Annotated in this window: 40 protein-coding genes (2 of these 40 running past the window's edge); 5 read left to right on the top strand and 35 right to left on the bottom strand. The window is 45.1% G+C overall.

From position 1 onward, the window contains the following. Window positions 1-293, bottom strand: the start of a protein-coding gene (locus ABQ275_RS07365) for an MFS transporter (protein WP_349317636.1). 964 nt of this gene lie to the left of the window's left edge; 293 of the gene's 1,257 nt are visible here — the first part of the coding sequence; its start codon is at window positions 291-293; the stop codon falls past the left edge of the window. A gap of 353 nt (window positions 294-646) precedes the next feature. After that, window positions 647-1,702: an AraC family transcriptional regulator gene (locus ABQ275_RS07360; protein WP_349317635.1), complete on the bottom strand. Its 1,056-nt coding sequence runs from the start codon at window positions 1,700-1,702 to the stop codon at window positions 647-649. Between the two features lie 478 nt (window positions 1,703-2,180). Between ABQ275_RS07360 and ABQ275_RS07355 the strand changes: the two genes are divergently transcribed. After that, complete coding sequence (locus ABQ275_RS07355) at window positions 2,181-3,563, top strand: NAD(P)/FAD-dependent oxidoreductase (RefSeq protein ID WP_349317634.1); 1,383 nt, start codon at window positions 2,181-2,183, stop codon at window positions 3,561-3,563. Between the two features lie 119 nt (window positions 3,564-3,682). On the opposite strand, the gene ABQ275_RS07350 is transcribed toward ABQ275_RS07355, so the two are convergent. The 4 genes from ABQ275_RS07350 to ABQ275_RS07335 form a co-directional block, all read right to left on the bottom strand. Further along, window positions 3,683-6,304, bottom strand: coding sequence for a GH116 family glycosyl hydrolase (locus ABQ275_RS07350; RefSeq protein ID WP_349317633.1), 2,622 nt, complete (start codon window positions 6,302-6,304; stop codon window positions 3,683-3,685). A gap of 14 nt (window positions 6,305-6,318) precedes the next feature. Beyond that, window positions 6,319-7,173, bottom strand: a complete 855-nt coding sequence (locus tag ABQ275_RS07345) for a fumarylacetoacetate hydrolase family protein (protein ID WP_349317632.1) — start codon at window positions 7,171-7,173, stop codon at window positions 6,319-6,321. A 25-nt stretch (window positions 7,174-7,198) separates the two neighbouring features. Further along, complete coding sequence (locus ABQ275_RS07340; RefSeq protein WP_349317631.1) at window positions 7,199-8,383, bottom strand: DUF6786 family protein; 1,185 nt, start codon at window positions 8,381-8,383, stop codon at window positions 7,199-7,201. 76 nt (window positions 8,384-8,459) lie between these two features. Continuing rightward, a complete protein-coding gene (locus ABQ275_RS07335) occupies window positions 8,460-10,043 on the bottom strand; it encodes an aldehyde dehydrogenase (NADP(+)) (protein ID WP_349317630.1) in 1,584 nt (527 codons plus the stop codon). Between the two features lie 168 nt (window positions 10,044-10,211). Here ABQ275_RS07335 and ABQ275_RS07330 point away from each other — a divergent pair, with 168 nt between their 5' ends. Then, window positions 10,212-11,090 (top strand): AraC family transcriptional regulator, encoded by an 879-nt coding sequence (locus ABQ275_RS07330; protein WP_349317629.1) that lies wholly within the window; start codon window positions 10,212-10,214, stop codon window positions 11,088-11,090. A gap of 71 nt (window positions 11,091-11,161) precedes the next feature. Here the strand turns inward: ABQ275_RS07330 and ABQ275_RS07325 are convergent, their stop codons facing one another. The 13 genes from ABQ275_RS07325 to ABQ275_RS07265 all read right to left on the bottom strand — a co-directional run bounded on the left by ABQ275_RS07325 (window position 11,162) and on the right by ABQ275_RS07265 (window position 29,744). Then, entirely contained in the window at window positions 11,162-12,820 is a 1,659-nt protein-coding gene (locus ABQ275_RS07325) for an altronate dehydratase family protein (protein WP_349317628.1), read from the bottom strand. 125 nt (window positions 12,821-12,945) lie between these two features. Next, window positions 12,946-14,550, bottom strand: a complete 1,605-nt coding sequence (locus ABQ275_RS07320; RefSeq protein WP_349317627.1) for a sodium:solute symporter family transporter — start codon at window positions 14,548-14,550, stop codon at window positions 12,946-12,948. Window positions 14,551-14,560: 10 nt separating this feature from the next. After that, window positions 14,561-15,376 carry a hypothetical protein gene (locus ABQ275_RS07315; RefSeq protein WP_349317626.1) on the bottom strand — a complete coding sequence of 272 codons (816 nt, stop codon included), beginning with the start codon at window positions 15,374-15,376 and terminating at the stop codon, window positions 14,561-14,563. Then, complete coding sequence (locus ABQ275_RS07310; RefSeq protein WP_349317625.1) at window positions 15,373-16,080, bottom strand: PIG-L family deacetylase; 708 nt, start codon at window positions 16,078-16,080, stop codon at window positions 15,373-15,375. Before ABQ275_RS07310 ends, ABQ275_RS07315 begins: the two co-directional genes overlap by 4 nt. A gap of 11 nt (window positions 16,081-16,091) precedes the next feature. Next, window positions 16,092-16,772 carry an RraA family protein gene (locus ABQ275_RS07305; protein WP_349317624.1) on the bottom strand — a complete coding sequence of 227 codons (681 nt, stop codon included), beginning with the start codon at window positions 16,770-16,772 and terminating at the stop codon, window positions 16,092-16,094. Between the two features lie 60 nt (window positions 16,773-16,832). Next, on the bottom strand, window positions 16,833-17,588 hold the full coding sequence (locus ABQ275_RS07300) for an MBL fold metallo-hydrolase (RefSeq protein ID WP_349317623.1): 756 nt from the start codon (window positions 17,586-17,588) through the stop codon (window positions 16,833-16,835). A 10-nt stretch (window positions 17,589-17,598) separates the two neighbouring features. Then, window positions 17,599-18,750 carry a mandelate racemase/muconate lactonizing enzyme family protein gene (locus ABQ275_RS07295; protein ID WP_349317622.1) on the bottom strand — a complete coding sequence of 384 codons (1,152 nt, stop codon included), beginning with the start codon at window positions 18,748-18,750 and terminating at the stop codon, window positions 17,599-17,601. Window positions 18,751-18,782: 32 nt separating this feature from the next. Further along, window positions 18,783-19,775 (bottom strand): alcohol dehydrogenase catalytic domain-containing protein, encoded by a 993-nt coding sequence (locus ABQ275_RS07290; protein WP_349317621.1) that lies wholly within the window; start codon window positions 19,773-19,775, stop codon window positions 18,783-18,785. Next, complete coding sequence (locus ABQ275_RS07285; RefSeq protein WP_349317620.1) at window positions 19,772-20,635, bottom strand: amidohydrolase family protein; 864 nt, start codon at window positions 20,633-20,635, stop codon at window positions 19,772-19,774. The genes ABQ275_RS07290 and ABQ275_RS07285 overlap by 4 nt, the downstream gene beginning before the upstream one ends. 43 nt (window positions 20,636-20,678) lie before the next feature. After that, window positions 20,679-22,064 (bottom strand): GH39 family glycosyl hydrolase, encoded by a 1,386-nt coding sequence (locus ABQ275_RS07280; RefSeq protein WP_349317619.1) that lies wholly within the window; start codon window positions 22,062-22,064, stop codon window positions 20,679-20,681. 45 nt (window positions 22,065-22,109) lie between these two features. Further along, window positions 22,110-24,950: a hypothetical protein gene (locus ABQ275_RS07275; RefSeq protein WP_349317618.1), complete on the bottom strand. Its 2,841-nt coding sequence runs from the start codon at window positions 24,948-24,950 to the stop codon at window positions 22,110-22,112. A gap of 36 nt (window positions 24,951-24,986) precedes the next feature. After that, window positions 24,987-26,627 (bottom strand): RagB/SusD family nutrient uptake outer membrane protein, encoded by a 1,641-nt coding sequence (locus tag ABQ275_RS07270; RefSeq protein ID WP_349317617.1) that lies wholly within the window; start codon window positions 26,625-26,627, stop codon window positions 24,987-24,989. Window positions 26,628-26,648: 21 nt separating this feature from the next. Continuing rightward, window positions 26,649-29,744: a TonB-dependent receptor gene (locus ABQ275_RS07265; protein ID WP_349317616.1), complete on the bottom strand. Its 3,096-nt coding sequence runs from the start codon at window positions 29,742-29,744 to the stop codon at window positions 26,649-26,651. A gap of 372 nt (window positions 29,745-30,116) precedes the next feature. On the opposite strand from ABQ275_RS07265, the gene ABQ275_RS07260 reads away from it, so the two are divergent. Further along, window positions 30,117-31,007, top strand: coding sequence for an AraC family transcriptional regulator (locus ABQ275_RS07260; protein ID WP_349317615.1), 891 nt, complete (start codon window positions 30,117-30,119; stop codon window positions 31,005-31,007). A 31-nt stretch (window positions 31,008-31,038) separates the two neighbouring features. Here ABQ275_RS07260 and ABQ275_RS07255 read toward each other — a convergent pair whose 3' ends face one another. After that, window positions 31,039-31,815 carry a glycerophosphodiester phosphodiesterase family protein gene (locus ABQ275_RS07255; RefSeq protein WP_349317614.1) on the bottom strand — a complete coding sequence of 259 codons (777 nt, stop codon included), beginning with the start codon at window positions 31,813-31,815 and terminating at the stop codon, window positions 31,039-31,041. A 200-nt stretch (window positions 31,816-32,015) separates the two neighbouring features. Here ABQ275_RS07255 and ABQ275_RS07250 point away from each other — a divergent pair, with 200 nt between their 5' ends. Continuing rightward, window positions 32,016-33,197, top strand: a complete 1,182-nt coding sequence (locus ABQ275_RS07250) for a hypothetical protein (RefSeq protein WP_349317613.1) — start codon at window positions 32,016-32,018, stop codon at window positions 33,195-33,197. 4 nt (window positions 33,198-33,201) lie between these two features. On the opposite strand, the gene ABQ275_RS07245 is transcribed toward ABQ275_RS07250, so the two are convergent. From ABQ275_RS07245 to ABQ275_RS07200, 10 genes are all read right to left on the bottom strand, one after another. Next, window positions 33,202-33,657 carry a DUF1772 domain-containing protein gene (locus tag ABQ275_RS07245; RefSeq protein ID WP_349317612.1) on the bottom strand — a complete coding sequence of 152 codons (456 nt, stop codon included), beginning with the start codon at window positions 33,655-33,657 and terminating at the stop codon, window positions 33,202-33,204. A gap of 176 nt (window positions 33,658-33,833) precedes the next feature. Beyond that, complete coding sequence (locus ABQ275_RS07240) at window positions 33,834-34,865, bottom strand: sialidase family protein (RefSeq protein WP_349317611.1); 1,032 nt, start codon at window positions 34,863-34,865, stop codon at window positions 33,834-33,836. A gap of 284 nt (window positions 34,866-35,149) precedes the next feature. Next, window positions 35,150-37,267, bottom strand: a complete 2,118-nt coding sequence (locus tag ABQ275_RS07235) for a bifunctional aldolase/short-chain dehydrogenase (RefSeq protein WP_349317610.1) — start codon at window positions 37,265-37,267, stop codon at window positions 35,150-35,152. A gap of 146 nt (window positions 37,268-37,413) precedes the next feature. Further along, entirely contained in the window at window positions 37,414-38,829 is a 1,416-nt protein-coding gene (locus ABQ275_RS07230; protein ID WP_349317609.1) for an FGGY family carbohydrate kinase, read from the bottom strand. 24 nt (window positions 38,830-38,853) lie between these two features. Then, window positions 38,854-39,936, bottom strand: a complete 1,083-nt coding sequence (rhaT, locus tag ABQ275_RS07225; protein WP_349317608.1) for an L-rhamnose/proton symporter RhaT — start codon at window positions 39,934-39,936, stop codon at window positions 38,854-38,856. A gap of 6 nt (window positions 39,937-39,942) precedes the next feature. After that, complete coding sequence (locus ABQ275_RS07220) at window positions 39,943-42,747, bottom strand: family 78 glycoside hydrolase catalytic domain (protein WP_349317607.1); 2,805 nt, start codon at window positions 42,745-42,747, stop codon at window positions 39,943-39,945. Window positions 42,748-42,754: 7 nt separating this feature from the next. Then, on the bottom strand, window positions 42,755-44,542 hold the full coding sequence (locus tag ABQ275_RS07215; protein ID WP_349317606.1) for a hypothetical protein: 1,788 nt from the start codon (window positions 44,540-44,542) through the stop codon (window positions 42,755-42,757). Between the two features lies 1 nt (window position 44,543). Continuing rightward, complete coding sequence (locus ABQ275_RS07210; RefSeq protein ID WP_349317605.1) at window positions 44,544-47,264, bottom strand: family 78 glycoside hydrolase catalytic domain; 2,721 nt, start codon at window positions 47,262-47,264, stop codon at window positions 44,544-44,546. Between the two features lie 32 nt (window positions 47,265-47,296). Continuing rightward, the gene (locus tag ABQ275_RS07205) at window positions 47,297-48,268 is read right to left on the bottom strand and encodes a sugar phosphate isomerase/epimerase family protein (protein ID WP_349317604.1); all 972 of its coding nucleotides are present in this window, start codon (window positions 48,266-48,268) and stop codon (window positions 47,297-47,299) included. Between the two features lie 46 nt (window positions 48,269-48,314). Then, a complete protein-coding gene (locus ABQ275_RS07200; RefSeq protein WP_349317603.1) occupies window positions 48,315-49,640 on the bottom strand; it encodes a class II aldolase/adducin family protein in 1,326 nt (441 codons plus the stop codon). A 171-nt stretch (window positions 49,641-49,811) separates the two neighbouring features. Between ABQ275_RS07200 and ABQ275_RS07195 the strand changes: the two genes are divergently transcribed. Beyond that, complete coding sequence (locus ABQ275_RS07195; protein ID WP_349317602.1) at window positions 49,812-50,843, top strand: GntR family transcriptional regulator; 1,032 nt, start codon at window positions 49,812-49,814, stop codon at window positions 50,841-50,843. 132 nt (window positions 50,844-50,975) lie between these two features. On the opposite strand, the gene ABQ275_RS07190 is transcribed toward ABQ275_RS07195, so the two are convergent. The 5 genes from ABQ275_RS07190 to ABQ275_RS07170 all read right to left on the bottom strand — a co-directional run. Beyond that, window positions 50,976-52,292, bottom strand: coding sequence for a hypothetical protein (locus tag ABQ275_RS07190; RefSeq protein WP_349317601.1), 1,317 nt, complete (start codon window positions 52,290-52,292; stop codon window positions 50,976-50,978). Between the two features lie 40 nt (window positions 52,293-52,332). Next, the gene (locus ABQ275_RS07185) at window positions 52,333-53,625 is read right to left on the bottom strand and encodes a serine aminopeptidase domain-containing protein (RefSeq protein ID WP_349317600.1); all 1,293 of its coding nucleotides are present in this window, start codon (window positions 53,623-53,625) and stop codon (window positions 52,333-52,335) included. Between the two features lie 83 nt (window positions 53,626-53,708). Next, complete coding sequence (locus tag ABQ275_RS07180) at window positions 53,709-54,935, bottom strand: SGNH/GDSL hydrolase family protein (RefSeq protein WP_349317599.1); 1,227 nt, start codon at window positions 54,933-54,935, stop codon at window positions 53,709-53,711. Window positions 54,936-55,150: 215 nt separating this feature from the next. After that, the gene (locus ABQ275_RS07175) at window positions 55,151-56,863 is read right to left on the bottom strand and encodes a RagB/SusD family nutrient uptake outer membrane protein (protein ID WP_349317598.1); all 1,713 of its coding nucleotides are present in this window, start codon (window positions 56,861-56,863) and stop codon (window positions 55,151-55,153) included. Between the two features lie 94 nt (window positions 56,864-56,957). Next, window positions 56,958-57,671, bottom strand: the 3' portion of a protein-coding gene (locus ABQ275_RS07170) for a TonB-dependent receptor (protein WP_349317597.1). It continues 2,313 nt past the right edge of the window; only the last 714 of its 3,027 coding nucleotides appear in the window; the start codon falls outside the window, past its right edge; the stop codon is at window positions 56,958-56,960.

The following is a 57,671-nucleotide window of genomic DNA, read 5'->3' as shown; positions in this document are numbered from 1 at the left end:
CAGTAACCCGTCGCTGATATCGTCAGGATAATACCTGCCAGGTGGGCCAGGAATGCTACCAGGTACATGCGCTTCAACCCTATTATATCGCAAAGTGGTCCTCCCAGGAACATTGCCAGCGTAAATCCCCAGAATGCAGCAGCGGCAACTTCTCCTATTTCTTTTGGTGATAAGGAAAACCAGGTACCCAGCGTTCCCAGTAAGCCTGCCCTGATGGAAAATGTCATAGCCGTTACTACAAGGGCAATGGAACAGGCATAAAACAAGCGTTTCTTATTAATCTCATGCTTCATATGACTACGGCATTAGGATAAAAAAAACCTCTTCTGCACATTGGAAAGCGTGCAGTGGGCAGTGGAATTAATAGTCATGTAATAATAAGTGCGCGGCTAACCGGATCCGTTTTACCCGCTATTATTACACGTTACAATAATAATTCAGTTCCGCAAACATAATGTTCATAAAAATCCAGTGAAGGAAATTATACACCCTCCTCTTCACTGAACAGTATCAAATATTATAAAAACAGGGTAACCAGATGTGCAGGATCATTCATTGAAACAATTTACAGGTGGGGGCACGATATTGCCATCCAAACAAACGGAGAACTTTTCGGGGAAAACAAATCACTCCTGCCGGGAAGATATTATGATACAGGCGGATTCTCCGGCGCCGCAGCTTTGATGTGCCGGAGACCTGACAATTTTGTTGTCCGGTATGTAGCGGGTGAGCAACCAAATTGTTTGCGGAAAACGGTAGAAAAATACTGGCTGCTGGAAAACCCACAGCTGTAACCAATCCCGCTGATATTGGTAGCAGGATGTTCTATCAGTTGAACCGCGGCAGCGGTTACCCGTACATAATTAAGGTACTGCATAGGTGTACTGTTGGCTATTTGCCGGAAGTAGTGTACAAAACGGGTCACCCCCAAACCACAATGTTCTGCCATACTTTCCAATGTCCACGGCTCATGAAAACTCTCCTGTAACTCTTTTATAAAAAGCTCTACTGTCCGGCTGCTGTTGGTAAGGGCTTCATTAAAACTAAAAGTACCCTGCCGGAATAAGTTAAGTATATGTAATAATAATTCGTTCACATAAATGGCTACCCAGGATTCATTTCCGGCGGCCCTGTCGTGCTTTATCAACTGCCCTATCTTCTGAAAACATCTCCGGATATCGGCATTCGCTTTCCATACCGGCTGTTCGTTCTGCCGTAGCATTTTCGACAGCTCTTCAATGTCTGTCTTGTTCAGCAATATCCAGGAAGGCCACTTCCATTCCTGGTGCGGATGCCGCACCCCTACGTCCAGTATCAGCCAATGCAGCCGGCCCACACCAACAAAAGGATTGCCTACCTTATGTAACTGCCAGGGACGGGTAATCGTAAATTCATCCGGTGTCATAGTATGTGTACTATCTTCCATCGCAAAAGCGGAAGTCCCTGTTTCCAGGAAAGTAATTTCTATCCCCTCATTACGATGCCAGTCCAGTCCCCATTCCTGCGTACGCTGGGCATCCCAGTAACCGATAGTATTGATACCGGAAAGCACCCCTGTATTCATCCGGTAGCCCGGATAACTTAAACGCGCCCATGCTTCCAGTTGTATTTCACCAAACCTCCAGGCGTCCAGCAAGGGCTCACAGGTATCAGAATGATAGATTTCCCCCTTTTCCCGGTAAACAGCATTATTTGCTCCCATAACGTATGAATATTTACAAAATAAGTAAGGCTATTTTCTGTCGCTGGTCTTTACTCTTCAAAACTGTTATACCGTTTTACGGAATAAAGATAACATTTCGATAAACAGACAGGAAAACAAATTGAAACCAGGGAATAAACCCAAAGTTAGCGCAACAGGGATCTGGTGTATACCCACAAATTGGGACAACTGCCCTTTTTTTCTTACCTTTGCATAATATGGGTAGTTTATCACAAATATATTCAATAAGTCAAAAACTTTATTTACACGTAAAAGGTCGAAGATCCCTCTCGAACCTTAGCTTTACCCACTTCATTATATAGTTTTAATACTATATTTCTAACTTAACTTATTGCGTGTTACACCCGGCGCATTATGCGCCACCACTGCTGATTATCTGATCAGCTAATCACATTATTTTATTCAATTATTACTATAATTCTTTATAGCTAATATTCAATTAAATTTAATAACAAATATGGATTTAAAAGTAGGTATCATTGGTGCCGGACCAAGTGGTCTGGCAATGCTGAGAGCATTCGAATCAGAAGAAAAAAAAGGCAACAAAATCCCCCAGGTTAAATGTTTTGAAAAACAAGATAACTGGGGTGGCATGTGGAACTATACCTGGCGTACAGGTGTCGGAAAATATGGCGAACCTCTGCATGGCAGTATGTATAAATACCTTTGGTCCAACGGACCCAAAGAATGTTTAGAATTTGCTGATTATACTTTTCTGGAACACTTTGGGCAACCCATATCCTCCTATCCACCAAGAGAAGTTTTATTCGATTATATACAGGGAAGAATCAAACAAAGTAATGCCCGGAAATACATCCAGTTTAATACGGTTGCCAGATGGGTAGATTACAATAACGATACTAAACAATTCAGGGTAGTTTTCGACGACTTAGTTAAAAACGAAACCTTTGAAGAAAATTTTGATTACCTGGTAGTTGGTACGGGACACTTCTCTACGCCCAACCTCCCCTATTTTAAAGGGATTGAAAACTTTCCCGGAGCAGTTATGCACGCGCATGATTTCAGGGGAGCAGACCAGTTTATTAACCAGGATATCCTTTTAATCGGTAGTAGTTATTCTGCTGAAGATATCGCTGTTCAATGTTATAAACACGGCGCTAAATCAGTGACCATTTCCTATAGAACAAATCCGATCAATTGTAAATGGCCTGATGGGATAAAAGAAGTTCCGTTAGTAACACATTTTGAAGATAGTAAGGCATACTTAAAAGATGGAAGTCATAAGGCATATGATGCGGTAATATTCTGTACAGGATATCAGCATAAATTCCCTTTCCTACCGGATTCGCTCCGCCTAAAAACAAGAAACTGTTTGTATCCGGATAGTTTATACAAGGGCGTTGTGTTTAATGAATTACCACAGTTAATTTATTTAGGCATGCAGGATCAATACTATACTTTCAATATGTTTGATACGCAAGCCTGGTTTGCCAGGGATTATATGCTGGGTAAAATTACATTGCCCGCTAAAGAAGACAGGGATGCAGATATTAAAAACTGGATGGAGGAAGAAGCAAAATCAGTCACAAGCTGTGAGCATGTAGATTTTCAGACAGCGTATTTAAGAGATCTGATCGATAGAACAGACTACCCGGATTTTAACCTGGATAAAGTAGCAGACATGTTTAAAAGCTGGCTGAAAGATAAAGAGGAGAATATATTAACCTACCGGGATAAAGTATATACTTCCGTTATTGATGATACAAATGCTGTAAAACATCATACAAAATGGATGAATGAACTGAATGATAGCCTGGAAAGATATCTCGAAGAAGATCCTATCGATGAAAAAGCATTAAGCAAAACCAATTATTATTAATCATTTACGGATTTCTTGATTTACGAATTTAGGAATTTGAAATGCAGCGGGACATATTCCAATCTTCGCTGCATTTCAAATTCCTAAATTCGTAAATCAAGAAATCCGTAAATACGACACTATGCCAGACGGCTTATCTTTCCTGCAACGATCACCTGTTTCACTTTTATATCTCCATAAGCAATATGCAATGCAGGCTTTCCCTGCCGGAGGCTAACAGTACCGAACCCGGTGGCTGTTCCTATAAAACAGGTAAAATCACCGATCCTGGAATCAATGTATAATGTATTGTCCACTGCATCATACCGGATGCCCGTCAGGCCCTGTAACAGGCCATAACTCGACATAGCGCGCGCATACCAGTGTCCGCATTCATACTCATTGAACGGGTTGCGTACGCGTCCGTCATAACGGTTACGGCATACACGTACAATATCAAGTCCTTCTTCCACTTTTCCCATCAGCATCAGGTGGGAAGCTACCTGGTATTCTATACCGGTCCATACTTCGTCACTATAAACGAAAGGCAGGGAGAGCTTGCCCCCTTTGGGCCAGGAGCAAAGTAACAATCCGCCGTCATTCCCCAGCGCAAAGCCCGGACGTTGCGGATTAGCATGATCACTGAGGTCTTTTTTCAGATTATATTGGTGCACGGCTGTAAGGTGCTGTGTTGTTTTTTTCTTATCAAGCGGATCTTCCAGTCCGCACATACCGGCTATCCAGGCACCTAATACCCCATCGGATAAACAGCCGGTTCCATACTGGTATTTCGGGCCTTCTTTCTCCAGTATTGCCAGTGATTCCTTTGATTGAGAAGAGGCGCCGCCCTTTACCGGGTCGGCCGCTACCAGGTCTTTATACCTGATCTGCTGTGTGAAATATTCACCATTGAATAATTCCTGCTCCATAAAATCCTGCCCGCGTGCATATAACTTTTCATAACCGGAAACATCTTCTTTCAGAAAATGTCCCATCTTTATAATAGCCTGCAAAGCGCCTAAATAAAAGCTGGTGCAAATACCTGTAGGCCCCCAGAATTCAATGTCATAAGTATTATGATGCGGTTCCTCTACCACTCCTTTCCCTTTCGGGTCCCAGGTATGGCTGCAATAATCCATGCTCACCTTTACCATCGGGTACATTTTCTTCAGCCAGTTGTTATCACCGCTGATCCGCCATTCGCGGTACACTTTCATGATACCGCCCAGCTGCCCGTCGGATGCAGCATGGAAGTCGTGTTTCAACGGGGAAATGGGCAGGTTGGCCCTGAATCCCTGATGACCTTCGGGGCTCTGATTTTCACAAAATTCCGTATGCCGTAAACTTCTTTCCAGTGCAGGAAAAAGATGCGGGATAGCCTGTGCATAATTCCATACATGTGTGCATGATCCGTGGCAGGACCCTTCATTATCACCACAACCTTCCCAGTTCCACATGCGGCCGTCGTATTGCCGCATAACGGTAGGCGATTTGATGATGGTAAGGTTTGCCGCCACGGCTTCCATTACTTCAGGCGGTAAAGTGCTGGCATAAAAAGCGTCGCGGAACAACGCCGTATTCTTATATAAAGTGGTATAATTCGTGGTCCAGTAATCCGCCACTTCGGCGATGTCCTTAAACCGGCTGCTGTACCAGGGTTTATGATAAGTGCCGGTATACAATGTATTTTTGTTTATTCCTAACGCTGACGAATCTACGCAGCATCCCTTTTCAGGGAGACAATCTTTCTTTTCCACGTACTCGCCTATACGAAGATTCGTGTCCGGTACATACCAGGCCATCATTACCCGGATCGTCTTTGTAGCTCCGGGTTCCAGCGTTAACGGTACAAACAGGGATGCACCCGGCGCATCGCTTTCCACGGGGTCATGCTGTTTTATTTCCCCTGCTTTAACGGTATTCCAGGCCATAGTGAGCGCATCCCACCATCCGCCGCGAAACCAGCAATGATCCACCACCGTATCGGCAGCATCTGTGTAAATGGCAAAGCTGCCCTGCAAATGCGGCTTCTCCTGCGTTCCCTGCTGTGTGAGTACAAAACCGCGCTGAATGGGTTGAATACTCCCCTGCCCTCCCTGCACCATAAAGTTGCGGGTATTAAAAGAAAATACAGCCGTTACCGTATTCGTACTGTTATTGGTGAAATGATACTCCAATGCGCCCACAGGCAAACTGGAATTATCTTCATCTGTTGGTATAAAAGGGCTCCAGCCGGAGATCCGTACTTCCAGCGGTATATCTTCATCTTTCAATATAATATCCGCAAAAGGAAAACGGGTAGTAAATGCCGCCTGTTGAAAACGGGGCAGCCCAAAAGTAGCGCCGGTAGACCCCAGACCGGTACCAGGTGGGCCAAACTTTTTCCATTCCGGCACAGGGCCTTCCAGTACTTTCACGCCTTTAGCGGCTCCCTTCACAGCAATCGCTGCAAAGATGCCCGGCTCATTAAATATTTCAGGACGATGACGTACAGACAAATGCGAAACAGCGCCTGTACCTTCCAGGCAAAACATGCCCGCGCCAATACCACCTATTGGAAACGCTACCCGGTTCAGGTACGTTCCCGTATATGGCGAATTATATATCCTGTTGCTGTCTGCACTTTTGCGTTCAGCTTCAGGCGCAGGCTGGCAGGCAGCTTCGGCTGCTGCCTGTTTGGTCATGACTGCTGGTATAACCGTCATGCCCAGCCCGCTGATAGATAATTTCTTTAAAAAAGAACGACGATCATCTGTTCTCATGCGATGTAATTAACTCAACTGTTATTTACTTTTACGGTGTTGCGCAATATGCCGATGTGATCGATTTTTATCTCTATCTGATCTTTCTCATGTAATGTAAAATTGTTCTCCGGAACCAGGCAGGTACCTGTCATTAAGAAACAGCCATTCGGAAAACTACACTCCCTGTAAAGGTATTCCACCAGTTCCGTGTGTGTGCGTTTCATCTGATTGATCAGGATACTGTCGTTGAAGAGTTCCTCTCCGTTCCGCTGGATCTTCATGGCAATGGTAGTGTCCTGCGGAATCGGATGTTCCGTTATCAGCAGGCAAGGCCCGATGGCGGCGCTTTTATCATATGATTTTGCCTGCGGCAGATACAAAGGATTTTCCCCTTCTATACTGCGTGAGCTCATGTCATTACCGATAGTATACCCTGCTATCTGCGCATATTTATTTATAAACAGCGTTAGTTCAGGTTCAGGTACATTCCAGGTAGAATCGCGGCGGATATAAATTTCCTGCTCATGCCCTACTGTGCGTTGTGGTGTGGCTTTGAAGAAAAGTTCGGGGCGTGCGGCCTCGTATACTTTATCATAAAAACTGGCGCCGCCTGCAATCTCCGATTCATCCATCCTGGCTACCTTACTACGGTAATATGTTACACCAGCTGCCCACACTTCCTGATCGCCGATGGGCGGCAATATGTGTTGTTGCACCAAAGCCGCTGCATCCTGTTGTGGTGACAACTTTGCCAGCTCCGACTTAATGTTGTTATACAAATCTTTTCTGTTCACCAGTTCATCCCATACTGCGTTGATAGTATACCAATGCTCCTGATATTCCACAAAAATTCCTTTGCTGGTCTTATAGAGTTTTAAATCATTCATAAACGTAGATTAATAAGATCGATTTTTATTTAGCAGGAAAACTGTTTGCTATCTGTTCCAGCGATAGCTGCCAGATACTTTGTGCGAGCTGGTTCATCGCCGTTTTATCTCCTTCTATATGTGCGGTTACCTGCCGGTATACGATGGATTCACCGGGTTGTAGTGCGCGCGCATCAGAAGAGGATTCCAGTTCATAGAAGGGGCCCATCTGCGTTCCATCGGCCAGGGGACCATCATTGTAGCAGTTCAGCACATCGCCTTTGTAAGGCGCCTGCTGCTGCTCCCATTTTGAATTGACATAATGCCCGGTATCTGCAATAGAGAAACTGATCAGGGTAATACTGCCGCTGTTCAGATCCACACTACCGGCTATGGGCCGGGCTACCTGCGGACTTAACCCTATTTTACCTCTTGATTTACCATCAGCTTTCAGCAGCAATACGCTATCTTTTACCTGTAGGTACTCAGGAGAAATTTTTCCGAAGTAGTCATCGGTGATATATTCCCTTGCATTCGCCAGTGGCTTGAAAGGGGCAGCAATCACTGTTTGATCGGATGGGCGGTACATGCCCAGCAGCCAGATAGATAAAAGGCCGGTGTGCTCGTTCCATGCTGCGGCGCCGCTGTTAGTGAGCGTATTCTCCGTTTCATAGGCTACGAGACTTACGCCTGGCGGCAGCGTAATACCAGCCTGTTTTTCAAAAATAGATTTATCTAATAAAGAGATCCTGCGTGTAAGGGTGATGTCGAAATTTGTTCCGGCATAGTTTTTCAGCGAGTCGCTTTTACTATAGGTAACGCTGCTGTTGGTTTTATTTACCTGCGTAAATTTTGCCGTATCCAGCAGTCCCGGTGTTTGCCAGTTGTTGAAATCAAAAGGAGCACCGGGAGGAAAGAACAGGGCATACTGACCGCCCTCAGGGCCCAGCCATATGCGTTCTTCTCCGCCAAAGGCATTAATATGCGGATTGTATTTACCAGACCTGATCAGGTCATAGTTGATCCATCCATAGCTCTTTCCCTGGCGGCCACCGGTGGTACTGGTCATTACACGCGCCTGGTAGTCGCCACTTACCAATACCTGGCTGCTGTCGTTTGCATGTTGCAGTACAACTACATCTTCCAGGTGCTCGTGCAAAAAGTCTGCATCCTGTCCGAATGTTATCGCAACCGGTGCTTTATCGGAACTGTTTTCCTTACATCCTGTCATGATAAAAAAAATTATGAAGCAACCGGTGATAAAGGGTCTTCTCATATGCAATAAAGGTTGATAGATATCTAAATCATTATAAGGAATCCTTATTAAATCCGCCATTTACCTGTCTCCATATGTTCAGGGAATTTTCATTCCGCAATGCTTCGGGCAACAAAAATTCCGGGAAGCCCTGGTAGCAAACCGGGCGTGTAAACCGGTATATAGCTGTTGATCCTACTGACGTATACTTACTATCGGTTGTAGCTGGATAAGGACCTCCATGCATCATGGCGTGTGTTACTTCCACACCGGTGGGTACGCTGTTCAGTAATAATCTCCCGGCTTTCTTCTCCAGTAAAAATATCAGTGATTTAAAATTTTCCAGATCCGCTGTAGTACCCCATACTGTAACGGTTAACTGTCCGGGCATCTTATCTGCTATTTCATACAATTCATTCGTATTGCTGGCCATTACCTGGATGGATGCGGGACCAAATACTTCTTCATACATATTTTCCTCCGATAAAAAAGCATTACCGGAAATAAGAAAGCTATGTGGTATGGCGCTATTATTTTCAGCGGTGGCTGTACCGGCGCCAATGGCCTGCATACCGGCTATCTGCCGCAATCTTTCCACGCCGCCTGTATAGGAGCGGTAGATGTTATCTGTCAGCATACGGCTACCTGCGGCGCCGTTGATGCCTTCACAGAAATCAGCCAGGAACTTTGCTGTCTCCTCCGCTTTCAATGAAACAATGATACCGGGGTTGGTACAGAACTGGCCGGTACCAGCGGTATTGGATGCCACCAATGCCTGTGCAATGGCGGTTCCTTTTTCCTGTAACATACCTGGTAAAACAAAAACAGGATTTACGCTACCCATTTCTGCGTATACCGGAACAGGTTCTGGTCGTTGCGCCGCCACATCGTAGAGGGCTTTACCGCCGTTGAAGGAGCCGGTAAAGGCCACTGCTTTTATGGCTGGATGTGTAACGAGTGCCCTGCCTGTTTCATGTGAGGTACCCTGTACCAGCGAGAAGATGCCTTCAGGCATATTTGTGGCTACGGCGGCTTTCAGGATACATTCACCTATCAGTTCTGACGTCACCGGATGACCGGGATGTGCTTTATATACTACGGGGCAACCAGCAGCCAATGCTGAAATAGTATCACCGCCGGCTACCGAAAATGCATACGGGAAATTGCTGGCGCCGAATACGGCAACGGGTCCTATGGGACGTTGCATTTGCCGGATATCAGCCTTTGGCAATGGCGCACGATCCGGTATGGCAGGATCAATGATCGCGTTCACCCAGGAGCCTTCTGTCAGGAGTGTTGCAAACATTTGGATCTGTTTGGTGGTACGATCCATTTCCCCTTCCAGGCGTTTCGCCGGCAAACCTGTTTCCTGCTGTGTAACAGCAATTACGGTGGGCAGTGCCAGTATCAATTCTGCCGCCATTGCTTCGAGGAAGGCAGCCAGTTGCTTGCCGGACAAACCGCGGCTCACATCAAATGCTTCCTGCGCCTTTTGCACGGCGGTAGCTACTTCTTCCGTTGTAGCCTCATAAAATAAAAACGGTTTCCCGTTTTCGCCCGTTACCTGGCTTTCAAATTGCTGTGTCCCTTTACCAGACCTGGAGTAACCTACCAATTGCTTACCTGTAATGATCATAATCTATTATATTAAAACCGGGCAGATCAATATTTTAGACCTGCTATACAAAGAAAAGCCTTTGTATCCCCGATAAAAGTTAACTAATTAGCACATTCTTATACTATATTGGCAATCTAAGTTGTAGATTCCATAAATATCACTAGATTCATCCCAGAATTCCACCACATGAAACCAATACTACGGAAAGTTGACACAGGTCACAATTATTCTTTCAGTGTAAAAGAGGATATCTACCCATATCTCTATAACCACTGGCATTATCATCCTGAAATAGAGCTTACGCAGATCAGGAAAGGCAGTGGCATGCGACTGGTGGGCGATAGTATGGAAAGATTTGAAGATGGTGATCTTATTTTACTCGGCGCAGATCTTCCACATATGTGGAGAAGTGATGATATCTATTTCCAGGAGATTTCAGGACTGCAGATTGAAGCCGTCGCCATCCATTTTAAAGACAACTTCTGGGGTACCGGATTCCTGGACCTGCCGGAGATGAAGAACGTGAAAGATTTGCTGGCAAAAGCCAAGCACGGCATCAAGATCCATGGAGATACCCGGGAAACGGTGATCCGTAATATGGAAGCCATCCTGAAAGCAACCCAGGCACAAAGAATAGCGCACCTGCTCAGCATGTTGGATATGATTGCTAACAGTAAGGAATACACGCTTTTATCAAGTGTGGGCTTTGCCAATTCGTATAATATTGTCAACACAGACAATATCAACCAGATCTATACTTACACTTTCAATAATTTCCAGCAGAAAATTTCCCTCAAGGAAGTAGCGGCGGCCGCTAACGTAAGCCCCAACTCCTTTTGCAGGTATTTCAAATCCAGGACCATGAAAACATACTGGCAGTTTTTGCTGGAAGTACGCATCGGTTATGCCTGCAAACTGCTCATAGAAAATAATATGTGTGTATCGCAGGTAGGCTATACCTGTGGATTCAATAACCTCTCGAATTTCAACAGGCAGTTTAAAATCCTGACAAAGAAAACACCTTTGCAGTACCTGAAAGCATATGTGCGGGCAAAGTCCGCGTAAAATATCTACATATAAAAATAGCCAAATCTTAAAAAATTAAGATTTGGCTATTTTTATATCTGGTGTTCGTTCTATAAAGAGATACCTCTTTTCCAGGGTATAAAATCATCATGGGTGCCTGCGGTGGCTTTGGCTTTAGACTCGCCACTGGCAACACTAATGATATGATTTAATATTCTTTCTCCTACCTCCACAATGGTTTCGTCTCCTGTGATGATAGTGCCCGCGTTGATATCAATGATATCATTCATTTTATTAAACAACGTTGTATTCGTAGCTACCTTTAGAACAGGCGCCACGGGGTTGCCGGTGGGTGTACCAAGACCAGTAGTAAATACTACTACTGTAGCGCCGGCGCCCACTTCTGCGGTGGTAGATTCAATATCGCTGCCAGGTGTACATAATAAGGTAAGACCGGGTTTACGTTGCTTTTCAGGATAATCCAATACATCTGTAACCGGCGAGGTACCTCCTTTCCTGGCGGCGCCGGCCGATTTTATGGCGTCCGTGATCAATCCATCGCGGACATTACCGGCAGAAGGATTGGCATCAAAGCCTGATCCAACGGCGGTTGCACGCTCAGCGTATTTTGACATCAGTTCAATAAACCTGGCTGCTGTGGCTTCGTCGATACATCTGTCACTCAGTTCCTGTTCTACACCGCATAGCTCCGGGAATTCGGAGAGGATCACCGAAGCACCCATCGCTACCAATATATCGGATGCATAGCCCAGTGCGGGATTGGCGGAGATACCTGAAAAACCATCAGACCCGCCGCATTCCAGTCCCACACAGAGTTTGCTCAGCGGGGCAGGTTTACGTGTAAGCTCATTGGCTTGCATTAACCCGGTAAATGTTTGTTTGATCGCCTGCTGTAATAACAGTGATTCATTTCCGATCTCCTGTTGTTCCAGTACATACAGCGGTTTGCTGAAGGCGGAATCGCGCTTCGCTATCTCCTGCTTTAAAAGCGCCGCCTGCGCATTCTGACAACCAAGGCTCAGCACAGTGGCTCCCGCTACATTGGGATGCGTGATATAGCCTGCCAGCAAGCCACACAAGGTAGTAGCATCATCCTTTGTGCCACCGCAACCAAGTGTATGTGTCAGCAATTTAACGCCGTCTACGTGTGGAAATAACATTTCACTGGCGCCACTTGCATCCGCTGCACTGCTGAGATCTGTTCCCAGTATATCTGCAGCAGACATACCACTTTTATATAAATTAATGACCTGTTTTACCTGGGTTTGTTGTTGTGAAACATTAAACTGGTACCCCAGTTCTTTCACAAATGCATCTTGTAATGTCTGCACATTCTGATTTTCACAAAAGACAAGCGGAATGATTAACCAGTAATTGGCAGTGCCCACTGAGCCATCAGCTCTGTGATATCCCATAAATGTTTTTTGCTGCCAGGCGCTGATATCCGGTTTGTTCCAGTCAGTATGCCGCTCACGAAGGCCATAGGTACCGGAAGCATGTTTTACATTTTTGACAGATAGTAATCCTCCTTTGGGAATATCGCTGGTGGCCTTTCCTACGAGTACGCCGTACATGATCACGTCATCTCCGGCACGCAGATCCACCTCTGCAAATTTATGTTTTGAAGGAACTTTTCCTAATAACGTATAATCGATCCCGTTATTAACCACATTTTCTCCTTCTTCCAGTGTTGTAAGTGCTACAATTGCATTATCATGCGGATGAATCTTCAGTGTTTTTACTTTCATTACAAAAAGCCTATCCTTTTGTGCAGATTGACCACCTCAAAGAAAGGCACTTGGCCGCGGAGGAAAAATCAAATGGTTGGCATATTCTCATACTATGTTGGCAAGCGCGGTTCTGCACGCTGCACCTACCAGAAACGCCAATAGATATAGCACCATGCCAGGGCATACAATGCAAGCCAGAACTTAATACTTTTCCACCAGGGACGTTTTATAGGATCATCATCAAGGGCACGGAGCCACGTGGAATGCCAGATAAACGGCTTTACCTGTTCAAAAGCCGGCGCCGGGGTTGCCAGGGAAACACCAACAATCAGCAGCATCGTCAACGCTTGTGCAATGGCGCCTACATATAACCAGTGAAGATGAATATCCAAACCTAATAAAGATAATGCCAGCACCATCTGTATGGCCACACCACCGATAAGGCCCGCAATAGCGCCTGCATAACTTGCCCGCTTCCAGAAAAGTCCCAGCAACAACACCGAAATAAATGGCGTAGCCATATACGTAACACCTGTCTGGAAATATTTAAATAATCCTACGGTGCCTACCAGCGGTGCTATCAGGGAAGATATCAATAATGCAGCACCACCAGAAACCTGTCCTGTGATGATCAGTTCTTTATCGCCCGCATTCTTTCTCAGAAATTTCCGGTACACATCCAGTGAAAAAATAGTAGCAATGGAATTAGAGAGTGCACTTACCGTAGACATCACCGCTGCAAAGAAGCCCGCCAGTATTACTCCACGGAGTCCGGAGGGCGCAAAAAGTTCGAGCGCCAACGGAAATGCACGGTCCTGGTTATCCGGCAACAAAGAAGGCCCCTGGTGCATTACATCCAGCCAGTGATAAACGATCAGCCCCAGCAAACAGGTTACCAGCGGACGAATAATATTGATAAAGCCGGAGAAGATAAGCCCCATCATTCCATCCCATGTACTACGGGCAGAAAGGATACGCTGGATCATCACCTGGTTGGAAGACTGATAAAATAAAAACACGCCGAAAGAAGCCAGGACAAGTCCTGCGAATGGCGCCTCCGGATCTGAAGGAGGCTGATACAAATGAAAGCGGTCGGGAGCTGCGGCCACCATGGAGTCCCAGCCGCCCGGAATTTTGTGGAGTGCCACAAAGTAAAAGATCACACCACCGCCGATTAACAACACACATTGAATAGCGTCTGTCCACATCACTGAACTCAATCCTCCTAACAAGGTGTAGCTCGCCGTCACCAGCACAATGCCCAGCATTACATACCCTTGCGGCCAACCGGTTAATTCACTGAGTGTAAGACTTCCTCCATAAATAACCGGCGGCAGAAAAACAAATACATAACCAATCAATATCACAAAGCTGTAAATGGCGCCACAGGCGGGTCCGAAACGACGGTTCAGCAAATCGGGTACTGTCATTATTTTATTCCGCAGATACAATGGAATAAAAAAGACCATCATCAGCAGATAAGTAGGTAAAGCCCACCACTCCCAGTTTGCAATGGCTAGTCCTCCTTTGTAGGTAGCGCCGATTGTTCCAACAATCTGTTCACTGGAAACACTGGTAGAAACAAATGCAGCGCCAATGAGGTACCAGGGCATATTTCCGGAGGCCAGGAAATAGCCTTCGGTCGTGCGTTTCACTTTCCTTGCTGCCAGCAAACCAATGATAACTACCAATAACGTTTCTGCAACAATGATCAGAATATCCGGAATTGAAAGATGAAATTTTTCCATAAATAAATAGTCAGGCTGTATTGTTGTGTAATACGGTGTTTATTGGTGATGGATATAACTTCCATTGTTGTAAATGCCGGGCTGATGTACCGGGTGAGATGATCAGATGGCTACTCAGTGTTTCGAGTTCTATATAACCGGGACAAACAAAAATTTCCACATTGGACCCGTTATCCACGCATGCTGCAGGCACAGATGTATCAGGACTTTGGATAACCAGTGTTCCGTGTTGCTGTAAAGCGGTTAGCGTGGCGTGTTCACTGTGCCATCCGGCTTTTCCCTTGAAGTCGCCGGGCTTTACACTCATTTGCCGGTTTGCCGGTTGCCAGTTTACCGGATCGGTGCCGGGCCAGCAATGAATAAGTGGCGTCGTACAGGCAGCCCACACCTGCGCTGAACGGGGCACACAGGTAATGGCCCATAAAGCGCCTTCCCAGTCAGCAATTCCATTGTTCTCCAGCATGTGCTGTATGTCGAACCCATCTCCTTCCGCAGCTTCACTGATCATCAACGAAAGACGGATACCGGAAGGTCTTTCTATTGTTGTTATCATCAGCTGTGTATCCGTCATACTAACATTACAGCGGTCATTATCAGGATAATAACTGGCGGCCGTTTCCGGCGCCACCGTAAAACGATGACCACCATACATCCGCCAATCTCCTACCCCGAAATCTGTGGTATCCTGGTACAAAAGATTCTCACTGTCCTTATATCTGACCGAAAGAATTCTCGGTCCCGCAGAAATGCCTACGATGAGTTCAAATGCGTCCGTTTCACATTTCACGACATCCCAGTTATGCCAGTTATCAAAAGTAAAGATCATGGCAAGATCCTGCTGGTGAGTCCGCGTTGAAATGCATCCAGTCTCGTAAAACCTTCTGCATACCTGCATCCGGCGGCGAGTCCCCGGAAGCGCGCCTGTACTTCAATCATGTCCAACAAGTCTGTATCGGCCAATGTTTTCATGGCTTCAAACTGGCTTTTATGACAGGCAAGCATCGCTTTTTTTATGTCAAATACATCACTGATGTCAACATACTCCGTTGGCAGAAAACCAATACCTCCCAGATTGTCCATGTAGTATAACTGTGACTGACCAAAACGGCAGGCAGGAAAAGATTGTCCCGGTATATGCGGCAGCCCTTTCTGAAAATAGGCATCAAAAACCAGTTGTCCCACATAGCGGTGATCAGGATGATAGTCATTCGGAGAATGCGTAAAGATCACATCCGGATCTGCTTCCCTCAACACATCGATCATCTTCCTTCTTTGTTCCGGATCAGGAAAAACATGTTCGTCCATCACGTCACACCAGATCACTTTTGCGCCAATAATGGCGGCGGCTGCACGGGTTTCCTGTTCGCGTATCAGCGCCAGTTTTTCCGGCTCTATAACAGCATCGCCCATATTACCATTGGTAAAAACGGCCATGGTAACGGTGTGCCCTTGCCGGGCATAACGGATAAGGGTACCCGCACAAAGTATTTCGATATCATCAGGGTGCGCAACTACACAAAGAATATTCATAATAAAACTGATTAAAGTACACCGTAGCGGTCATATACTGTTCTTAATGAATCCCCGTTCAACAGGTCTATTCTTGATTGATCTTCTTTAAACACTTTTTCATAGGCCATCTCCAGCACTTTGTCTTCCACTTCGCGGGGAATAGCCACGATGCCATCAAAATCAGTAAAGATCAGTTCACCGGGATTTACCACTACGTCGCCGCATCGTACAGGTACATCATAGGCCATCACACGTCCGCGGCCCAGACTGTCCAGCGGACGGATGCCGCCATGAAATACCGGAAACTCCATTTCTATGATCTTGCGGCAATCGCGGATCATACTGTCGCAGATACAACCTACCGCTCCGTTGCGTTTAGCAATAGTGCTCATCAACTCGCCCCAGGGCGCATTGCTGCCGGCGAAATCGGTAGAATGAACAACAACATCTCCTTTTCTCAGGGAATCCACCGCCTCTATCTCCAGTGAATACGGATCATCTTCAATATAATCTGTTTCCATCCAACGCAGTGTTCTTGCTCTTCCAACCATGATACTGTTCTTTGTATCGAGCGGTCTTAATCGCTGGTGCATGGCCTGATGCCTGTAACCCAGGATATCCAGTACATCGCAAACAATGGGTACATACAGCTTCTCTTTTATCCACTTAAACTTTTCGTCGTCTGTCATTAATTTAGTTCTTGATTCCATAGTGAAATATTTTTTTTCAATTAATTATGTTTTTTGTAGAAATACCATTTGTCATCGGGATTACCAGACAAAAGGTTGCATTCGTTCCGGTATGATGCAGCGGTTAACCAGTCCGTTGTTATCACAGAACCATTTAAAAGAAGCAGGATTCTCTGCATTTAATGCCATGAGGTCATAATGGTTAGGCATTACGTAAGTCGGTTGTACTGCCAGCGCAAATGCTGCTGCCTGTTCCGGTCCGGGGTTGCCCCACTTACCATTGATAGGCACCAGCATTACTTCCGGTTCTTTGGGTGCGGCAGCCAGTACAATCGGATGGAACTGCGTATCACTGGTATGATAAATACTTCTGCCGTTGGCAAATTTTACCAGGTATCCCGTAGTGTCCAATACATCAATGCCTGTGGGCAATGCAAAAACACCGGTTATTTCAATGCCGTTATACTGCCAGGTTTCACCTGCATGCAGTGTTACAATGCGTGTTGCCGGAATGCCTGTCGCCACCAGTTTTTTAGCCGCCAATACCGGCGCCACAAACCAGGTATCTTCTTTATGCCGGTATGCAGAAAGCGTGTCCGGATCGAGGTGATCCAGGTGATCATGTGTGATGATATAAATATCGGCACGCAACTCCGCAGCATTGACAGGCGGTGGATACTGCCGGGAAAATTCCGGCGACCCTGCGCCTGCTGCATCAGAAAGATAAGGATCGATGACAACCATCAATCCGGATGCCCGGATCACATAGCCAGCCTGGCCGAGCCACCACAACGCTGCTTCCGGAGGCGATAAATGATGTGCAAGAATTGTTTGCATTCCAGTGTATTTATAAGTTGACACAAAAACGCTTCACAGCATTTTCGTTTATTTCGATACCCAGACCATTCCCCTGGGGAACAGCAATATATCCTTCCGCATCCATCTGTACAGGATTTCTGATCACTTCCCGCAACATGGGATTGTCACTCACATTGTATTCCAGGAATAAGGACCTTGGCAACACTGCATTCACATGAAGACTGGCTGCTGTGAGCAGATCCGTGAGCCAGGCATGCGGGCATACATCTGCGCCGGCGTGTTCTGCTTCCCACATAATTTTCCTTGCCTGGGTGAAGCCCCCGCAGCGGGAAAGATCCGGTTGTACCACGTCGATTCCTCCACGTTGGATCAACTCACGGAATCCCCACCCGGTTGCTTCCTGCTCACCCGCGGCAAGGCGTGTTTTAACGCCGGCGGCTTTTACTTTTCCATAACCATCATAATTTTCAGGATGCAGAAAATCTTCCAGCCAGTATATATTGTACGGTTCCAGTGCGCGGCATAATGCAATAGCATCATAGGCACTCCTGTTCACCATCCATCCCGGATCAATCATCAGTTCAATATCAGGTCCCAGTGTTTCCCTCGCCGCCGCTACCAGTTTAATATCCAGTTTCAGGTCCTGTCCGAAAACACCCCATCCGAATTTTACGGCGGTGAAGCCGCGCTGCATATAGAACTCACATGCCTGCTTCATCGCATCGGTAGTAGGACGAAAAAGTGTGGATGCATAAGCACGTACCTTATCTCTCCGTGCGCCGCCCAATATTTTATGCACCGGACGACCAATGGCTTTGCCGATGATATCATGACAGGCAATATCAAATCCGGACAACACCTGCATGGCCACCCCTCTTCTTCCGAAATAAATCGTACCGCGATAAATTTTATCCCATAACCGTTCTACATCAAAAGGATCTTCACCAATGACCAATGCCTTTAATCCCTCAAATACCCCGGAACCGCTTACAGGTGCATTCACCACGGCTTCTCCCACATGCGGGGATGTTTCCACATCAGACCATCCTGTGATCCCTTCATCTGTGCTTACCTTCAGCAGCAGGCAATGTTTTACGCCCCTCGCTTCATCACTGCCTTCCGGCGGCTTTATATCAAAAGGCGATTCAAGAATAAATGCTTCTACGTTTGTAATTTTCATGGAATCAGTTAATAAGTCAAAACCAATTATTGCTAAAAAGTAATAGCCACTTTTAATGCTTTATTGTGCCCGTCCCGGGCCAGTGAAAATGCGTCTTCCCAGTTTTCGAACGGAATGTGATGGGTGATGATTTCTGCCAGGTTCAATGCAGGGTCGCCCAGGCATTGTAATGATTCCTCCATCCGTTCCTCATCATTACAGGCGCCTACAATTTCCAGTTCTCTGATATGTAATGAAAACAAGTCGAGCGGTACAGGGTCTTTGATGGCACTGAATACCACCAGCCTGCCTCTCGGGCGAAGCGCCGCCAGGCAGGTTTGCAAGGCATCCGGTGCACTCACGGCGAGTATCGCCACATCTACAGTTCTTACCGGATCTGAAGCCGGTATTTCCACACCGGGGATCATTTGCATCCTGAATGGTTCTCTACCGGTAACGAATACACGATCTGCGCCGGCCCGTTTTGCCAGCCGCGCAATAATATTTCCAAAAGGTCCATCACCGGCAACAAGTACGGTACGTCCCCTGATATCGCCGGCGCGGGCAACGGCTTGTAAACACACCGCTACCGGTTCCAGTAATGCGCCCAGGGAAGCCGGTATATTACCAGGTAATGCAATTACCCGGTCTGCCCGTTGAACGAAGTACTCAGCAAACGTACCATCCCTGTCATAACCAAGATGCCCCATCTCAGCACAAAGGTGACGGTAGCCGCGACTGCATTCCACACAGGTACCGCAAGGCACCACAGGATGTGCAGCCACGCGTGTTCCGGGTAGTAAATGATTTACGTCCCTTCCGCATTGAACGATCACACCAGCGCCTTCATGGCCCAGTACCCGCGGCAATGCAATGCCAAACGGATTACGCGCAAGGTCATGCAGGTCGGAGGTACAGATAGTAGTGGCGGTAGTGCGGATAAGCACTTCATCTGCTTTGGGTGAAGGCACAGATACGACCGTCTTTACCAACTGGTTAAGACCACGCATTTGTAATGCCTGCATAAATGCCGGAAGGTTCGTCATAGGGTTAGCAAAGTTGGATTGGGTAAACCAAGCAGTTTTAAGGTGTCGCGGTGAATAATACCTTCTGTCACTTCCGCCGGAATGGCTGGTAAACCGCTGTTTGCCAGTACATCATTCAGTCCGCGTACACCCCGCAACGAATCGCCGGTAGTCGCAAAAGGAAAATCAGAGCCGAACAATACTTTTTCGTGCGCGCGGTATTCCACCAGTAAACGCATGGAATTATAAAACTGCCATGGCCGGTAATATAAAGCAGACAAGTCTGCATATACATTTGCATGCCTGCGGATCACCGCGATTGTTTCACCTTCCCAGGGATGACCCAGGTGTGCCAGTACCATACGCAGCTCCGGAAAGTCCACCGCTACCGCATCAAAATGAACCGGGCGTGAATAGTCCAGCGGCGTACCGCCAACAAAGGATGTACCGGCATGAAAAAGTACCGGCAAATGGTGCTTCACGCAGTAGCGGTAAATTTCATAACAACGGGGATCACCGGGGTGGATGTTCTGGTATAGCGGTGCGAGTTTAACACCTACCGCACCAGATACCTGGTGACACCGTTCCAGTTCTTCCATAAACCCCGGACTGGCAGGATCTATAGCAGCGAAAAACAATAAACGTCCCGGCGCCTGTGCTACATGCGCAGCTACCACTTCATTGGGAATGTTCCAATCGGTTGCAGCAGCCTGCAAGCCGAAAACCACTGCCACATCAGCTTCCTGCGTTGTTTCCAGGTGTTTTTTACCAATCTCTCCCCATACAGCAGGATCAACACCGCAACGTTGCATATCTGCCTGTAACCGTGGCCCGAAATCTTTTCCGGGCCTGAAAAAATGTGTGTGAATATCTACAATCATAGCTCCATCAATCTATATATACAAAGTACGGTTCCGGTTTCACTTATTCAAGCGACCAATAGTGAACTGCCCATGGCTCTAACGTCACTGTGGCCTCGTGATTTCCTTTCTGAAACTTTACAAACGGTTCAGGGCGCAGCCGCTGATTTTCGTCATTCCCCGCGCCGGTCGCATCCAGGATGATATGACGTACCCGCATATCTTTTGGCAGATCTTCCAGGTTCAGTTTTACCGTTACCGGTTGATCTGAAAAATTCCACAGCATCATATTATGCATGTCGAGTTTCTTGTCGTGCGTAGCAAAACCATGCACTTTATCGTGCGAGGAGCTTACTTTTAATTTATTACCCGCCATCCTGGAAAGCAATTTAAAAGCATAATACGCCGGACGGATCTGATTCTGATAATCAATCAAACCACTGAATTGCGCCTGCCTGTTCCACCACCGCGTCATAAATGCAGCACCGTGTGGCGAGAATACTTTTTCAAAAGTTTCATAAGAAACATACCAGTCCCGGATCTGATAATAACAGGACCAGTCAAGCCCCGCGTCCTTCATCTGCCAGATGGTTTCCGCCACATAACAAGGTTGGTAACGGGGATCCAGTGGTGGATTGAAGAGATCCACGTTCCACTCGTTCATAATAGTTTCCGGATGCAGATCCGGATATTTACTGAGCAGGTCTTTTATATAATCAATCTGACCACGGATCACGGTAGGACTGTTATTATAATGATGCCAGGAGATAAAATGCAGGGGCAATTTCTCCGCAGCACAGGCATGTACCAGCTCCGGCAGAATAGGCGATTTGTACCACGCCACAGCCGGACCTCCTACTTTTGCATTTGGGTCGGCGCGTAAAATAGCAGCAGTGGTGTGTTTATAATAACGCACATAGCTTTCCGGTTTGAAGCGGTAAGGCGTTCCACCATCTTCACCCAGATCTACTTCGTTGCCGATTTCCCAGTAAGTGATGCCTGTACCTTTATCTTTAAAATGTTTCACCACATCATACACGAACTGCTCCCATTTTTTATAATCATTTGGTTCCACTACATCCTGGTCTATTACAGGAAAAAACAATTTTGGTTTCAGGCAAAAACTCATGAATGGTTTAGCGCCCGTTGCCAGGATATTGGATACCATGCTGTCGAGTGTATTGAAATGATATTTTCCCCGTGCAGGAATTACATCATAATATTCACTTACAAACAGCCGGATAATGGCGGGGTGCAGTGCTTTTATTTCTGTTGTCCGGCTGGCCAGCATAGGCTCTTCAGAGAGGCCACCCTGGCCCAGCGCCATTTGTTCCATTTTCATGGGTCCCAGGTCTTCTCCAAATCCGATCTTTACATTGGCTGTTTGTGCAAACACGTAGCCGCTGATAAACATTGTCATGAAAAAGAGAAAATACGTTCGTTTCAACATAAAATAATTTTAAGTTAACGGAAATGAATGCAGTCATTACCGGCATTAATATTTTGCCGAGATGACATATTTTCCACCAACAGGTTTTGTGATCCTGATATATTCCTTCTTTACATCATAATCTTTCCATGGTTGACCATTTACCATAACAGCGGTGATGGGCTTATTCAGCGGATGCCGGAACCGGATCAACAGCTCTTTCGGCAGATTGCGCGCGGACAGTTCTACTACCGCATTCAATTTATTCTCAGCGGTCAGTCCTTCCATGGTAAAAGAAACCGGGCCGAAATAAGTGGGTGCATTTTTCACTTCCACTTGTTTCCCTTTTTCCAACCATGCCCTTGGTATGGCCTGTCCTATCAGTAAAGTATCCAGTCCAAATTCATTGAGGAGCATTTTCCGGTATAGTTCAAACCAGGCGCCGTCTGTACTTGGTGGTCCGTAGTATTGCCCCCAGGCCCAGCGGTGTTCCAGTGGTGTGAGTTGTTCATGGGAGAATCCGCAGGCCATCAGGCTATAGAATGCACGGATAGCGGCTTTCGGCTCATCGCGTAATAAATATGCGGTGGCCTGTTGCACATAGATCGGTTCATTTGCAGCACCCAGGTTACTCAGAAACAGGTTATCTTCATGATCGTGCAGCATAGCGGTGGTCAACCAGCTTTCAGGATCTATTACACCTAATCTTGACAGGTGCAACGGGCCGCAGTCAACATCCGAAGGATACCATTCATCCAGCATGCGACGGGGTGTCATGGCATCTGTTGGTACATAATTGATCCAGGTACCATCTGCCAGTTGAACGATGGGAGATTTTACACTGCTGCGGGCAAATTCCTTCACCACATCACTTTTCATTTTGGCGGCTGCCCGCAACACTTCTTCCGCACGGGGATGCCTATACGCAGATAATGCCTCCCCAAATAATTCAAGGCCGCCGGCAAAATAAGCCTGTGTAAATGCCCATTCCCTTTCGGCATGTGTAAGGTCGTTCAGTGGTCCTAAAATCAATCCTGTACTACCGGCTCCTCTATTGGCGCTATCGATCCGGGCAAGGCACCAGTCGAGCGTTTTCAGGGAATTGGGTAGCAGCCGTTCAAATTCTTCCCGGTTGCGGGAAAGGAGGAAATTCTGTGCAATGGTATACAAGTGCGCCGGAGAATAAACGCCCCAGTTGGCAAAGCCTGCGATCCGGCCATCTGGTTGCTGCTGACTCTGGAACATGGCGGCCATTTCATCTTCCGCTACTTTTTCATATCCCCGCAAACCATAAATCATGTAGTCTACATATACTGATTGATTAACCGGCCAGTCTGCATTTTTTTGTCCGTAGGCTGTATTGGCATACGGAAGATCCATATGAGGCCGGCCAAGACTATCCAATGTATGACGTGGTAAAATAAGCGCATGCCACAGGTTAGCCCTGAACAGGTCATTTACGGCGGCTTCCGGCACCCGGAAATGAGCGCCCTGGCTGATCCAGTTTTCCCAATAACTCACCGTACTTTTCTTTGCAGTTGCAAAGTCAAGTGCATTCAACCTGGCGGCATCCGCAGGCGCAACTGCCGGTGAAGGCAGCTTCACCAGGAATTCCCGGGTGGCTCCTTCCGGCAGCTCAGCTTCCACGGTCAGCACTACCTGTTGCCCGTTTTTATCCTGCGCAGGTGGAGCTATTTTAACAGATAACCCATTCCCTGTTTCCAGTATCAACCAGGTATCACCTGTTTGCTGATCGGCTACCGTCCAGTTATTTTTATTCTTCTTTACGGCAATCCCGTGTTCTTTCAATTCATTATTGAGCCGGAGGCCAAAGCTGATGGGGCCTGCTTTTCCGGAGATCCTTACCTTTGTAAACATCACCCCAGGAAGCTCCCCGCGAAGACCAGCGGGCAGGTCGCCCGGTGCAGCTGCCAGTTGCTCTATTTCACACAGCTGTTTATTTTTTTCCAGGTTGGTGATCAGCACCGGCAACCCATCCACAATTTTTTGTCCCTTCCATTGACTTCCTTCCCAAAGAAGATCCATCCGGAATTTATGCGGTGAGGCAAAGTCCGGCCGCACATTCCCCCAGCGGTCAACCGCGAATTTATAAACGGAACCGTGCGTGGCGGTAGTTACCGTCAGATGTCCTTTTGTGCCCATCCAGGAAGTTTCCCAGGGCTTATTCCATACGATAGGGTTGCCAAAATCTTCCCATGATTTTTTAAACTGTTCCAGGGAAGCATCTGGGGCATTTCTAACGCCATCGAGTATACGTTGTCCTTTTAAAGAAGCCAGGTGTTGTTTAAACCCGATGGGTTTACCGGCGAGGGTAATATATACATCCTGCTCCGGCAACCACATAGCGCCATGACGTAACAACTGTTCCAGTCCCACAGAAAAACCTTGTGTGCCTGCTGCATTCAACTGCACGGTGAGGATAGGCGCGTCTGGCTGCTTCCAGGGATCTTCCCGTAAACGTGCGCCCTGTCCCGGCGAACCTTCCTGCATCAGGTAGCCCCACATGGCCTCTCCGTTTACCGCATAGGAACTTTCATGCTTCGCTACCTTTCGCAAGGGAGCCACCGGCCTGGGCCAGTGTATATCCGCGATCAGTTCATCTACATCTCCTGCACCACAATAAAGCAGTGAAGTAGCCGCCACACGGTCATTTTTTTCAATGCCCTTCCCGGTTGGTACCGCAACGGTAAGACCCGGTGAAGCACTGATCAATTGTACAGTTCTGGCAGTTTGTGCAGGGGCAGTATGCCCAAAGGAAATTTTCAGTTTTATACTTTCTATATCCCTGCTTTGGTCCTGGGCGGAAACAGGTGCTGTAAAGCACAGGTTTCCGCTCAGCCAAAATAATATCCCTACCGGTTTTACTAACTCTTTTATGCCCATCATAGTCACTTATGCTTATTGGATGAAAGCTGCTGATACTTAATTATAGTTCGGATTCTGAACAAGTTTCGGATTTTTATCTATGGCAGACTGAGGAATCGGCAGGAAGTAATTCTTGTTCGCAAAGAATGTTCTCATACCTCCACCTGCGGGAACCACCTTGTACACCCATTTGTTACCTACCAGGTCGATCTCGATAGCGTGTAAAGGGCCATTCAGATTAACTTCCGCCAGTTTCAACCGCAACAGGTCCGGTAATCTCTTTTCTTCAAACGCCAGTTCTACCCTTCTCTCCCGGTAAATCGCTTTCCGCAGCTGTGCCTGTGTAAGGCCGGTAGGGAGATCAGGCAGATCCGATCTTTTCCTGATATCATTTATTGCATCGTAAATTGAGCCATCAGGTCCGGTTGCTTCGTTTTGTGCTTCTGCATAACTGAGTAACACTTCTGCATACCGGAAGATGATGATATTGGCGCTGTTCTGATTGTTCTGCGCACTGGCATATTTTGGATTGATGCCTTTGCGGATATAGTAGCCTGTTCTGGTAGATACACTGCTATTGCTCAGATCTGTTGCATTCAAACTACCAACGCCTTGTTTCATGATCATAATGTCGCCGAGCCATTCGGAACCATCGTATACGATGGACTGGTAAAACCGCTTTTCCCTGTTTACATAAGGGTTTTGCGGATCATAACCGGAAGCCGGATCAGAGATCGGCAGACCGTTGTCCATGGCATATTCATCCACGAGATCCTGGGTAGGGTCCACGTGTCCCCAACCGGTTAGTGCGCCATTTACAAAACGGGGGCCTATCTGTCCATCTCTTAAATTAGCCAGCGATGTTCCACCCATATGCTGTTTACTGAAGATCACTTCCACGTTATTATTATTCTCTTCAAAAAACAGGGTATTGTAATCAGGAAATAAACTATATCTTTTTAAGTCTATCACCTTTTTGAAAGTAGTTGCTGCCAGTGCCCATTTTGCTTTATCATTCTCCGCATTATTCAAGGCGCCTGCATTAAACAACTCGCAGGATCCTTTTAAAGTAAGGGCGGCACCTTTTGTTGCCCGGCCGCTTTCCGCAGTCGCCGGTAAATCGGCTTCAATAGCACTGCATTCGTCGGTAATAAAAGTAAAAGTTTCAGCGGAAGTGTTGCGGGCCCTAAAAACTTCGTCACCCTGTTCGTTCTGATTCAGTACATCCGTAATGATGGGGACTCCGCCATGATACGTCCATAACAGCGAATAGAAATAGGCTCTCAGGAAACGGGCTTCTGCCAGTCTTAATTTTTTCCAGTCGGCCGGTAGATCAGCATCCGTTACTTTTTTTATAAATAAATTACATTTCCGGATGTTGGTGAAATGTCCCCATTTGCTGGGCGCATTGCTGGGTGTATAGATGGATGGCCCGTAGATGTTCGTACTCACCCTTCCTGCCTGTCCGTTGATGGAGTTATCAGAGAAATTCTCCCAGGGATCTCCCGTTTCCAGGGTAGGTACCGCAGCATATATATTATTTAAGAACAGATCGGCATTGGCACTACTCGACCACAGCGTTCCATCAGACACCTGGTCCTTTGGCATTACATCCAGGTACGCCTTACAGGAAAAGAGCATGCATGCAATAAAGAATAAGAGGACCGTCCGTTGAGATATTATTGATTGATTATTCATGACCAGTTTTTTTCAACATGATTAAAAAGTGATATTGGCACCTATGGAAACAGCCTTCTGATTCGGATATCCCCAGGTACCATTTGGTATCCAGGAATTATTCGGACCTACTTCCGGATCATAATTGATCAGCTTTGTCCATGTTACGAGGTTCTGCCCTGATACATAAATCCTGGCCTGCTGAATTTTAATCCGGTCCATAATTTTTGACGGGATGGTATAGGAAAGCGTGGCACTTTTCAACCGCAGATAACTGGAGTTCCCCATCCAGAAAGAGGACGTCTGTGAGTTATTTACAGTTGGGGAAGATGTCAGCCTTGGATTTGCTGCATTTGTATTTTCCGGTGTCCAGTAATCAAAGTTCTGTACATAGGGAAGCATTGTTTCCCAAAAGGGCATGATAGAAGAAGGATGATAGTACCAGTTGGTTTTGGCGGCACCCTGAAACAACAGGTCCAGGCCAAATGATTTGTATTTCACACTGGGCATAATGCCATATATGATTTGAGGAGAAGCTGTTGGGTCACCGATGGCCGTGATATCATCATCATTAATTTTACCATCTTTATTCAGATCCTCATACCGGATATCGCCTGGCTGAACTGCGCCCCATGGCTGTACCGCGATGCCTGATTTCAAAGCGCCACCGGCATCAAAATCACTTTCCTGGAAATATCCTAAAGAGTGAAATCCAAACTGTGTACCGAGTGGTCTGCCGGTCAATCTACGGTTGGGATTATTGTAGGTAGTCGGTCCTTCAAATACCTGGAGCAGTTTATTCCTGGCGTAAGTAAGATTGGCGCCCAGAGACACATGCAGGTCTTTTGAAAAATCATAGGAAGAACTTGCCGTGAGATCAATACCCCTGTTCTGCATCACGCCCGCATTCACCTGGCTTAATCCAACGCCATATTCAGCCGGTACGATCACATCCGGGTTCATCAGCATATTGGATCTTTTCTCGTGGAAATAATCTGCTTCAAAATTCAGCAGGCCATTCCATAAATTCAGCTCCAGCCCGATGTCCGTTTTCTTAGCCCGTTCCCAGGTAATAGCCGGATTGGGTTCTGCCCTTTCACTGATTCCCTGAACAGCATTGTTACCCAATACATAGTTTGTTCCTAATACATTGTAGGTACTCATATACTGAAAAGCACTACCAGCCAGCGCGCCCACCTCACCATACGAAGCCCTGATCTTGATATTATCTATCCAGCTATATTTTCCTTTCATAAAGTTCTCTTCAGATAAGCGCCAGCCGACAGAGAAAGCGGGGAAGAAACCGAACCTGTTTTCCGGAGCAAAATAGTAGCTTCCATCATATCGTCCGCTTGCTTCTACCAGGTACTTTTGTGCGTAATCATAAGCTACACGGTATACTACCCCCATCTGCCTGGCAGAGCTGGAAGAGCCCTTGGTGCTCATATCGGCCTGACTGGAGCTACCCATGTTAATCTCATCAATCGTTAAATTATAATTTCTCCTTTCAGCACCCAGGCTTATATAATCGTTGCCTTTCGCTTCAAAAAGACCCAATACATGTACGTTGTTCTTTCCGAAACTACGGTCGTAGTTCATTCCAAACTGATAGGTAAGCTGGTATTCGTTGGAATAATTCTGATTCAATGAAGATTTTGTGGGGCCGAAAATGCCATCCTTGATTACATAAGGTGTTTGTGATTTATCGAGGCTGGCTCTTTGAACAGGTGTTGCCCAGAGTTTATTCATCACAAAAGAAGGATCAAATGCAATCGTTCCTTTGGCTTTCAGGCCGGGAATAAAAGGCAGTTTTTGTTCGATGGATAATTGCGTATAGAGCGCATTGGTATTGATTTTCTGATACCCGCTATTGAACAGGCTGGCCGTTACAAATGTTCCCGCCATACCATTGCTGAACCGCAGGGGTCCGTAAAGCGGATGTAAATAACCGATCAGTTCAAAGATCCTTCCGGTAGAGATAGAAGGATACAGATCTTTTTGATTCCGGCCGGTAAAGTTGAACGAAACATTGGTGGTGTTGGTGACCTGTGCATCCAGGTTGAGTGTCATGTTGAACCGCCGGGTATTGGTGGTAGGCCACATCCCTTCCTGGAACTGGTATCCCACAGAGGCGTAGTATTTCACTTTTTCTGCGCCGCCTGAAATTTCAATATTGTGGTTTGTCAGGATAGCATTTCTGTTGGTCAGATCTTTCCATATATTTTTAAACGTAGGATAAGCATCCGGATCAGAACCGTCCTGAAATTTTTGCAGGTCCGATGCTGAATAGGGTTCAGCCAATCCTTCATTTACTGCTGCGGCATTTTTTAATGTCGCATATTGATAGGAGTTGACGAAATCAGGTAAGACTACAGGATTTTGAAAACCCACATAACCGTTGTAGGTAAGTGAAGGTGCGCCTGATTTACCTCTTTTGGTGGTCACCAGGATAACCCCGTTTGCACCGGCAACGCCGTATGGCGCCACAGCGGCAGCATCTTTTAAAACGGAAAATGACTCTACCGTATTAGGGTCAAGCTGCTGGAAGCTCCTGGGAATACCGTCTACAATGATCAACGGCTGATTAGCACCTGTGGAAGAGATACCCCTTATAAAGATGTTGGACCCATCTCTGCCGGGTTCACCAGAGCCTTGTTTTACGATAACACCGGCAACCCTTCCACCCAAACCATTGCTCAGGTTGGTGATGGGTATGGCGGCCACTTCTTTGCCTTTCAGGGTAGACACCGCGGCGGTAACAGATGTTTTCTTCTGTGTGCCATACCCGATAACGACTACGTCATTCAAGGCAGTGGCAGCAGATGTTTTCAATGCAATGTCCAGGTGTTGCCGGTTACCAATGACGATGGTTTGTTCCTCATATCCGGTGTAGGAAATCACGAGGACCTGTCCTTTGGAAACACTCAAAGTAAAGGCGCCCTGTTCGTTTGTCATGGTACCTCTTTGCGTCCCCTTTACCTGTATGGACGCATTGGGTAAGGCTGTTCCGTTATCTGTGACTTTGCCTGTAACTGTAAATGGTGTCTGTGCAAAGCTGTTAACTGCAAAGAAAAGAAATACAAAATGTAACAGCAACGCCTTCCCGGCACTAACTGATTTTAGTGTTCGCAACTTCATAGCAAATATTTTGATTTCGGTTGAGTATTTAGTTAGCTATAAGGACCTGTTAAACCTGAAGCAGTATACTTACTCCGGTTTTTCTTTTACAAAACTATCTGTTACAAAAACAGCATTATTGCACAATCTTGTTTTTTCAGTATCCTATTTTGTATTTCTTGTAAGCATGCAGGAATTCGCATTATTGATATGCTGAAATTCTTATCGTGTCACCATCCCATTTATCTTTTTTATAATTTAAACATGTTCCAAACGGCCTGCTACCGGCCATGACACAGCACAGTTATCTTATTCCGAATAATCATTACCCTATTTTGTCCGGTTGTTTACAAAATAGGAGTTAATAAAAACAAATTACATTATATTTAATAGATGAAGCCACATTATAAACCGATACCTTCTGAGTCAAAATTATTCAAAGTTGAGTTTCAGGAAACCAGCAAGGAATTCTATTACCCCTGGCATTACCATTCGGAACTGGAACTGGTTTATATCCTGAGCGGTAAGGGTGTCAGGTATGTGGGCAACTCTATCGAAAATTTTTATGAAGAGGAACTTGTTTTACTGGGACCCAACCTGCCGCATGCCTGGAATAACGCGGCGGAACAGGAGCAACCAGTAACGGCTATTGTCATTTATCTGAAGGAAGAATTTCTTGATAAAACCTGGATGCAAAGTATAGAATTTGAAGCGATCAGTAAACTGTTAACTGCCATGAGTAAAGGCATTAAGGTTGACAGCGAAGTGGCTTCGGGATTAAAGCATAAATTTTTTGCTTTGCTGAAAGCATCTCCCTTTGAAAAGCTGATGATATTATTTCAGATATTACAGGAACTGGCCAATAGTTCTAATTTCCGTTTTCTATGCGAACATGAATTTACCTGTGATCTTGACAGTACCGAAAAAACAAGGATCAATGCCGTTTACGACTATATACAGCATCACTACCTGCAACAAATTTCCCTGGCAGATATTGCGTCAAAGGTAAATATGAGTGAAGAATACTTTTCCCGGTTTTTCAGCAAGACCATGAAAAAACCTTTCTTTGAATTTTTGAATGAATATAAAATAAACAGGGCCTGCAAACTCCTTATTGAAACAGACAAACAGGTGAGTGAAGTGTGTTACGCTTCCGGATTTGAAAGCATCCCTTTCTTCTACCGGCAATTTAAAAAATTTAAAAACTGTCAGCCTAAAACCTATCGCCTGAATTATCAGAAGGTGTCCTTCCTGAATACGGAAGAATTTTCACTGGCCCGGTAAACAGCAGATTTATTTTTTGATGGAGTGCGTATTAAAAGTTGAAAGCGGGATAGAATTCACTATCAATCTGGAACCGTGTAACGCCCCAGGAGCGCAGCGTAGCAATGTCTTTGGCGGCATTACCACCTTGTCTGTAACGAAACAGGTTTACGACACCTACCACCATGACACCTTGCTGCCCGGCCCATTTCACATCAGCTTCCGACATATTTTTCAAATCACTGAACAGATAGTAATGCGCCGGACTGTAACCAGCTTTATGGCTGTTCTCTTCCAACTGCTGCCGCGTACAGCTTAACCTTACCTTGCCAGTGAAGTAAGGCGTAGATTCCTCTGTACCGATCATCAGTGCCTGTTCCTGCAAACCATACTTTTTTAATAAGGCTACTACCTTTGCAAACAATAAGGTATCGTTACCTTCGATCTTATTATCCAGCATCACCTGTATTTTTCCCTGGCAATGGCGGAACGCTTCTTCCAGCGTTAGCACTTTACTGCCTCTGTTGCTTACAAGCTGACTTATCTGTTTCCAGGTCATATCGGATACGGCGCTGTCTACCCCGTAATATCTTTTAAAATTCCGGTCATGCTGAATAATGAGTACACTGTCCTTTGTGAGCCGCATATCCATCTCCACCATGCTGTATCCTTTTTTTATAGCCGCCTGTAATGCAGGCAGGCTATTTTCCACATTGGTGCTATCCACAACACCTCCCCGGTGCGCGATCAGGAAAATGGATTTACCTGATTGGGCAAAAGCTGCAAAAACGAGCAGAACCAGCATCACTGGCAGCAATACATATTTCATGGATCAATGATTGAGCAATGGTAAGATAAAAAGAAAACCGCAAGGATCATTCATTCTAGCAACCGGTCCTCCGGTCAATATCGTTTTATTATTTATTTAATCTCATTAACTTCGCGTTAAATTTGCTATCATAAACAATGAGGAGATGAGCAAGATTTAAAACACAGGCAACCTCCCTGATACTACTATTAATCGACAAAATGTATAGCATACTTCCTTCCCTACTGAAATGTTTACCCCTCCTCCTATGTTGCCTGTTATCCGGCAATAGCTGTTTTGCGCAGGATCATACTTTAATTAAACAGTTGCTGAAAGAAATGGCCGCCGGGCAAATCAGCCAGGACAGCTTCTATTATGCGGGGATGTTTCCTTCTTACCGGCATTATGGGTATCCCACCGCAAAAGCAGTACATGATAACAATATCTTTTTCACCGGGTTGATCGGCTTAACCTTACAGGAGCTATCACCTTTACTGCCGGAGGAGGACAAGGCAGTGAGCCAGCGGATCATTCAACAAGCAAAAGCCGCTTACCCTCATTTTCAGCATAGTCCGCAGCGGTATACCTTTAATTTCTGGAAAACAAATCCGCAGATCGTATTCCCTAATTCCCCGTTTCTGAACCTTTTTAAGAAATGGCATGCATTGCCGGATGATATCGACGATACTGCTATCCTGTTGCTCAACATGCAGGTAAACGACAGCATTGCCCTCGCCGTAAAACAACTGATGGAAGCGCATACCAATACAACTAATTACCGTATCCGCAACACATTCCGGAAGTACAGGGATATTCCTGCCTACTCTACCTGGTTTGGTAAAAAAATGCCTATTGATTTTGATTTCTGTGTACTGACCAATGCCCTGTATTTCATTCATACTTATGCATTGCCTCTCAGCAGGCATGACAGCGCCACCATAGAGCTCTTAGGGCAGCTGATAGATAACAGGGCCTATATCAGCCATCCCGCCTATATTTCACCGCATTATGCCCGTACACCGGTACTGTTGTATCATATTGCACGCTTACTGGGAAAATTTCCGATACCATCTCTGATAAAATATAAGGACCAGCTTATTGCAGATACCAGGCAGGCGTTGAATGATGCCGACAATATAATGGACCAGGTGATCCTGCATACAACACTGATATGGCTTGGTGCACCCGCGCAAACGCTTGCACTGGGGAAAAAGGGAATTAACGAGATTACACAAAACGATTTCATCTTTTTTATGGCTGGCTTCAATTCCCTGTTGCCAAACCCATTCAAGCAACTGGGCGCAAATGTATCCATGATCCGGTATTACTACCGTTGCCCGGCGTATAATAAAGCGTTGATCCTACAGTACCTGGTGCTTAGGAATGCAGCTGCGGAGGGTTGAATGATTAATCTTTCCGCATGCCCGACCATATAATAAGACAAAAAGATATAAAGGCAGTCAGGGCGCGTATTTTATGAAGCAACCACCATTTGTCTCTTAATTCAGTCCAGTTGGCGGGTACGTTCATTTTATCCCAGGTCATGACAATGCTGTTGATGGGTTGGTTGCCAAACCTGGTTACCAATCCACTTATCATTAAGAAGCCAGCAGCAACCAGGAGGGTCACAAATACCGCCTGGTGCCTGCTTTGCAGGAAGGCGGCTGTTATGGTGAGCAGGATGGTAATCAAACCTAATATGGGCATGAGCACATTCAGTGCTTTGATCACACTTTGCTGCTGCTCTACATAGGTTGGTGCAGATAAACTTTTAGGATCAAAGCCGATCCATATTCCAAACAATGTACCTGCAATCAGTCCGGCCATAAGGATGTCGAAGAACCTGATAATTACTGTAATCATAATGATGATTTTAGGTGATTACTAAAATATTATAATTGACACTTAAATTGATCAGCAGTATAATAAAAAAGGAACGGAGCTGATATACACAGCTTTCCGTTCCTTTAATAAATTGTATCCCGTCTTCTCTTTTATAATGTTCAGTTCCATAACAGGAGATCTACTTCCTGATAAAATTACTTCAATTCCAGTGATACATACTTTATATTTTTACGGTCGTATGTATATGTAATATGCAGTAATCCGTCTCTGCTCTGTATAATGGCCGGATAGCTGTACTCGCCATCGGGATGTTTTTCCAGTTCGTAAACATCAGACCAATGCTGTCCGTCAGTGGAAGTAGCTACCCGTAAGATATTACGGCCATCAGACCATTCACCACCTTTTTTGGTAGGGTTGTATACCAGTACATGTAATCCGCTTGCAGTTGTTACGGCATCAATACCGGAGTTGGGATTCATCGTAACCTGTTTCCTGAGTGGCGACCATGTTTCTCCCTGATCATCAGACCATGTTTCTACAATAGCATTTTGTCTGCTTCTGCAAACAAGCTGCAACCTGTTATTGGGATGGATCAGTATAGAAGGTTGAATAACACCAAATGTATCGCAGTCGATCGCGATCTTTCTCCAGTTATGACCGGTGCTATCAGAGATCTCCATATGAATTTCCCATTTCTTGTTGTCCAGGCTCTCTGTGCTGGAAGGATGCAACAGGTTACCGTTAGCCAGCTGAATAGGTTTGTTTCTTACAGGTCCCAAAAATCCTTTCGGCAGGAGTTCTTCTTTAGACCAGGTACGTCCATTGTCTTTACTGTATTTCATAGCACCCCACCATTCACTGGGCGAAGGACCTATCTTATAGAACAGTATCAGCTTTCCGGCTCTCGTGTGGAATAAAACAGGGTTCCAGGTAGCGTAACGGGTTTTTGAATTGATGATACCATTCGCTACATTCACTGGCTTGGACCATTTTCCTTTCGAGAAAACAGCTGTATAGATACATACATCTTTCGCCCGTTCTTCGGTTCCACCAAACCATGCTGCCAGCATATCGCCGTTTGGCAGTTCTGTAATAGTGGAAGCATGTGCTGTTGGTACCGGCGGAGGGTTCAATATAAATCCATCATGCACCAGGCGACTTGTTACCTGCGCAAAGGACGATGATGCCATTCCAAAGAATATGCATAATGATAGAATCTTCTTCATACTTTTTTACTATTTAGCCCATTAAACTACGACTATAAAAGTATAAAATCAAGACTTTCCAAAGTTATATATAACAAGCACCACACTCGTTCTTAGCGCAGTACTTTATAGTACAAAAAGCTGCCAATAAACCATTAGTTCGTGTCAAAAATGTCTGGTTCCGGCATTTTTGAAATGTAGGGTTGCAATAAAAAGCCTTAAAACTGTTTATGAATAAACAATTTTAAGGCTTAGAGCTTGTTTAAAATTCCTGGCAGTTTATTTCAGCAGGATCTTAATAAAGGCTATCTTAGAAAAGCAGCTGCCACCCCACCATCTACATTCAATACATTACCAGTAGACTTACTCAATAATCCGCTTACAAATGCAAAACAGGCATTGGCAATATCCTCTGGTAAAATCATTTCATTCATCAATGTGCGTTTTGCATAATAGGCTGGCAACTCTTCTACCGTAATACCGTAGGCCTTTGCCCGGCCTTCTGCCCATCCTCCTGCCCAGATATTTGAATTAGCGATAACGGCATCCGGATTCACACTGTTCACCCTGATTTTATCGCCTCCCAACTCCGCAGCCAGCAACCTGGAAAGGTGTGCCTGCGCTGCTTTTGCCGAACCATACCCTGCATTATTGGGTCCGGAAACAACTGAGTTCTTAGAAACAATATTGACGATATCTCCACCCATTGCCTGTTTGCGCATTACTTCCACGCCATGTTTCGACATCATAAACTGGCCCTTAACAAGGATATCGTATAATCTGTCCCATTCTTCAATGGTATGGTCTTCAATTGACCTGGAAATGCTGATCCCAGCATTGTTTACGATAATATCTACACCACCAAAGCTGACAACGGCTGCATCAATTGCTTTTTTAATGGAATCGTTACTGGTTACGTCAAGGACTACGCCTACGGCTGCATCTTTGCCAAATTCTTTCTGGAAAGCCGCAGTTGTTTCATCGATACGCTGTTGGTTAATGTCATTGATAATCACACAAGCACCTTCTGCTGCAAACTTCTTTGCAATTGCCTGGCCAATTCCACCACCACTACCTGTGATCATGGCAATACGCCCACTCAATGGTTTGGGTTTAGGCATACGCTGCAATTTTGCCTCTTCCAATAACCAATACTCAATATTAAAGGCTTCCTGTCTTGGAAGAGAAGTATATTCCGATATCGCTTCTGCGCCGCGCATTACGTTAATGGCATTGGCATAAAACTCTGCGGCCACTCTTGCCGTTTGTTTATCTTTTGCAAACGTAAACATTCCCACGCCGGGATAGATAAGCACCACCGGGTTAGGATCGCGCATAGCCGGGCTATCGGGATGTTTGCAGGTGTTATAATACTCCGCATACATTTCCCTGTAAGCCTCAAACTGCGGGGCTATTTTAGCCTTTATAGCCTTCGGATCATCCAGGTTTTCATCAGTAGACAGATTCAATACCAAAGGGCTGATCTTTGTACGCAGGAAATGATCCGGGCAGGAAGTGCCCAGGGGGGCCAAACGATCCAGGTCATTGGAATTAATAAACTCCAATACTTTCGCATCGTCTGTAAAATGTCCCAACATATTTAATTGGGAAGAACAAAAACCACGCAATACGGGCGCCAGCGCCGCCGCCTTTTTCAATCGTTCCTCTTTGGGGAGTGCTTTTACTTTCTGTCCGCCAAATACAGGTCCTTTTTTACCCATATGCGCTTCTATATAGGCAGCGCAGGTTTCCACCACTTCCAGTGTATTGATGTAACTTTCGTAAGCTGTATCCCCCCAGGTAAACAACCCATGGGACCCCAGCATAATTCCGCGGATGCCTGGCTGTTCTTCGAGGCATTTCCTTAATTGTAAGCCTAAATCAAACCCAGGTTTCTGCCACGGCACCCAACCGATGGTTCCTCCAAAAAGTTCTTCCGTAATACGCTTACCGTCTTTAGCTGCCGCAATGGCAATAGCTGCATCCGGGTGCAGGTGGTCTATATGTTTGAATGGAAGAAATCCGTGTAATGGCGTATCAATGGAAGGTGCTTTGGATGCCAGATCATAAATACAATGATTAAACAATTCCACCATCGCATCTTCCTGCTCAATGCTTTTATAATTTTTTTCCAGGCTATGCAGGCGATCTACATACAAAGCGGCAAGGCCGGTCTTTTTTAATGTTCCTAAATCACCTCCGCTCCCTTTTACATACATAATCTCTTTCTCTTCATTGGTGAGCGGGTCCTTCGCCAACACCTTGCAAGAGGTGTTTCCTCCGCCATAGTTGGTCAAACGCAGATCAGCCCCTAATAAATTGGACCGATAGATCAGTAATGCCACTTCATCACCGGCCAGAGACGCTGCTTTCGCTTCGTCCCATAAATAACTTACGTATTTAAATGTTTGCGTTGTTGCCATATAATAACTTGAATTTTAGACAATAAATTTTTTGTAAGGCACAATGTCGCCTATGAGCTTGTGGACACCTTTGTTACTGTACCAATAAGAAGAAACAAAATTAGCACCGCCTTTATTAATTTCTGTCCTGTACTATACCGCTATGCTTATTTTTTCGCCAGGGCTTTGCTGCCCGTTGCTTCGTACTTTTTCAGCTGAAGCAGCGCAGGGGGTACCGGCAGCGCATTCCAGTGCTGATGCAGTACCAGTGCTGCACCCAGTGCAGTACCTTGTGTCATAGATGCTGCAAAAAATTTCATGTGAGGGAATTCAGCTGCCAGGAGCTGCATGTATAAGGTATTCTTGCAAAACCCGCCATCTACAAAAATGTAACTGACATCGCTTCCCTCTAAGACCAGATTGGAGGAGGCTTTCTGTTGCTGAATAATATCGCTTACCAGCTGATGATAGGCAGCAGCTGGAGTTGTATATACCGCCAGGTTCCTGGTGTGAAATTTACAGGGCGTTGTGGCATTCGTTAAAACAGGGCCTGATGTATCGGCAGTGGCTTCCTGCAATCTATTCCGATCCAGCGTTTCCTCATCCGGAAGTACTGTTTTATAAAAGTCAGCCGATACATTAAAATACCCGGCAATACGCTTTACCTGCAAATCATGATCATTCCCGGAAAAAAGCATCGCTACTTTTACCGGATTACCCTGGTAGCTCAGATAACTTACGCATCCTTTTGCCAATTCTTTTTCATCGGGAAACCTGTTATTAAAAGGATTGAGGCTAATGGACCATGTTCCGGTGGAAAGAATCATAAAAGGTTCCGTAAAACATTGCAGGTAGGGCACCATAGCTGCCGAACTGTCGTGCAATCCGGTGCCAATTGCGATATCTTCGCCTGTTGCCTCGTTCTTAACCTTTACCGCAACATTACCTGGCGTAATGGTACATAGCTTTGACAATAATCCTTCTTCCTTCAGCCAGCTATGATACTGTTTATTTCGAAAATCCCACATGGCCGAATGGCATCCCACATTGGTCATTTCCGCCACTTTATTGCCTGTAAGTAAGTAGCTCAGGTATTGTGGAAAGTGGAGGGCAGTTGCTATCTCCTGGTACAATGCCGGCTTTTCATATTTGATCCAGTACAACTGCATCCCCGCATTTAAATGCCCCATGAGGGGAGAACAGGTTTCTACAGAAAATGCATCGGCAGTTCCCCTTTTTTCTACGAAATCGTGCCAAATCGCCTCCGGATAAGGCTTTACATAATTATAAAGGTATCCAAGTGGTTTTCCAGCCGCATCTATATATACCATTGAAGCCCCGTAGGTAGAGAAATTTACTGCTTTCAATTGATACGCATCCGCAGTTTTTAATTCCTGAAACCGGGTAAGCACCCAGGTACTTAGCGCACCCAGGTCTTCACAAGGAAATCCATCATCATCCATGATCTCCTCAAACTGATAAACTTCTTCTTTTATCAAGCGATAGTGTTCATCAAAAACCAATAGTTTTTTATTGGTTTTACCAATGTCAAAAACGGCTACTACCGGCATTCTTTTTTGCATACTTCTACTCTTTTAAAAACCGCACTAATTATGGAGTGAGTTACCATATCCGACAACAATTACCGCCAGGATTATCATTCCAATACCCAGCATAATTGTCCGGCGAGTCTTCCGGCTTACGCCGCTCCACTCTTTCAAAGCAAAGCCCCAGAAATTGGCCACCAGGATAATGAATGCCATATGCAATATCCAGGAGCTCGCACCATTCCCTAATTTACTTTCCCCCATTCCGTAAAAAAGATACTGCATAAACCATGTAGTACCAGCAATGGCGCAAAAGAGATAGTTCTTGCGAAGAGGAGCTTTGGTATTGGTATAATCACCAAAAGTTTTATTTCGTAAATTCAATATGAGGCACCATACCAGGTTAGTAGACAGTCCGCCCCATAGCAATACAACATAAATAACATTATTTCTGAAAAGGAAGTTGACTCCGGCATCCGGATTTGCAGCCTTCCATATTTCATTGGCGCTATCAGCCAATGCAGCACCGGCTTCAATTCCATAGTTAAATCCGGCGCTAAGAATACCTGAAACGATACAAACAATCAATCCTTTCTTCAGATTAAATTCTTTTACACTGTCTTTCTTTTTTTCCTCCGGCAATTCTTTTTCTTTCAAAAAACCAGCCTTGCCACATATATATATCCCCACCAAACAAAGTACAACGCCCAGTAGCACTACGTTTCCCCAGGTGGATTGTACTAACTGTGTAAAGGTTACTTTGCCTTCAATTCCTGCCAGGTCATAATAAATTGGGGGCGCCAGGGAACCAAAAGCCGAGGTAAATCCAAGTAAAACCGAATTACCGAGCGACATACCCAGATACCGCATACCCAGCCCGTACATCAATCCACCGATACCCCAGAGCAGGCCCCAGAAAAAGATCCAGAAGAGTGTAGAAAATGCTGCATTTGCGATAATGTCCGTGAATTGCGGAATTGTTAACCAGGCCACTATCGGAGGAATGATTAGCCAGGAAAAAAGCCCGCCAACTAACCAATAGGTTTCCCAGGACCACCCTTTTACTTTTTTGTAAGGAATATAAAAACTACCGGAAGCAACACCTCCTATAAAATGATAAATAATACCAAAGAGCGCCTGCATAAAGTTTTACTGTTTTTTAACGATAAATTGATAGGTCCCGGAGCCAATATTGAGCGCCGTTTTGCCCGCTGCTACAGGATTACTATTTTGCAGCAGGTCTGCCGGCAAAGGTTTTCCTGATTCCGTAATAGCTTCCACATTTCCGGGAAGTGTAACTACAGCAGTAGTATTGGCAGGTATTGTTATATTCCATTCCAAACCAGTGGCCGTTTTCTTCCATGCGCTTTTTACGATGCCATATTTTGTATTCAAAGACGCATTTACAAAATCAAGATCTTCAGGAAAGATAGGATTCATGATGATTTTCTTAAACGCTACTTCCTTATCATCTGTCTTTATGCCTGCCAGGTACTCATAGTACCAGACCAGCAAGTCGCCCAGCAACATCTGATGATTTCCCGAATTCATCATCGGATTGGCGGCATCGCCGTTCCACAATTCCCAAATAGTGGTAGCTCCTTTTGTTATCATATATCCCCAGCTGGGATAAGTAGTATTAGTAGCCAGTTTATACGCCAGTTCCCCGGCTCCGTTATCAGTAAGCCCGCGCATGAGCCACATACCGCCTATAATTCCGGAGTTTACATGATCATCAAATTCCTTCAAACGGGCACGTATATTGGAAAATACAGCCGCCTTGTCCCCTTCGGGTACCATTCCAAAACTGAGCGGCAACAGGTTGGCGGTAACGGTATTATTGGCGTAAGATTTTTTATCCGGGTTGTAGAATTTTTTATTGAACGCTACCCTTACTTTTTGCGCGATGTTGCTAAAATTGGCTGCATCGGCCGGAAGCGCCAATTGATCTGCATAGTTTTTCATTAACCCCAGGCAGTGATAATAATAAGCAGCAGCCAGTAGTCCACCATCTGTAATCCGGCTGGGATCTTTGGACCAGATAAGATCCAACGATTCCGGAGGCACACACCAGTCTCCATAATTGTCTTTTAGCACCAGGTCGTTATCGCGATAAGTATTCCACATATACAACATCCATTTTTTCATGGCCGGATATTGTTTTGAAATACTTCTGGTATCACCAAATTGCTTCCTTAGCATATCCGGTATCAATATAAAGGCACTGGGGTAGGTTACGTTATCCGCATATCGGTCCCAGAAAGAGGGTGCAATATCCGGTACACTACCATTCTCTTTTTGTGCGTCCTGTATATCGTCCAGCCATTTGGCGTAGAGCCGGGAGTTATCAAACAAGAAGCTTTCACCATAAGAGCTAATCACCCGGTCGCCCAACCAACCAACGCGCTCATCCCGCTGAGGACAATCTGTAGGCATACCACGGTAGTTACCGCGGATGGTCCAATAAGCATTTTTAAATATGGTATTGATGGTGGGGTTAGCTGTTTCAAATGTGCCAATTGTAGCCACGTCATCATAAATCACTTTTCCTGCAAAATCTTTTACGTCGGGCTTCGAGCGCAGACCTTCTACTTCTACAAAACGGAAACCATGATAGGTAAACCGGGGTTCCCAGCTTTCTGTGCCTCCGCCTTTCAGGATGTACTTATCGGTAACTTTAGCGTCGCGCATATTATCGAGATAGATCGAATCCTTTCCCTTCATGGTTTCTGCAAAGCGCATACGAATCGTATCTCCTTTTTCACCTTTTACTTTTATGGCAACCCATCCCACCATGTTTTGCCCCATATCCAGGATATAGGAGCCACGCGGCGTAGCATGCACAGTGATGGGATTAAGTACTTCCTTGATACGGATATTTTCGTTCGGTTGCGCTTCTATCCTTTCCTTACCTGAAGGCATCAGGTTCACCCCTTTCCAGGCCTGATAGTTATAGCCGGTTTTATCCCAACCTGCCAATTCTTTGTTCGCATCATACTCTTCACCATCAAATTCATTGTTCGCCAGAATAGGGCCATTATCGGTTACCTTCCAGCTTTCATCAGAGTTTACCCAGGCTACAGTACTATCAGTATATAGTATGCGTATTTGCAGCAATAGTTTCGGCAATCCATATTGTGCCTGTCCAATACCTGTAAGTGGATTTAATTGCCCATGATAATTACGGACAGCAAAAAAACGCCCATTACCCAGGACTACTCCCACACAATTGGCTCCCTGTTGCAGTTGACGCGTAATGTCATAGGTATTATAGAATATCTTTTTATTGTATTCGGACACCGTAGGCGCCAACACATCCTGCCCCACTTTTTCCCCATTGAGCGATAATTCATACAACCCCATGCCACTAATATAAGCCGTAGCTGTTGCAATTTTTTTATCGATGCTAAACTCTTTGCGCAGATGTCTGGCAGCCAGTCTGGTCAAAGTGCTATCCGGTTGATCTTTATCATTATGACCATCCAATCCGATCCACTTCGCCTGCCAATCGGAAGGCTGCAATAAGCCCATCGTCCAGAAAGAGGGCTGGCTGGTGGCTTCCTTCCCGTTGTTTGTCCATATTTTTACTTTCCAGTAACAAGACTGAAAAGAGCTAAGCGGTTTGCCCTTGTATACAATGTCCAAGGAAGAATCGGTGTCCATCTTTCCACTATCCCAAATATCCGCTTCTCCTTTGCTCAACGCCTCTTTACTGCTGGCTACCAGCAGCTGATAGGCTGTTTGTTTTATCCCCCGTTCGCCGGATGCTATTTTCCAGCTAAACCGGGGCTGTAAGATATCGGAGCCCATTAAACTATCCCTTCCTTCCACGGTAAGCGCATTTACTTGTAATGCCGCAATTCCGGGAGAACAATATTGAAACAATAGCATTAATAAAACCGACCCCAGGTAAATAAGAAGCGTTCCGCTACTCCTTTTATTTTGTTTGCTCATAATTATTTCATTTATCCATGCGATACAAATAGCTTAACCGGCCCATTGGCATTGCACTGCCACTTATGTAATATTCCATTATATCTGCCGGCTTGGCTATACCATCTGCTACTTTAAAATATATCTGCTGTGTTTCTTTTCCGGCTGCCAGCAACTGACGGGGTATCTGTAACTGCAGCAGATTTTTGTCCTGTACAAATGCAGTTGTTCCTATCAATGTCTTTTTATATCCCTTATCTAATTTACTTACCCGGGCTTTACCAGTAGTCATATCCGGTTCTATTACGTATTCATACCCGTTCCATCCTTTAACAGCCGGATCACCTTTACCGATCAATAATTGCAGTCCGCTTTTTGCATCGCTGCTGTGTACGAAGGGCTTCTCAGCTTTTACCAGGAAATAAAAATGTTTGTTGTCATGTGTTACTCTCAGTTCCTGTAAATTGTTGACAGGAGCAGGTTGTGTATAGAATACTTTTTTAGAGGCGCCGTAATGCGCTCTACTTTCAGGTGTACGATCTATATTTTTGTAAACAGCAGGAACGTTGGCCCACTGGGCAGTGCTTTTTGCGATATCGATCGTGGTTGCCGCATGTCCGGCTGCTTTGTTGGATATCCCTTTAAACTGCCGGATATTTTTGATCATCTGAATATAAAAAGCGTCTTCATATCCGCCACGCATGGGTTCTATATCCCGTGAATATTCAATATCGGCTGCATCACAAAGCATATACTCATCTCCATAAGGTTGCTTGTAAGCAATCCATTCATTCCAACCGCCAACAAATACGGTATCCGGATCAACCTGAAGTGCATGATCCCATTGTTTTTGAAAAAAGCCGCCGGTAAGGATATCTTCTTTTTTATTTGTTTGTGTAGCCGGATCCCATCCGCGGCCCCAGTTAATCCACCCTGATGTAATAGAGCGGGACATCGGCACTTTTGGATGACTGGCAACAGAAACACTCATGATATTTCCGTGCAGGGGTTGCGGAAAGCTCCACTCTATCCAGGGAAATCCATCTTCATACACCGTATCAAATGGCCATTGTGGCTTCTTAAAATAGAAAAAGTCTTTTAATTCTTTTGAGTAAGGAGTGGGAGTATAAGTAGTATCGTTTCTTGAAATGGCTTCAGCCACATCATCCGCTTCCTTCGTATACGCTATAATCATCGGTTTTCCATTCACCCGGTACCAGGCTTTGGGATACAATCCAGGTTGATATAGCTCCCGGTATACCTGCCAGGTGGTTTCAAAAGATTTAGAATGGGTATAAAAAACCGCTTTCGGAGGAGTCCAGCCTTCTGCTATAAATTCTTCAATTACGCGGAATACTTTTTCGTAAACGTCCTTATAGGTAACGCGATTGGTAAGATCAAAAACAATAAAATCAACACCTGCCAGCGTGAGCATTTTCATTTGTCTTCGAATGACCCATTCATCTGCAGAATTATAATAACCCCATAATGGTGCTCCCCAGAAATGCGCCTGCCCGGTAGGACTAATTGAATCGTTTAAATATTTAAAATCATACAACAATTTTAAACCATTAGGCATGGCACTAATTTGCGTAGCATCGTAAATGCCGCTGGCATAGGGTTGCCCGATCCAGGGCCAATAGAATATCCCCACCTGTTTTTTGGGTTTGTACCCGCTAACCGTATTAAAGCTTCGGCCAAACTGATCTACCGCAACCACCTGGGCCGACGCATTGGACGCCTCATGATGGCCTTTGCCCTGGGCAAACAGGCCCAGGGGGTATAATAATAAAAGGATAATTAACAATCGCATCATACTACCATTTAGATTTGAACTGGTATTTTCCCGCTCCTACTTCATATACTGCCCACTGGCCTTCCGAACGTAAAAAGCGGCATTCTTTTAATTGGCTGATGGCACGGCCACCTTCTGTAATTGACCTAACATCTTTGGTAGGTATAAATACAGTAGCCTTGCTATTAGCAGGAATACTTACCGTGTATTCCAGCGTACCTTTTGCTTTCTTCCAGGCAGAGCCAATTCCCCCTTTTACAGATTGATACGTTGCTTCCGCATGGTCCAGATCATTGGGTATATAAGGACGTAATACAAATTCTCCAAAACCGGGATGATTGATATCGGGCAAAATGCCTGCAATATATTTATACAACCAGGAGCCAACAGACCCCATCATGGGATGGTTGTGAGAGTTCATAGAACCACCGGTTTCATATTCCCAGCGTTCCCATAACGTAGTTGCTCCTTCGGCCAACATATATCCCCAGCTGGGATAAGTTGTTTGTGTGGCTATTTTGTAGGCTGTTTCAACTTCTCCGTTTTCTGTTAATGCTTCCAGCATGTATTTTGTACAAAGATTGCCGGTAGTTAAATGGTATCCTCTTTCTTTTACATTTTTCACCAGGTTGGCTATAACCCTTGGCAGCTGCTCTTTTGTAGGAGCGCCCAGGAAAACGGCAAAAGAATTACAAGCCTGGTTATTGGTACCATAGCCGCCTTTGGCTTCATCCCAGAACTTATCATTAAACGCTTTCATGGTGCTTTTAGCCAACTTGTCATACTTGTTCTGGTCATCCACATTGCCCAAAATAGCCGCCATTTGTGCTAATACGTCGGCACTGTAATACAGGTAGCCGGTAGACATTAATTCTCCGGGCGTATCCATAGAAACAGCACTGTAATTAGTCGATTTTGTACCAAACTCTCTGGGTGGTGACCAGTCTCCATAATAGCTATAGTCAACAATGCCATTTTTTGTGCGGGTGGTTAAATAATCTACCCATGCTTTCATTTGCGGGTAATGGTTCCGGATAATCTCCGTATTCCCGTAGTATTCATAGCTCTTCAAGGCCAATAACAAAAAGCTTACTGACACCGGATCGGCGGGTTTGCCTCCTACTTTGTAAGGGGCGGTATCGGTTATTTCTCCGTTTTCATTTTGGGTATCACAGATATCCCCTATGTATTTTGCGTAAAAACGATGCAGGTTAAAATTGTAAACCGCCTGTTCTATACGCACCGTTAAATCATTTAACCAGCCCATTCTTTCATCGCGCTGCGGGCAGTCGGTAGGGATACTATGCAGATTGGAAGCTTCTGTACGTTGCACCATTTGATTAATACGGTTCAATAAATCGTTACTGCTATTGAACGTTCCTGCGGATTCCACATCCGAACGCACTTTTTTTACGGTGAAATCATTTACCGTTGGCTGCCCAGGCCAGCCTTCTATTTGCATGTACCTGAATCCGTGGTAAGTAAACCGGGGTTCCCATTTTTCCTCACCGTCTCCTTTCAGAATATAAGTATCTGTAGCGGCTGCGGTACGTAGATTTTCCTGGTTTACCTGACCATTTTTATATAACGTTTCTGCAAAGCGCAATGTTATTTTTGTTCCTTTAGGTCCTTTAACACGCAGTGCCACCCACCCTGCCATATTTTGTCCGGCATCCATTACATACGTACCTGGTTGGGCTTCTTTAACCGTTACCGGTGCAAAACTGTCCACCACTCTGATGGGTTCCAACTGTTGCGCAGCCATTTTACCTCCAGGCGCTTCCACTACCGGCGCAACGCCCCAGAACTTATTGGGCAAGCCTTTGATGATCGTATCAGAAGGCAGGTTCCACTCCGGTTTTTCCTCCCGGGCATCATATACTTCGCCATCCAGGATACCGGATGAAACCACTGGTCCAAGCGTCACATTCCTGATCGTGGAAGAGTTGATTACTTCCATGGTTCCGTCGGTAAAATAGAACTCCAGTTGCATGCGCAACTTCGGCATTCCATACCACCCGGGAGCTACGGCGATGACCATCACGTTTTCTGCATTCAAAAACTCCTTTATATCATAGGTCGTATAATAAATTGTTTTGCTAAAATCGCTGGTGGCCGGGTCCAGCACGTGATTACCTACTTTTTTTCCGTTTATTTCCAATTCATTATAACCAATGCCTGCAACATAAGCCCGTGCGCGGGCAATTTCTTTCTGAAAGGAAAAAACGCGCCGGAAGTAATGTACTTTACCAATCCATCCGGAAGGAAAGCCTACCCAATCTCCACTCCAGTCTGATTGATGCAGCAAGCCCATTTCAAAATTTGCTATTTTGCTCACCTCAGGTGTTGTGCCTCCGTTGTTCCAAACCAACACCTTCCAGTAATATTTTTTCCTGCTTTCCAATGCTGTTCCTCTATATAAAACGCCGGCAGCATGCGCAGAGGATACCTTACCACTATTCCATACGTTCCCTTCGCCTTTCTCTAATTTATCAACAGCATCGGCTACCAGTACCTGGTAGGCTGTTTGCATAAAATTGCGCTGAGTGGCTGTGATCTCCCAACTAAACTGGGGGGTCCGCGCATCCATCCCAATCGGATTTACTGCATTGTCGCATTTTAAGGCGGTAACTGTTATTGTTGCTGGTTTCAACGGTGTTGTTGCTATCGAAGGAAGCGCGAAAAGGGAATAAAACAAAAACACAAGGGCGCAGCATCCCTTCCGGAAAGTGGAATCGTTCATATGACACTATTTTATGTAAGAAGTTATTGGTGCTATGCGATCAGTTTACGTAAAAACCTGGATGTTTTCACCGCATCATTTTCTTTGATGAGTGCATCAATTTCATCATAGTAAGTATCCACTATCTGTTCGTATTTCTTTATCCATAGGATACTTTCGGAAATAGCGTCTACTGCGTCTTCGCGGTAAGGGTACTGGTCCATTGAAAGCCAGCCGGTGTATCCTGTTTTTTTCAACCAGAACAACAGTTCCACGTAAGTGGTGAAATGAACGCTACTCACAATCATATCATCATCCCAGGTTCCGTGGTTATCATTAAAGTGCATATGATATAATAAATTACCGGCTCTTTTTGCCAGCACCACAGCTTCGGACACGTTCTCACCGGCATAAAAGCTATGTCCGGTATCGATGGTTACACCAACATTATTGCAGCCGGTTTCCTTTGCAGCCAGGATGGTATCCGCCATTCTTGCATGGTAGGAAAAGTTGCGGGGTTCCTTGGGTTTATATTCCAGTGCAAAGCGCAGCGTTGGAAATTCCGTTGCAATGGTCCTTGTAGCTTCAGTAAGCCAGGTCCGCTCCTGGTCGTAATCGGTAGCCAACAGGTAGTCGTACCCATCCTGTCCCAGCCATAAATTTACAATGCCGCAATCCATTTTGATTGCTACTTCACTCATTTGCCGTAGATAATCCAGTGCCGCCTGTCTCACTTTTGCGTCAATGCTGGTAATACTACCTCTTCCGAAAAGAGGATTAGCAAATGTATCCGGGATAATACTAACGCAGGCTACTCCGGCATCGTCCATTCTTTTCTTCATGTCCCCCACGTTGTCCGGTCTTATATCCCAGGACCCTACCAGTTCTATACCCTGGATATGTGGAATTTTTTCAAGGGCCAACTTCAGCATTTCTTCGGAGCTGGGATTTACTTTGTATCCCTGACAAAAACGGTCTCTGGTATTTCCCAGATTACCCAGAATGATTGCATATTTATTATTCATAACTGCTATTTTTCATTTCGTGGAATATTCAAATTTTATCCGGTTGCTACATTTTCCATTCATAGTTTTTCCATCGGCCCATCACTTTACCCAACTCGTCTATTTCCCCGTCACTAATAGGGATCATCTTCCCAAGGGATGCGGATAAGATCACTGATTTGGCGCTAAACTCAGCAACCTCCAGGTAGTCAAATGCCTGGAGCAGCTTGTTCCCGGTTACAATAACACATTCATTCTTCACAATCAATACGGGAGACTGTTCTGAAATACTTTCCGCTATTTTTTCTGTCCCAGAAAGTTTATGTTCCAGTTCTGTCATTTTTACATCCTGTAAATAAATCCAGGTTTCGGGAATCGTTCTTACATTAAAGTCGGCACCCGTAATAGCAAATGATGTCAGATAAATAGGTTGCGTGATGATGATGGCATTTACGTGTTTATGTTTGGCATATATTGCCTGGTGCAATAAGGCCGCGCTATCCGGCATTTTATTTTTTTCTCTTTTGCCATCTTTCACCTGTACCAGATCATCCAATGCAAGATCCCATTTTGAAACCGCATTGGGCGTAATCACAAAATCGTCATTCTCCGACCTGGCGGAAACAGAACCATAGGCCCCTAGCATAAGCCCCTGTTTACAGGCGCGCTTTACAATTTTGAGTATCTGCGCCCGCTTTTCCCTGTCTTTGGCAGGATAAAACGGTTGTTCTTCCTGCTCTGGCAAAACAACCAACTGTTGTGCCTTGTGAGCTGCCAAACCTGCATCTGAAACAGCGATGGGTGTTCCTATGCTGCTACCACTAAGGATCGACCTGGCCGAAACTTCGATTGACTCAAATTTCTGATAGGCGTTTGAAATATCAGTGCCTCCGATAACGGTTCCATGGTTTTCCATAATCACTACCGAAAAACCTTTCTCAAACTCATTGGCAATGCTTTTCCCAAGCGCCTCCGTGCCCGGCAAAGCATAAGCTGCATAGCCGATATCGCCGCACAATTGGTGGGTTTGAGGCAATACCCGGGTATCCGGTGTTTTCCGCACAATACTAAATGCTACCATTCCCGGAGGATGCGCATGTACGATGGCTTTAATATCTGGGCGCTTTTTATAAATAGCTAAATGAAATGGGTACTCTGATGAAGGCTTATGATCGCCTACAACAGTTCCATCTTTCCTCATACACACAATATCAGAAGGCTTTAACAATCCCTTGTCTATGCCTGCGGGCGTAATCCAGATATTTTCTTCTTCATCGATAATGGAAATATTCCCCCCAGAAGTTGTTGTTAGAACCCGGTCGTAAATACGTAACATTATTAAACAAATCTGATCACTGGCGTGCATCGTTTTTATATTCAGCAAAGTTTCCATACTTTAATCATTCTTGTAAAAATCTTAACAAGAACAAACATAAAAATTCAATTTCTCATTCCTATCCTGTCTTGACCCGAAAGAAACCATTTAAATTAAAGTAGCTTTTCCCCTTTTTATATTGAGGTATAAATACTAATTTGCTACTTGCAAAAATGCAATATTTTGCCAATGAAAAAGGAAAAAATCATTGATCTTATCCAGGTAGATCCGTACTCCAGCACTTCCAAATACCTGCAAATTGTAAATGCCGTTTTAAAAGAAATTGAAAAAGGTACTATTAAAGCAGGAGATAATATGCCTTCTATTAACGAGCTGAGTATAGAACTGGATATTGCCCGGGATACGGTGGAAAGAGGGTATAAGCAATTACGGAGGCTAGGGGTGATTAATGCAGTACCCAGAAGAGGTTATTTTATTGAAAATACGGAATTCCGGCGGCCATTGAGGGTATTCCTTCTTTTTAATAAATTAAGCGCACCCAAAAAACTAATTTATGATGCGTTGGTAAATGAGTTGGGAGATGAAGCAGCTATTGATTTCTATATTTACAACAACGATTTCCATTTATTCAAACGCTTACTTTCGGGCAATAAAGACCACTACACCCATTATGTGATCATTCCCCACTTTATTGATGGCGGGGAGCGCGCCAATGAAGTGATTGATACGATCCCTAAAGATAAACTGATACTATTGGATAAGTCACTTCCGGGTGTAAAGGGAGAGTACGGGTCAATTTATATCGATTATCAAAATGATATTTACCAGGCGCTTCATGCTGCACTCGAAAGCCTGGTAAAATACCATACCATTAAACTGATCTTTCCTGAAAATAGCTATTATCCTGAAGAAATAAGAAAAGGCTTCACGCATTTTTGCCAGGATAATGCGTTTTCTTACAAGATCATCAGCGATATACAGAACGAACCCATTAAACTGGGAGACGTATATATTAACATGATTGAGGAGGATCTCGTTACGCTCATCGAAAAAATTCAACCGACCTCACTAAAGATCGGCACCCAGGTGGGCATTATTTCCTATAATGAAACACCATTTAAGCGGGTCATATTGAATGGTATCAGCACCATATCTTCTGATTTTTATGAAATGGGCGCTATGACGGCCCGGTCCATCCTTTCGGGATCTACAGAAAAATTAAAAGTGCCCTTTAAGTTGACGCTACGTAATTCATTATAGTCATTAAAAAAACAAATCCCTTCCTTTAATAAATTAAAGGAAGGGATTGTCAAAAAACATTGAACCCTGCTACGCCCAATGACTTGAATGAATTATTCAACTGATGAACTACCATAAAGATAGCCTGTCCTGTTATTTCGAATCCTCATACGCTTTAAGTTCTTTGTACATATACCTGAAATTATCCCATTTCCAATCGTATTCCTTCGATTGTCTTTTTCCCCGCTGCGTTGCATAGAATATACAAACCCTTTTATTTTCATGGTCTAAAAACACCTGTGGTATCTGGTTAGCCGGATAACCTGGGTCTGGTTTGAAGTAGCCCGTTATTTTCCAATTAATTCCATCATAGGATTGCGCTTCAACTATTTGTCGTCCGGACCAGCCATTATCACTGTCAGTAATTGCTTTGTCTTTAACGTGATGCCATTCCACAAAAGGATCGCCATAGGCATAGTAAATACTGCCTATTTTAACAACATCAACATCTACGAATTGGGTTAACACAGGTGTTGTATCTCCGCTTATTCGCTTCCAGGACCGGCTATTCAGGAAGTCTCCTGCATTTTCGGCATATCCAATAGAAATTTTATTTTTAGATCCCGCTTCATGGTCGAACCACATTCTCCATTTCCCATCTTCCAGCAAGAGAGCAGGACGCTGATAACCTCCATAATAAAACGCTTTCTGATTCATTTCATTAAACCCGTATTCCTTGCCCCATATCATTAGTGGCTCCTTACTGCGTGTCCAATGAATACCATCTTTTGATGTGGCTCCCATAATGCATGCGGCGTTATCACTCCAGGGATAGGGTTCTGAGGGATTCTTCTTATCTGTCCCCATTGCCGAATACGCCATATAAAAAGTACCATTCATGTATATAACGGAGGGGTCGCCCACATGCAGGTCATCAAACCAGGTATCACCCTGAGAAGTAAGGACGGGAACCCAGTCGGCCGTTTGCTGATTTTCATCCCAGTAAACTTCACCGGTACCGTTACGTTTCCTGCTGTACACCTGCCATTCATCCAGCGTTTTAGCCCTCGCGAAAAAAATAGCATCTCCCCCATTCACACCATTATGCCCGGGATAATAAGAACCATCTGCCAACGTATCAGGCTTGTTTAAAAAAGTATGGGCCCACCCCATAAACCACATTTTATACGGATACTCGTCTCCTTTCACATAAACAACCTCAGGTTGGTATAGACTATAAAAACCAGAAAGCACATTTTTATAATTTCTTATCCACCCGTGGTTTTCATCTAATAATACAGGCGTTTTCAGGTCCGGAATTTTATAAGAACGGTTGTCTATCGCTATATGCCCCTCCCTGTCAACAACACCTTTATCGTTAAGATCCCTTAGAGTGGCGCAGGAAGTGATAAAAAATATCGCGGCAATGGGTAACAGAGCTAAAACATTTGCTTTTAGTCCTGCCATCATTTGTTTGAGTTTAGTGTTGAATAATTGGCTATTTCCAGTTTTAAGGAACTATCGTCTTGTTTGATTCAAGTCCAAAATGGTTCACCGTAGTAATCGCTATTTTTCCGGGATCATTCCAGGGTAATGTGACATCTGTTTGCAAGCCGGGAAGCTGCAGCGGATAAGCATCATCTCCATTTGTATCAAAGTTTTGGTAAGTACCCGAAGATGGGAACCGGCCAATAAGTTGATTGTCTTTGTAGATGTTAAAATGGCTGATCCCTGATTCAATATCTGCATCTGCTTTCCATGATAATTCAACGGCCATATTATGTCTTCGCTTTTGTTGCACGCCATAAGGTGCGGGAGGTGCAGTACGATCTACAACGGTTCCGGTAATTACATACTCCCGCCATTTTACTGCGGTTAAAGAGTCCGGCAACCAGGCAGCAGCTGTTTTCCTACCTGGATATACATTTGCTTTATAGATATTTCCACTCAGGGTATCTCCCAGCCATGCCCCGGATACATCCATATTTCTCATGGCCTTGTATCCGCTTCCGGCTTTTTGAGGAAGCCGTTGTTTCATTACTGATTCAAAAAAAGGAATGGTCATATAGCGCACAAAACTGAAATTATGGCTTTGAAAATGAGTATAGGCAATGCTGGCATAACCACCCGCAGCACGCAGCTTACCGAATTCGCGGATCGACGTCTGCCAGCAACAGGCATCTCCGTCCGGTCCGGCATGGCGCATCATAACAGGTACTTTCAGCGCCGCGGCAGGATAAACGCCAGGCTCGAAAGCGGGCGAATAAGCAAAAATGCCCATTATTCGTTCAGGATACTGCCGAAGCATCGAAAGAACCCAGTAGCCGCCGCCCGAATGCCCCCATAACAACAAGGGTGCGTTTGCCAATTCAGCATGGCTGGATACTTTTCCAATCTGCTCCAGCGTTTGTAGCAATGCCGGCCCCGATCCTGATTCGGGGTTTCTCCAATCGTGACAATTATTTTTTGCTGAATACAGGTCCGGACCAACGATTGCCAGCTTCCATTTTTTTGCAAAAGCCTGGTATTGCAAATCATAGGCAGTAGCCATCCCGCGGCCCTCCATGGTGCATCCGTGCTGATGCACCAGGACGCCTTCCAGCGTGGTGATACCTTCAGGTATGAATACCGCATATCGGGCGGAATCAAAAGTATACCCGTTACTCTTTTGTGTAATAATATATACTTTCCCGTTAGGAACCTCTTTTACATCGTAAAGAAGCGTGTGGCTCCTGTTAGCAAAAGCAAAATGTGATATCAGTAAAAATAAAGCAATCAAGCTCCCTTTAGTTATTCTAATCATAATACCATGACTTGAGCGTTAGAGATGGAAAGAACCTGTTTAAAGTAAAGATGCTTTTGCAGGATTCCAAACCCATCGAAAAATTATTGATAAATTTCTGGTATGTCAACGAGCGTTTGCTCAAACATTTTGGTGCCGCCTTTTTCATTGGGATGATGATAGATTTGCCAACCATAGCTTTTTGCGTAGTCTTCCCAGTACATGGTTGTTTTATCGACCTCCTGGCCGTCTCCCTTCACCGATGTAGCAAGATCAAATTTGCAACCGTTTATACCAAACTTTGCGCGCACATTCTCAATGATCCGATTGTTCTCTTTTTGTGTGCCACTTTCATTGCTGGGGATATTGTTCAGAATGGGTATCGCTCCCTGTGACTTAATATAACTGACCAGCTCACTCAAATTGGCCTCAGTATTCCCTCCGTTGGTGCCGATCGTTACCATTACATATTTAGTCTTTATAAAGGGTAATTCATTTTTTATATAATTCAGCACCATATCAATTCTTCCACCGCCTCTACCACTTGAGATAGCATTCCCTCCTAACCTATTTATAATCTGTTGTGTCCAGGCCAGCGGAAAATCTTTCGTTGGAAAATACCCTTCGGGTTGCGTAATAGAGTCGCCATATATCAACACTTTTACCTTTTTCTTAAGGGCAAAAACTTTTATTTGCTTTACAAGCATGGACGTACCTCCGGCAATGCCGAAGCAATAATAATCCCATTGCATGCCTACTGAAAACCCAGGCTGCAACACACCTTTTCCTGCGCCCCCACTGCCATCATTAATAGCTGATATCTCTGCCGCTTCTCCGGATGCCAGATCCACGATACGCAGTTTTGCCTGTTGATAAATATGGTACACTTCAACCAGGTAATCACGATTTTCTTTCAAAAAAGGTACTGACTGTTCTGTAACAGGATTGGTGCCGATAGCAATCTTTTTGTTTGCCACATCAACAAATGCGTTAAAATCTCCCTCACTACTCCTGAATGAAGCTTTGGCATCTGCCGAAAAACTTACGCGGTACTGCACCATGCGTTCGGCCAGCGCATAAAAACGATTTAAACGTACGATGCTGTCTTTCCTCGTAATTTTTAACCCTTCCCTGGTATATTGCCCGGCTTCATGTAACTGCAATTCGGGAATAACGCTGCGGCTGTTCAGTCTTTTTTCATACAGCACCGCCCTGTTCCTGGAAACAGCTGGTTTTTCTTTTACATTTTTATCGGTGTACAGTCCTGCTGCCATGGTCCGACTGGCAGACATTAACAACAAAGTGCTTACAAAAAGTATATACTTCTTCATTAAATAAATCAACTACGATTATTGACATCCGGCATAACTGCCGGTTTTATTCCTCTAATGATTCAAACCTGCTTAATTTAAAGTAACCCGGCTTACGGCATTGCTCCAATGATAACCGTCAGCCAATACCCGTCAAAATGTAGCTGTACGTTTGTTAGTGTAGCTGCATCATTGTCGGGCATTAGCTGACGTATCATATTTAGCCGGTTAATTAATTATCTCCATGCCTCGGGCTGTAACATGCCGGTCATCTTTTTTGCATCTTCCAAGGGGATCGGCATTACCAGGTATTTATTGGTAAAAGACTGGTAGTCCCGGATCTTTTTACGCTGGTAGCTGAACTTGCCGTCGTTTCCCTGCGTAATGCGCATGCCGGTAATAAAACGATTGGTCTTATCTAAAACCTTCCAACGACGCTGGTCCACAAAACGATATTGTCCTTCCAGGCAATATTCCACTCTCCGCTCGTTACGGATACGCTCACGAATAAATTCCTGCGAGTTTACAAACCCGGGAACATCCTGTATGCGTGGTTGTAACGCACGTTCACGAATAGCATTGAGTGCTGTCGTCGCTCCACCCAGATCACCTAACTCGCATAAGGCTTCCGCCTTTTGCAGGTAAAACTCAGCAAGACGGAAAAACACCCAATAGGTGGGTTCATGTCCCATGCTTCCGGCTGGACCCCAGAATTTTACCTGTTTATCTTTTCCGCTATAATAGCCGGTACAGGAACGCTGTGTTTCCTGGGAAATTACATCATTAAAGCCATTGCGGCCGCCAACAAACGTTTCGATAATGTAGGGTTGTGTACAGTTATAGGGAATACCGTAGTTTGTCATATTGTGAACGATATTTACCTCAAAACGGGCGTCACGATTGGCATAAGGATCGCCACCGGTAGCTTCGCTGTAGCCCAATGCTGCTGCTCCGGGCGTAACGGTAACGCTTGTGCGGTTGGCATCATTATAGGTTACCGGAAAAGCGCCATTCTTCATTTCAAAACAATCCACCAATTCCTGCGTAGGAGACTCCCCGCAATTCCACATGTGATTGATATTAGCATACGGATAACTACCACCATCTACCCCATTCGTATTGTTAATAGCGGAATTATCGGCCCAGGATCTCCAGATGATTTCAGAAACAGGTGTTCCAAAAGCGCCAACAAATAACTTTTTATAATCGGTCATCGGCACCAGCTTGTAGTAGGGCAATTTGATAATATCCTCTGCTGCATCCGCCGCACGTTGCCATTTATTCTTGTCATTTTCCGGGTTGTTTAACGGACTTGCATTGTATAATAATATACGGGCCCTGATAGCGTAGGCAACACCGTTGTCAACATGACGGGCTTCCTGCGAAGGCTGACGATCCGGTAAGATCCGTGAATTAATAACATCCATCAGCTCCTGTTCCATTTTTGTTACCAGGTCATTGTAGGAAGGACGTACCAGCTCATTCCATCCGGTATAAGTAGGTTCAAAAGGTTCTTCAATCCAGGGCATTGGTCCATAAAATTCCAGGAGCTGCATATAATACCAGCAACGCATTATCCGTGCTTCAGCGATCCAGATGGCACGTTCATTTTCTGTAATCGCAGTTGATTGTGGTAAATACTTAATCGCATTGTTAGCAAGCCTGATTCCCCGCCAGTAGTCGGGCCATAATTGCTCACTTGGACTACTCCAGGCCCAGTTAATAACCGGGTTGGATAAAGACAAACTTCCATTATGCCATTCATAGGCATTATAGGTGGCTGCCCAAAATGCATTATCCGTCAGGCATTCGATGGGGTTCATCACAAAAGACACCTGATCGCGTGCGAGATATGTTTCGTTATATACGGCATCGAGCAATCCTTTGCTCCGTCCGGCATTGCTCAGAACCTTATCAATAGTGGTTTGTCCGTCAGGTGTTTTTTCCAATATCTTTTGGCACCCATATATGGAGACAAGTCCGCAAACTACTATCAAGTTTAAAATTAGCTGCTTCATGATCGTTCGCATTTCTATAATCAGTTTAAAAAGAAACATTTACCCCAGCGTTATAGGCTTTAAATACCGGGTACATTAATTCATTGTTTTGTTCCGGGTCCTGGTATTTAACAGGATAGCGGTCAAAAGTGAGCAGGTTAAGCCCATTGGCATAAACTCTTATAGACGTAGCACCTATTCTATCAGAAATCTTATGAGGAAGTGTATAGCCTATTTCCAGGTTCTTCAACCGTATGTAGCTACCGTCTACATACCAAAAGTCTGAAGTCAATTTGCTTGCATTACTTCCGGGATCGAGGCGCGGGTATGTAATTGGAAGCCCTGCATCATATCTCTCCTGGCTCCAGGCTTCTTTGTGCCACTCATTAAAATTATAGGTCTCGAAGATCCGTTGTCCTGTAAGTAAATAGCTTCTTTTAGCCACCCCTTGCCACAGCATACTAAAGTCAAAGCCTTTATACTGGAGGCTCATCGCTGCGCCAAAAGTCCACTGCGGCATCTCCGGATTCCCAAGCGGTACCTGGTCCTGCTCAGTAATAACGTTGTCTCCATTCGTATCCATATATTTCAAATCGCCCAATTTGGGCTTCGCTCCTACGCCGGTCTGGTCGTACCATTCATCTATTTCCTTCTGTGTATTGAAGAACCCGGCTGTTTTATATCCAAAAGGCTGTCCCAGGCGATATCCAGTGCTGCGGAGGCGATAAGTGTATTCCTCCGGAAGCAATACTTCGCTCAT

Source organism: Chitinophaga sp. MM2321 (genome assembly GCF_964033635.1).
In the GTDB taxonomy this organism is placed as follows: Bacteria; Bacteroidota; Bacteroidia; order Chitinophagales; family Chitinophagaceae; genus Chitinophaga.
Note: the sequence above shows the minus strand (reverse complement) of the source record. Positions and strands in the feature narration are given on the sequence as shown.

What these genes read in the sequence shown, in the direction of transcription:
- ABQ275_RS07200 (WP_349317603.1), bottom strand. Translation starts at nt 49,640, where the DNA reads ATGGAAACTTTGCTGAATATAAAAACGATGCACGCCAGTGATCAGATT.
- ABQ275_RS07255 (WP_349317614.1), bottom strand. Translation starts at nt 31,815, where the DNA reads ATGAAATATGTATTGCTGCCAGTGATGCTGGTTCTGCTCGTTTTTGCA.
- ABQ275_RS07250 (WP_349317613.1), top strand. Translation starts at nt 32,016, where the DNA reads ATGTATAGCATACTTCCTTCCCTACTGAAATGTTTACCCCTCCTCCTA.
- ABQ275_RS07335 (WP_349317630.1), bottom strand. Translation starts at nt 10,043, where the DNA reads ATGATCATTACAGGTAAGCAATTGGTAGGTTACTCCAGGTCTGGTAAA.
- rhaT (WP_349317608.1), bottom strand. Translation starts at nt 39,936, where the DNA reads ATGCAGGCGCTCTTTGGTATTATTTATCATTTTATAGGAGGTGTTGCT.
- ABQ275_RS07315 (WP_349317626.1), bottom strand. Translation starts at nt 15,376, where the DNA reads ATGATCTTTACTTTTGATAACTGGCATAACTGGGATGTCGTGAAATGT.
- ABQ275_RS07355 (WP_349317634.1), top strand. Translation starts at nt 2,181, where the DNA reads ATGGATTTAAAAGTAGGTATCATTGGTGCCGGACCAAGTGGTCTGGCA.
- ABQ275_RS07190 (WP_349317601.1), bottom strand. Translation starts at nt 52,292, where the DNA reads ATGATGGCAGGACTAAAAGCAAATGTTTTAGCTCTGTTACCCATTGCC.
- ABQ275_RS07320 (WP_349317627.1), bottom strand. Translation starts at nt 14,550, where the DNA reads ATGGAAAAATTTCATCTTTCAATTCCGGATATTCTGATCATTGTTGCA.
- ABQ275_RS07270 (WP_349317617.1), bottom strand. Translation starts at nt 26,627, where the DNA reads ATGAATAATCAATCAATAATATCTCAACGGACGGTCCTCTTATTCTTT.
- ABQ275_RS07265 (WP_349317616.1), bottom strand. Translation starts at nt 29,744, where the DNA reads ATGAAGTTGCGAACACTAAAATCAGTTAGTGCCGGGAAGGCGTTGCTG.
- ABQ275_RS07240 (WP_349317611.1), bottom strand. Translation starts at nt 34,865, where the DNA reads ATGAAGAAGATTCTATCATTATGCATATTCTTTGGAATGGCATCATCG.
- ABQ275_RS07295 (WP_349317622.1), bottom strand. Translation starts at nt 18,750, where the DNA reads ATGAAAATTACAAACGTAGAAGCATTTATTCTTGAATCGCCTTTTGAT.
- ABQ275_RS07310 (WP_349317625.1), bottom strand. Translation starts at nt 16,080, where the DNA reads ATGAATATTCTTTGTGTAGTTGCGCACCCTGATGATATCGAAATACTT.
- ABQ275_RS07325 (WP_349317628.1), bottom strand. Translation starts at nt 12,820, where the DNA reads ATGAAAGTAAAAACACTGAAGATTCATCCGCATGATAATGCAATTGTA.
- ABQ275_RS07300 (WP_349317623.1), bottom strand. Translation starts at nt 17,588, where the DNA reads ATGCAAACAATTCTTGCACATCATTTATCGCCTCCGGAAGCAGCGTTG.
- ABQ275_RS07185 (WP_349317600.1), bottom strand. Translation starts at nt 53,625, where the DNA reads ATGATTAGAATAACTAAAGGGAGCTTGATTGCTTTATTTTTACTGATA.
- ABQ275_RS07235 (WP_349317610.1), bottom strand. Translation starts at nt 37,267, where the DNA reads ATGGCAACAACGCAAACATTTAAATACGTAAGTTATTTATGGGACGAA.
- ABQ275_RS07260 (WP_349317615.1), top strand. Translation starts at nt 30,117, where the DNA reads ATGAAGCCACATTATAAACCGATACCTTCTGAGTCAAAATTATTCAAA.
- ABQ275_RS07230 (WP_349317609.1), bottom strand. Translation starts at nt 38,829, where the DNA reads ATGCAAAAAAGAATGCCGGTAGTAGCCGTTTTTGACATTGGTAAAACC.
- ABQ275_RS07285 (WP_349317620.1), bottom strand. Translation starts at nt 20,635, where the DNA reads ATGATTGTAGATATTCACACACATTTTTTCAGGCCCGGAAAAGATTTC.
- ABQ275_RS07350 (WP_349317633.1), bottom strand. Translation starts at nt 6,304, where the DNA reads ATGAGAACAGATGATCGTCGTTCTTTTTTAAAGAAATTATCTATCAGC.
- ABQ275_RS07330 (WP_349317629.1), top strand. Translation starts at nt 10,212, where the DNA reads ATGAAACCAATACTACGGAAAGTTGACACAGGTCACAATTATTCTTTC.
- ABQ275_RS07290 (WP_349317621.1), bottom strand. Translation starts at nt 19,775, where the DNA reads ATGACGAACCTTCCGGCATTTATGCAGGCATTACAAATGCGTGGTCTT.
- ABQ275_RS07345 (WP_349317632.1), bottom strand. Translation starts at nt 7,173, where the DNA reads ATGAATGATTTAAAACTCTATAAGACCAGCAAAGGAATTTTTGTGGAA.
- ABQ275_RS07205 (WP_349317604.1), bottom strand. Translation starts at nt 48,268, where the DNA reads ATGAATAATAAATATGCAATCATTCTGGGTAATCTGGGAAATACCAGA.
- ABQ275_RS07215 (WP_349317606.1), bottom strand. Translation starts at nt 44,542, where the DNA reads ATGATGCGATTGTTAATTATCCTTTTATTATTATACCCCCTGGGCCTG.
- ABQ275_RS07210 (WP_349317605.1), bottom strand. Translation starts at nt 47,264, where the DNA reads ATGAACGATTCCACTTTCCGGAAGGGATGCTGCGCCCTTGTGTTTTTG.
- ABQ275_RS07220 (WP_349317607.1), bottom strand. Translation starts at nt 42,747, where the DNA reads ATGAGCAAACAAAATAAAAGGAGTAGCGGAACGCTTCTTATTTACCTG.
- ABQ275_RS07275 (WP_349317618.1), bottom strand. Translation starts at nt 24,950, where the DNA reads ATGATGGGCATAAAAGAGTTAGTAAAACCGGTAGGGATATTATTTTGG.
- ABQ275_RS07360 (WP_349317635.1), bottom strand. Translation starts at nt 1,702, where the DNA reads ATGGGAGCAAATAATGCTGTTTACCGGGAAAAGGGGGAAATCTATCAT.
- ABQ275_RS07195 (WP_349317602.1), top strand. Translation starts at nt 49,812, where the DNA reads ATGAAAAAGGAAAAAATCATTGATCTTATCCAGGTAGATCCGTACTCC.
- ABQ275_RS07340 (WP_349317631.1), bottom strand. Translation starts at nt 8,383, where the DNA reads ATGACAGGATGTAAGGAAAACAGTTCCGATAAAGCACCGGTTGCGATA.
- ABQ275_RS07180 (WP_349317599.1), bottom strand. Translation starts at nt 54,935, where the DNA reads ATGAAGAAGTATATACTTTTTGTAAGCACTTTGTTGTTAATGTCTGCC.
- ABQ275_RS07280 (WP_349317619.1), bottom strand. Translation starts at nt 22,064, where the DNA reads ATGTTGAAACGAACGTATTTTCTCTTTTTCATGACAATGTTTATCAGC.
- ABQ275_RS07245 (WP_349317612.1), bottom strand. Translation starts at nt 33,657, where the DNA reads ATGATTACAGTAATTATCAGGTTCTTCGACATCCTTATGGCCGGACTG.
- ABQ275_RS07305 (WP_349317624.1), bottom strand. Translation starts at nt 16,772, where the DNA reads ATGGAATCAAGAACTAAATTAATGACAGACGACGAAAAGTTTAAGTGG.